57 protein-coding genes and 1 pseudogene (2 of these 58 running past the window's edge) are annotated in these 56994 nt (G+C 67.5%); 26 read left to right on the forward strand and 32 right to left on the reverse strand.

Annotated elements, in window-relative coordinates; translation table 11 throughout:
• Positions 1-24 carry the 3' portion of a pyridoxamine 5'-phosphate oxidase family protein gene (locus ABH933_RS29705; RefSeq protein ID WP_429422402.1) on the forward strand. The gene continues 420 nt to the left of window position 1, outside the view, so the window shows 24 of its 444 coding nt (coding positions 421-444); its start codon lies off the left edge, out of view; its stop codon occupies positions 22-24.
• A gap of 163 nt (positions 25-187) precedes the next feature.
• Positions 188-721, forward strand: a complete 534-nt coding sequence (locus ABH933_RS29710) for a DoxX family protein (protein ID WP_429422400.1) — start codon at positions 188-190, stop codon at positions 719-721.
• 60 nt (positions 722-781) lie between these two features.
• On the opposite strand, the gene ABH933_RS29715 is transcribed toward ABH933_RS29710, so the two are convergent.
• On the reverse strand, positions 782-1816 hold the full coding sequence (locus ABH933_RS29715) for an NAD(P)-dependent alcohol dehydrogenase (protein WP_429422398.1): 1035 nt from the start codon (positions 1814-1816) through the stop codon (positions 782-784).
• Positions 1817-2115: 299 nt separating this feature from the next.
• Entirely contained in the window at positions 2116-2829 is a 714-nt protein-coding gene (locus ABH933_RS29720) for a 3'(2'),5'-bisphosphate nucleotidase CysQ (protein WP_429422396.1), read from the reverse strand.
• Positions 2830-2894: 65 nt separating this feature from the next.
• Between ABH933_RS29720 and ABH933_RS29725 the strand changes: the two genes are divergently transcribed.
• From ABH933_RS29725 to ABH933_RS29755, 7 genes are all read left to right on the forward strand, one after another.
• Positions 2895-3473 (forward strand): DedA family protein, encoded by a 579-nt coding sequence (locus ABH933_RS29725; RefSeq protein ID WP_429422395.1) that lies wholly within the window; start codon positions 2895-2897, stop codon positions 3471-3473.
• 253 nt (positions 3474-3726) lie between these two features.
• Positions 3727-4179, forward strand: a complete 453-nt coding sequence (locus tag ABH933_RS29730; protein ID WP_429422393.1) for a hypothetical protein — start codon at positions 3727-3729, stop codon at positions 4177-4179.
• Between the two features lie 133 nt (positions 4180-4312).
• Positions 4313-5209, forward strand: coding sequence for an alpha/beta fold hydrolase (locus ABH933_RS29735; protein WP_429422391.1), 897 nt, complete (start codon positions 4313-4315; stop codon positions 5207-5209).
• A gap of 16 nt (positions 5210-5225) precedes the next feature.
• Positions 5226-6041 carry an SAM-dependent methyltransferase gene (locus tag ABH933_RS29740; RefSeq protein ID WP_429422389.1) on the forward strand — a complete coding sequence of 272 codons (816 nt, stop codon included), beginning with the start codon at positions 5226-5228 and terminating at the stop codon, positions 6039-6041.
• 39 nt (positions 6042-6080) lie between these two features.
• The gene (locus ABH933_RS29745) at positions 6081-6776 is read left to right on the forward strand and encodes an LmeA family phospholipid-binding protein (protein ID WP_429422387.1); all 696 of its coding nucleotides are present in this window, start codon (positions 6081-6083) and stop codon (positions 6774-6776) included.
• A gap of 163 nt (positions 6777-6939) precedes the next feature.
• Positions 6940-7512 (forward strand): PadR family transcriptional regulator, encoded by a 573-nt coding sequence (locus tag ABH933_RS29750; RefSeq protein WP_429422385.1) that lies wholly within the window; start codon positions 6940-6942, stop codon positions 7510-7512.
• Positions 7513-7540: 28 nt separating this feature from the next.
• Positions 7541-8323: a siderophore-interacting protein gene (locus ABH933_RS29755; protein WP_429422382.1), complete on the forward strand. Its 783-nt coding sequence runs from the start codon at positions 7541-7543 to the stop codon at positions 8321-8323.
• Between the two features lie 90 nt (positions 8324-8413).
• Here ABH933_RS29755 and ABH933_RS29760 read toward each other — a convergent pair whose 3' ends face one another.
• Together ABH933_RS29760 and ABH933_RS29765 are read right to left on the reverse strand one after the other, a co-directional pair.
• Positions 8414-9202 (reverse strand): MSCRAMM family protein, encoded by a 789-nt coding sequence (locus tag ABH933_RS29760; RefSeq protein ID WP_429455175.1) that lies wholly within the window; start codon positions 9200-9202, stop codon positions 8414-8416.
• Positions 9203-9280: 78 nt separating this feature from the next.
• Positions 9281-10708 (reverse strand): annotated as a pseudogene (locus ABH933_RS29765) (MFS transporter); the annotation flags it as partial.
• 147 nt (positions 10709-10855) lie between these two features.
• Here ABH933_RS29765 and ABH933_RS29770 point away from each other — a divergent pair.
• The 4 genes from ABH933_RS29770 to puuE all read left to right on the forward strand — a co-directional run bounded on the left by ABH933_RS29770 (position 10856) and on the right by puuE (position 14568).
• Positions 10856-11317 (forward strand): MarR family winged helix-turn-helix transcriptional regulator, encoded by a 462-nt coding sequence (locus ABH933_RS29770; protein WP_429422380.1) that lies wholly within the window; start codon positions 10856-10858, stop codon positions 11315-11317.
• Positions 11318-11458: 141 nt separating this feature from the next.
• The gene (locus tag ABH933_RS29775) at positions 11459-12199 is read left to right on the forward strand and encodes an aspartate/glutamate racemase family protein (protein WP_429422378.1); all 741 of its coding nucleotides are present in this window, start codon (positions 11459-11461) and stop codon (positions 12197-12199) included.
• A gap of 125 nt (positions 12200-12324) precedes the next feature.
• Positions 12325-13533 carry a DUF6986 family protein gene (locus ABH933_RS29780; RefSeq protein WP_429422376.1) on the forward strand — a complete coding sequence of 403 codons (1209 nt, stop codon included), beginning with the start codon at positions 12325-12327 and terminating at the stop codon, positions 13531-13533.
• 126 nt (positions 13534-13659) lie between these two features.
• Complete coding sequence (gene puuE, locus ABH933_RS29785) at positions 13660-14568, forward strand: allantoinase PuuE (protein WP_429422374.1); 909 nt, start codon at positions 13660-13662, stop codon at positions 14566-14568.
• Between the two features lie 179 nt (positions 14569-14747).
• On the opposite strand, the gene ABH933_RS29790 is transcribed toward puuE, so the two are convergent.
• The 12 genes from ABH933_RS29790 to ABH933_RS29845 form a co-directional block, all read right to left on the reverse strand.
• Positions 14748-15239 (reverse strand): hypothetical protein, encoded by a 492-nt coding sequence (locus tag ABH933_RS29790; RefSeq protein ID WP_429422372.1) that lies wholly within the window; start codon positions 15237-15239, stop codon positions 14748-14750.
• A 136-nt stretch (positions 15240-15375) separates the two neighbouring features.
• Positions 15376-16131: a 4-hydroxy-tetrahydrodipicolinate reductase gene (dapB, locus tag ABH933_RS29795; protein WP_215923214.1), complete on the reverse strand. Its 756-nt coding sequence runs from the start codon at positions 16129-16131 to the stop codon at positions 15376-15378.
• 186 nt (positions 16132-16317) lie between these two features.
• A complete protein-coding gene (locus ABH933_RS29800) occupies positions 16318-17433 on the reverse strand; it encodes an alcohol dehydrogenase catalytic domain-containing protein (RefSeq protein ID WP_429422370.1) in 1116 nt (371 codons plus the stop codon).
• A 291-nt stretch (positions 17434-17724) separates the two neighbouring features.
• Entirely contained in the window at positions 17725-19197 is a 1473-nt protein-coding gene (locus ABH933_RS29805) for an amidase (RefSeq protein WP_429422368.1), read from the reverse strand.
• A gap of 132 nt (positions 19198-19329) precedes the next feature.
• Positions 19330-20106 (reverse strand): sulfotransferase family protein, encoded by a 777-nt coding sequence (locus ABH933_RS29810; protein ID WP_429422366.1) that lies wholly within the window; start codon positions 20104-20106, stop codon positions 19330-19332.
• Positions 20107-20299: 193 nt separating this feature from the next.
• Complete coding sequence (proS, locus tag ABH933_RS29815) at positions 20300-21739, reverse strand: proline--tRNA ligase (RefSeq protein ID WP_429422364.1); 1440 nt, start codon at positions 21737-21739, stop codon at positions 20300-20302.
• Positions 21740-21845: 106 nt separating this feature from the next.
• Positions 21846-22895, reverse strand: coding sequence for an ABC transporter substrate-binding protein (locus tag ABH933_RS29820; RefSeq protein WP_429422362.1), 1050 nt, complete (start codon positions 22893-22895; stop codon positions 21846-21848).
• A 46-nt stretch (positions 22896-22941) separates the two neighbouring features.
• Positions 22942-23667, reverse strand: a complete 726-nt coding sequence (locus tag ABH933_RS29825; protein ID WP_429422360.1) for an ABC transporter ATP-binding protein — start codon at positions 23665-23667, stop codon at positions 22942-22944.
• A 67-nt stretch (positions 23668-23734) separates the two neighbouring features.
• Positions 23735-24634 carry an ABC transporter permease gene (locus tag ABH933_RS29830; protein ID WP_429422358.1) on the reverse strand — a complete coding sequence of 300 codons (900 nt, stop codon included), beginning with the start codon at positions 24632-24634 and terminating at the stop codon, positions 23735-23737.
• Entirely contained in the window at positions 24631-25527 is an 897-nt protein-coding gene (locus ABH933_RS29835; RefSeq protein ID WP_429422356.1) for a TauD/TfdA dioxygenase family protein, read from the reverse strand. The genes ABH933_RS29830 and ABH933_RS29835 overlap by 4 nt, the downstream gene beginning before the upstream one ends.
• Before the next feature lie 275 nt (positions 25528-25802).
• Positions 25803-27245: a pentapeptide repeat-containing protein gene (locus ABH933_RS29840; RefSeq protein WP_429422354.1), complete on the reverse strand. Its 1443-nt coding sequence runs from the start codon at positions 27243-27245 to the stop codon at positions 25803-25805.
• A gap of 301 nt (positions 27246-27546) precedes the next feature.
• Complete coding sequence (locus tag ABH933_RS29845; protein WP_429422352.1) at positions 27547-28755, reverse strand: MFS transporter; 1209 nt, start codon at positions 28753-28755, stop codon at positions 27547-27549.
• 90 nt (positions 28756-28845) lie between these two features.
• Here ABH933_RS29845 and ABH933_RS29850 point away from each other — a divergent pair, with 90 nt between their 5' ends.
• The 3 genes from ABH933_RS29850 to ABH933_RS29860 all read left to right on the forward strand — a co-directional run bounded on the left by ABH933_RS29850 (position 28846) and on the right by ABH933_RS29860 (position 30568).
• On the forward strand, positions 28846-29172 hold the full coding sequence (locus ABH933_RS29850) for an ArsR/SmtB family transcription factor (protein ID WP_429422350.1): 327 nt from the start codon (positions 28846-28848) through the stop codon (positions 29170-29172).
• 203 nt (positions 29173-29375) lie between these two features.
• Complete coding sequence (locus ABH933_RS29855) at positions 29376-29624, forward strand: hypothetical protein (RefSeq protein ID WP_429422348.1); 249 nt, start codon at positions 29376-29378, stop codon at positions 29622-29624.
• A gap of 140 nt (positions 29625-29764) precedes the next feature.
• On the forward strand, positions 29765-30568 hold the full coding sequence (locus ABH933_RS29860) for an acyl-CoA thioesterase domain-containing protein (protein WP_429422347.1): 804 nt from the start codon (positions 29765-29767) through the stop codon (positions 30566-30568).
• Positions 30569-30574: 6 nt separating this feature from the next.
• Here ABH933_RS29860 and ABH933_RS29865 read toward each other — a convergent pair whose 3' ends face one another.
• Together ABH933_RS29865 and ABH933_RS29870 are read right to left on the reverse strand one after the other, a co-directional pair.
• Entirely contained in the window at positions 30575-32188 is a 1614-nt protein-coding gene (locus ABH933_RS29865; RefSeq protein ID WP_429422345.1) for a class I adenylate-forming enzyme family protein, read from the reverse strand.
• Between the two features lie 373 nt (positions 32189-32561).
• Positions 32562-34220, reverse strand: coding sequence for an AMP-binding protein (locus ABH933_RS29870; RefSeq protein WP_429422344.1), 1659 nt, complete (start codon positions 34218-34220; stop codon positions 32562-32564).
• A gap of 165 nt (positions 34221-34385) precedes the next feature.
• On the opposite strand from ABH933_RS29870, the gene ABH933_RS29875 reads away from it, so the two are divergent.
• From ABH933_RS29875 to ABH933_RS29885, 3 genes are all read left to right on the forward strand, one after another.
• The gene (locus tag ABH933_RS29875) at positions 34386-34925 is read left to right on the forward strand and encodes an alpha/beta fold hydrolase (RefSeq protein WP_429422342.1); all 540 of its coding nucleotides are present in this window, start codon (positions 34386-34388) and stop codon (positions 34923-34925) included.
• Between the two features lie 122 nt (positions 34926-35047).
• A complete protein-coding gene (locus ABH933_RS29880; protein WP_429422340.1) occupies positions 35048-35662 on the forward strand; it encodes a YbaB/EbfC family nucleoid-associated protein in 615 nt (204 codons plus the stop codon).
• Between the two features lies 1 nt (position 35663).
• Positions 35664-35990 carry a WXG100 family type VII secretion target gene (locus ABH933_RS29885; protein ID WP_429422339.1) on the forward strand — a complete coding sequence of 109 codons (327 nt, stop codon included), beginning with the start codon at positions 35664-35666 and terminating at the stop codon, positions 35988-35990.
• A gap of 156 nt (positions 35991-36146) precedes the next feature.
• Here ABH933_RS29885 and ABH933_RS29890 read toward each other — a convergent pair whose 3' ends face one another.
• The 3 genes from ABH933_RS29890 to ABH933_RS29900 form a co-directional block, all read right to left on the reverse strand.
• Complete coding sequence (locus ABH933_RS29890; RefSeq protein WP_429422337.1) at positions 36147-36452, reverse strand: hypothetical protein; 306 nt, start codon at positions 36450-36452, stop codon at positions 36147-36149.
• Positions 36453-36971: 519 nt separating this feature from the next.
• A complete protein-coding gene (locus ABH933_RS29895; RefSeq protein ID WP_429422335.1) occupies positions 36972-37376 on the reverse strand; it encodes a hypothetical protein in 405 nt (134 codons plus the stop codon).
• Between the two features lie 33 nt (positions 37377-37409).
• Entirely contained in the window at positions 37410-37859 is a 450-nt protein-coding gene (locus tag ABH933_RS29900; protein WP_429455159.1) for a hypothetical protein, read from the reverse strand.
• Positions 37860-39117: 1258 nt separating this feature from the next.
• On the opposite strand from ABH933_RS29900, the gene ABH933_RS29905 reads away from it, so the two are divergent.
• From ABH933_RS29905 to ABH933_RS29920, 4 genes are all read left to right on the forward strand, one after another.
• On the forward strand, positions 39118-41880 hold the full coding sequence (locus ABH933_RS29905) for an ADP-ribosyltransferase (RefSeq protein WP_429422332.1): 2763 nt from the start codon (positions 39118-39120) through the stop codon (positions 41878-41880).
• Positions 41877-43271, forward strand: a complete 1395-nt coding sequence (locus ABH933_RS29910; RefSeq protein ID WP_429422330.1) for an ADP-ribosylglycohydrolase family protein — start codon at positions 41877-41879, stop codon at positions 43269-43271. Before ABH933_RS29905 ends, ABH933_RS29910 begins: the two co-directional genes overlap by 4 nt.
• Before the next feature lie 526 nt (positions 43272-43797).
• The gene (locus tag ABH933_RS29915) at positions 43798-44337 is read left to right on the forward strand and encodes a hypothetical protein (RefSeq protein ID WP_429455161.1); all 540 of its coding nucleotides are present in this window, start codon (positions 43798-43800) and stop codon (positions 44335-44337) included.
• 181 nt (positions 44338-44518) lie between these two features.
• Entirely contained in the window at positions 44519-45289 is a 771-nt protein-coding gene (locus ABH933_RS29920) for a DUF2510 domain-containing protein (RefSeq protein ID WP_429422598.1), read from the forward strand.
• Between the two features lie 73 nt (positions 45290-45362).
• Here ABH933_RS29920 and ABH933_RS29925 read toward each other — a convergent pair whose 3' ends face one another.
• From ABH933_RS29925 to ABH933_RS29950, 6 genes are all read right to left on the reverse strand, one after another.
• Positions 45363-46136 carry an ESX secretion-associated protein EspG gene (locus tag ABH933_RS29925; RefSeq protein WP_429422326.1) on the reverse strand — a complete coding sequence of 258 codons (774 nt, stop codon included), beginning with the start codon at positions 46134-46136 and terminating at the stop codon, positions 45363-45365.
• Positions 46123-47427, reverse strand: coding sequence for a PPE domain-containing protein (locus ABH933_RS29930; RefSeq protein WP_429422324.1), 1305 nt, complete (start codon positions 47425-47427; stop codon positions 46123-46125). The genes ABH933_RS29925 and ABH933_RS29930 overlap by 14 nt, the downstream gene beginning before the upstream one ends.
• A 19-nt stretch (positions 47428-47446) precedes the next feature.
• Positions 47447-47845 (reverse strand): hypothetical protein, encoded by a 399-nt coding sequence (locus ABH933_RS29935; RefSeq protein ID WP_429422322.1) that lies wholly within the window; start codon positions 47843-47845, stop codon positions 47447-47449.
• A 26-nt stretch (positions 47846-47871) separates the two neighbouring features.
• Complete coding sequence (locus tag ABH933_RS29940) at positions 47872-48402, reverse strand: DUF3558 domain-containing protein (RefSeq protein ID WP_429455163.1); 531 nt, start codon at positions 48400-48402, stop codon at positions 47872-47874.
• 439 nt (positions 48403-48841) lie between these two features.
• A complete protein-coding gene (locus ABH933_RS29945; protein ID WP_429422318.1) occupies positions 48842-49045 on the reverse strand; it encodes a DUF397 domain-containing protein in 204 nt (67 codons plus the stop codon).
• On the reverse strand, positions 49035-49931 hold the full coding sequence (locus ABH933_RS29950; protein ID WP_429422317.1) for a helix-turn-helix domain-containing protein: 897 nt from the start codon (positions 49929-49931) through the stop codon (positions 49035-49037). The genes ABH933_RS29945 and ABH933_RS29950 overlap by 11 nt, the downstream gene beginning before the upstream one ends.
• Before the next feature lie 358 nt (positions 49932-50289).
• Here ABH933_RS29950 and ABH933_RS29955 point away from each other — a divergent pair, with 358 nt between their 5' ends.
• From ABH933_RS29955 to ABH933_RS29965, 3 genes are read left to right on the forward strand one after another with little or no spacing between them, the layout of a single operon-like run.
• Entirely contained in the window at positions 50290-50781 is a 492-nt protein-coding gene (locus ABH933_RS29955; RefSeq protein WP_429422315.1) for a hypothetical protein, read from the forward strand.
• 45 nt (positions 50782-50826) lie between these two features.
• Positions 50827-51330, forward strand: a complete 504-nt coding sequence (locus tag ABH933_RS29960; protein ID WP_429422313.1) for a hypothetical protein — start codon at positions 50827-50829, stop codon at positions 51328-51330.
• Positions 51327-51650, forward strand: a complete 324-nt coding sequence (locus ABH933_RS29965; RefSeq protein WP_429422312.1) for a hypothetical protein — start codon at positions 51327-51329, stop codon at positions 51648-51650. Before ABH933_RS29960 ends, ABH933_RS29965 begins: the two co-directional genes overlap by 4 nt.
• Before the next feature lie 1226 nt (positions 51651-52876).
• On the opposite strand, the gene ABH933_RS29970 is transcribed toward ABH933_RS29965, so the two are convergent.
• The 5 genes from ABH933_RS29970 to ABH933_RS29990 form a co-directional block, all read right to left on the reverse strand.
• A complete protein-coding gene (locus tag ABH933_RS29970) occupies positions 52877-53152 on the reverse strand; it encodes a zinc-ribbon domain-containing protein (protein ID WP_429422310.1) in 276 nt (91 codons plus the stop codon).
• Between the two features lie 167 nt (positions 53153-53319).
• Positions 53320-54039, reverse strand: coding sequence for a LysE family translocator (locus ABH933_RS29975; protein ID WP_429455165.1), 720 nt, complete (start codon positions 54037-54039; stop codon positions 53320-53322).
• A gap of 113 nt (positions 54040-54152) precedes the next feature.
• On the reverse strand, positions 54153-54509 hold the full coding sequence (locus tag ABH933_RS29980; protein WP_429422309.1) for a hypothetical protein: 357 nt from the start codon (positions 54507-54509) through the stop codon (positions 54153-54155).
• Positions 54510-54912: 403 nt separating this feature from the next.
• Positions 54913-55989 (reverse strand): protein kinase family protein, encoded by a 1077-nt coding sequence (locus tag ABH933_RS29985; protein ID WP_429422307.1) that lies wholly within the window; start codon positions 55987-55989, stop codon positions 54913-54915.
• Positions 55990-56001: 12 nt separating this feature from the next.
• On the reverse strand, positions 56002-56994 hold the 3' portion of the coding sequence (locus ABH933_RS29990) for a Rieske 2Fe-2S domain-containing protein (RefSeq protein ID WP_429422305.1). 39 nt of this gene lie beyond the right edge of the window; the window shows 993 of its 1032 coding nt (coding positions 40-1032); the start codon falls outside the window, past its right edge; its stop codon occupies positions 56002-56004.

Raw genomic sequence — 56994 nt, forward strand, 5'->3', positions numbered from 1 at the left:
GAGCGCGTCTACGGGAACCCCTAGCCCGGCTCGCCGACCCGCAACAACTCCGGAAATCCCCCTGGACAACCCGCCGGAATAACCGCGACCGGGCGCCGGTTACGATCTCCGGCATGCAATCGGACCGCAGTCCGCTTAGTCCGCCGCCGATGGCCCCCGCCGACCACCGACACCAGGAGATACCCCTATGACCACCACGACGAGCCCGGCAGAAACGATCGACACCGCCTCCGACGTCCGCATCGGCACGTCCGGATCCGATATCGGCCTGCTGATCCTGCGCGTCGGCTTCGGCGCGCTGCTCGCCGTCCACGGCACCCAGAAGCTCTTCGGCTGGTTCGGCGGCTACGGCCTCACGGCTACCGCCGGGGCCTTCGGGCAGATGGGCTACACCCCGGGCCGGTTCTTCGCGACGCTGGCCGCACTGTCCGAGCTGACCGGCGGCGCGCTGCTGATCCTGGGCCTGCTCACCCCGCTGGGCGCGGCCATCGCGCTGGGCACCATGATCAACGCGATCCACACGACCTGGGACCTGGGCTTCGCGAAGGGCTACGAACTGCCCCTGGTCTACGCCATCGCCGTGACCGCCATCGCCTTCACCGGCGCGGGGCGCCTGTCCCTGGACCACGGCCGCCCGTGGCGCCGGCAGGGCGCGCTCTGGGGCGCCGCGGCCGTCGTACTGGCCGTGGTCGCCGCGCTGATCACCTTGGCCGTCAAGTAATTCGAGAACGCTTCGTCCCCGGTCGCTCACGGCGGCCGGGGACGAAGCCGATCCGGGGGCTCAGCCGTTGGGCAGAATGACCGCGCGCCCGTTGATCTTTCCCGCGTGCAACCGCTCGTAGGCCAGCGGAGCCTCGTCGAGCGAATAGGTCTCGACGTACACGTCGACAGCTCCCGCGCGCGCCAGGTCCAGCACCTCCATCAGCTCGCCGCGGCTGCCCCAGTACGGCGCCATGACGTTCACCTCGTACGGCAGCGCCCCGAACCCGACCGGCAGGGTGCCGCCGCCGAGCCCGACGATCGTCACATCGCCCTCCATCGCCACGCACGCACCGGCGGTCGCCGTAGTCGGGGGCGCGCCGACGAAATCGAAGACCGCCGTCGCGCCGCGGCCGCCGGTCAGCTCCCGCACCCGGGCCCCCGCGCCCTCGTCGGAGATCACCGTCTCGTGCGCGCCGACCGAGCGCGCCAGCGCCAGTTTCTCCTCGCTCACGTCCAGCGCGATCACCCGCGCCGGGCTCAGCGCACGCAGCAGCTGGATGCCCACGTGACCGAGCCCGCCCGCCCCGATCACGACTGCGGTGGCCCCGGGTATCAGCTTCGGCAGCGACCGCTTGATGGCGTGATACGGCGTCAGCCCGGCATCCGTGAGCGGTACCGTCCGCACCGGATCCAATCCATCGAGCGGCACCAGGTGCCGCGGATCGTCGACGATCATGTATTCGGCGATCGCCCCGGGCGCACCCAGGCCGGGCGGGCGAATGCCAAGCTCCGCCGCCCGCACGCAGTAGTTCTCCTTGCCCGCCGCGCACGGCGGACAAGTTCCGCAGCCCCAGGGCCCGTACACCACCACCGCGTCGCCGACCTGGAAACCGGTCACGCCCGCGCCGAGCGCCGCGACGATGCCCGCGCCCTCATGACCGAGGGTCAGCGGCAGCTCGAACGGCACCTGCGGCCAGGACATCACGGCGATATCAGAATGACAGACCCCGGCCGCGGTCACCCGCAGCAACACCTGACCGGGCACCGGCTCGGGATCCGCGACGGTGACGACCTCCGGCGCGGCGCCGAGGGTGCGATATTGCAGAGCCTTCACGAGTCGTACCTCCCTGTGTCCGTGGGAAATTCGGGGCGCCCCGACCTATCCGCGGCTGGTCCGCGAGCTGGGTCGCCGACTCGAACCGCATGACCAGCCCGCGCGGCCAGGGCATCTGCGATCTGGGGTTCCAGAACCGATCCTTCCAGGCTCGAGCGGTCCACGACATCGATCTCGACGACACGACCGCGGGGAAGCACACCGTCCGCGTCTCGACCAGCAGAAACGCGGAGCCACCCCGGGACCCTCCCCACGCGCCATTCACTTGGCCCGGGCCGAACTCCGCTCGGGTGGCGGCTTCACCCTCCGTTGACTGCGCGCAGCACCCGCTCGGCCAGTTCCGGGCGGCAGATAAGCAGGTCGGGCAGATACGGGTCGGGGCGGTTGTAGCGCAGGGGGCTGCCGTCGAGGCGCGAGACGTGCAGGCCCGCGGCAGCGGCGACCGCGGCGGGGGCGCACGAATCCCATTCGTACTGGCCGCCGGAGTGGGCGTAGACGTCGGCGGCGCCGCGCACGACGGCCATCGCCTTCGCGCCCGCCGATCCCATCGGCACGGAGGTCGCCGAGAGGGTCTCCAGCAGCCGTCGCACCCGCGGGGAGGTCCTGCTACGGGAGACGGCCATCCGGATCGGGCCCGGAACCGGCGGGGCGAGCTCGAGCTGTACGCCGGTGCGCAGGACCAGGTCCTCGGCCGGGAGCGCCACCGCACCCACGACCGGCTCGCCGTCTACCGCGAGCGCCACGTGCACGGCCCAGTCGGGGCGGGGCGGCTCGCCGTATTCGCGGGTGCCGTCGAGCGGGTCGACGATCCACACGCGCGAGCGGTCGACGCGGGCGGCATCGTCGGGGCTCTCCTCGGACAGCACCGCGTCGTCGGGCCGGGCCTGTGCGAGTCGTTCCAGCAGTAACGCATTGGACTGCCGGTCACCGGCCGCGCCGCCCTGTGATCGGATGGCCAGCAGCAGTTTGCCCGCCTCCTCGGCCAGCGTGGCGGCAAGTTCATGATCGTCCATACCTACGACCACTACCACACCGTGCTCGCAGCCCGCTCCCAGGCTCGGGGATCATGCTGTGGCATATGGACATCGCAGCGCTGATCACCGCATTCGTGGTTGCCGTTCTGCCGATCGCGCCGACGGAGCCGACGCTGGTCGGACTGGGCGCGCTCGCCGCCGTGCTGCACGTCTCGCCGATCGTGCTGATCCCCGTCGCGGGACTGGGCTGTTCGGTGTCCGATCACCTGCTCTACGCCGCCGGGCGCTGGGGCGGCGCCCGGGTGCTCGCCTGGCTCTCCCGCGGTCGTGCGACCGGCCGCGCGACCGGGTGGCTGGTCGATCGGGCCGAGCGCTGGGGTGTACCGGTATTCGTCGCCGCGCGTTGGCTGCCCGCCGGGGGCAGCGCCGGGGCGGTGCTGGCCGGATCCCTGCGCTGGAGGCTGCGCCGGTTCACCCCGACCTCTGTGATCGGGTCGATGCTCTGGGCCTGCTATGCCACGATGCTCGGCTATATCGGCAGCGCCTTCACCGGCAATCCCCTTGCGGGACTGGGCATATCGCTGATCGTCGCGGTCGTCGTCATGTTGGCGATGCGACCCTTCCTGCACCGGAACGCTACCGGCGCACCGGAAGTCACGGCGGCGGTGGGCGCGACCATATAGGACGACACCGTGTACGACATCACGCTGCCGGACCTCACCGAGCCGATCCTGGTCGCCGCCTGACCGCTCGCCGGCCACAGCCAGTTCGCAAGCGGCCAGCCAGTTCCCAGCGCGCGGCCAGTTCGCGATGTGCTCTGTGCGGTTTGCCGCAAGCTCGCGATTCGCGGCTCGCAGCGAGTTCGCAACCGACACCTACATGCGCTGAAGATCGAACTGCGACAGTAGATTTCACGACCACCACGGAACAGTCCGGGTGAACACAGCACAGGATCGGAGGTGCCCGAATGAGCGTCGCGCCCGCACCGGCCCCCGCCCGGCTGCACCTCCGCACCGGGCGGGTCTTGCTGACGCCCAACCAACGCCTGCCGCACGAGGATTCGTATTCGCCGCCGCCGCGACGCTGTTGCCGTGGGCAATCTGGTCGCTCGGCGAGATCGATCACACCTCCGCCGAGGCGCTCGGATTCGGCCTGTTCATTGTGCTGTCGCGGCTGGCGCTGCTGATGGCGGGCATCGGACTGTTCGCCAACGGCGCCGTGGTCGTACGCCTGGAAGGGATCCGGATCGCCACGATCGTCGCGCCGGCGGCCGGCCTCGGGGCCGCCTTCCTCCGGGAATTCGTCGCCTTCCTCGCCCTGCACCGCCGCACCAACATCGTGCTGAGCATCGCGCTGACCGCACCCGCCGTGCTCGCGGCCTTCGCCTAGCGATCTCGCCCCATATCTGCCGCACCACTGGCGCATCCGCGCACACCGACATATACTCGTCTACGAATAGTGTTAGAGAAACTAGTTTCAATCACACTATGACCAGACAGCGCGATGCACTCGGGAGCACTTCATGACCACCACGACCTCCGTCGAGTTTCAATCCGGCTCGACGATCTCGGCCGACGGCACCACCATCGGCTACCTGCGCGCCGGCACCGGCCCGGCGATGATACTGCTGCACGGCAGCAATCAGTCCGGCCGCAGCCTCTCAGGACTGACTGCAGCACTGTCGGATTCGTTCACCGTCTACCTGCCGGACCGGCGGGGACGCGGCGCCTCCGGTCCGCACCGAGCGGACCATTCGCTGCGCACCGAGGTGGACGACCTGGCGGCAATGCTCGAGGTCTCCGGCGCCGAGCGAGTGTTCGGCATCAGCTCGAGCGGCGTGATCGCCCTGGAGGCGGCGCGCACCCTGCCGGCCATCCGGAAGCTCGCGGTCTACGAGCCCGGACTGCTCCTGGACGATTCGGGTACCTACACCGACTGGGTATCCCGCTTCGATCGTGAACTGGCCGCCGGGCGCGACGGGGCGGCGATCGTGACCTGCATGCTCGGATTCGACCTGGCCCCCGCGGCAATGAAATTCATGCCCCGCCGCCTGCTGGCCGCGTTCATCGATGCGGCCATGAAAAAGGAGGACCGCGCGCCCGCGCCCGGCACGATCACCCTGCGCGCGATGACCCCGACCCTGCGCTACGAGGCCGTCATCCTTGCCGAAAAGGCAGGCAGGCTGAACGATTTCGCCGACCTGCGGACCGACGTGCTGCTGCTGCGCGGCACCAAGAAGGGCCCGGCGTTCATCCGCCCCGCCTTCGACGCGCTGGACCGAGTCCTGCCCAATCATCGCAGCGTCGTACTCGACGGCCTGGACCACGGCTCCCCCGCGGACCGCAGCCAGACGAACGAGGGCGGAGATCCCGCGGCCTTGGCGCCGACTCTGCGCGAATACTTCAGCGAAACCGAATAATCGCCATACTGTGTGGATGAGCGCTCCTCTGCCGGACTGGCTACCGGAGGACATCGACTCCGAAACGCCGAGCGTGGCGCGGATCTACGACTACATGCTCGGCGGGTTCGCCAATTTCGAGGTCGATCGGGCGATCGCCGACGGATTGGCCCGGACCGATCCCGATCTGATCGCGACCACCCGCGCGTACCGGGCGTTCCTGCGCCGCGTGGTCAAACATCTGGTCGCCGAGGCGGGGGTGCACCAATTCCTGGACCTGGGTTCGGGAATTCCCACCGCGGGCAACGTGCACGAGATCGCACACGCGATCGACCCACGGGTGCGCGTGGCATACGTCGACATCGATCCGGTGGCGGTGGCGATCGGACGGCAACTACTGACCGGAGACTCCCGGCTGACCGCCATGCGCGGCGACATCACCCGGATCGAGCCGATCCTGGACGATCCCGCCGTGACCGGACTGCTCGATTTCACAGAGCCGGTGGCCGTGCTGATGCTCGGCGTGCTGCACGTGATCCCCGATCGGGCAGGCCCGCATGCGATTATCGACCGAGTTCGCGAAAGGTTGAGCGCCGGAAGCTATCTGGCTATTTCGCACGGCTGCAACGAGGGCCCGCCCGAGCTCGTGGCAAAGATCAACACGGTGACGCGGTCGACGAGCACCGCGGCCGTCCTGCGCTCGCGGGCCGAGATCGCGACGCTGTTCGACGGATTCGATCTCATCGAACCGGGACTGGTCGACCTGCCCCGATGGAATCCCGACGAGATTCCCGACGACATCCCGGCTACCCTCGCCCTCGGCGGCGTGGCCGGACTCGCGACTCGACCATGATCGCCCGCAAGACGATGGAATGGCCGAGAGGGTGAGTGCATGCGGGCTTTGCTGATATTGATCATCGTGCTGGGAATCGCGGTGGTCGTCGGCGACCGGGTCGGCGTCGTGCTGGCGCAGAACGAGATCGGCCGCAGGGTCGCCGCCGAGTACAACCTCCCGTCCCAGCCGGGCGTCACCATCGGCGGCATCCCGTTCCTGACGCAGGCCGTGAACGGCAGCTACCACGACATCGACGTGCGTGTCGGCACCTGGAGCGACCAGCGGATCTCCGTCCGCGACCTCGATGTCACCCTGACCGACGTCACCGCGCCCCTGGCCGACGTACTCCACAACCGGACCTCGAACTTCGTCGCGGCGACGGCGTCGGCGACGGCCGTGGTTCCCTACGACACCGTCCGCGGCTACGCACCCTCGGGTGTGCAGTCGATCACCAACGGCGCGGACGGGCTGCACGTCACCGGCACGTTCGAGGTCGAGGGAATCTCCGTTCCCGCAACGGTTGTCGTCACCGTCGCGCCGACCGCGAACGGCATCCAGGTCACCCCGGTCTCGGTGCAGGCCGCGGCGGGCGGGCCGTCGATACCGCTGTCGCTGCTGCGCCGGACCCTCGCCTTCACCGTGCCGCTGCAGCAGCTCCCGCTGGGCGCCCAGCTCACGGCCATCCAGCCGGGCCCCGACGGGCTCCAGGTGACGGCGGTCGCACACACAGTGCACCTGTCCAGCGTCTCGTAATCGCCCGCGGGGATTCCTCCGGCCGACTCGTCCGGTCGGCATTCCGCACGGCAGGCCTTGACGCCGAACCACCCTGCGCGGGCGGATCCGCACTCGCCGGGTCTCGCACCGACGGCTCAATCACCTCTTGCTTCAGATGTATCTTAAGATATATCTTGGGATGGTGAGTCCACGACGTTCCGCCGAGGTCGGCGGGCCCGGCTCCGGGCGCTTCTTCGGGCCCGGCGAGCTGCGACTGGCCCTGCTGGCGCTGATCACCGAGCAGCCCGGCCACGGATACGAGCTGATGTCGCGGCTCGAGGATCGGTGCGGCGGGGCGTACCGCCCCAGCGCGGGCGCGGTGTATCCCACCCTGCAGCAGCTCGAGGACGAGGGCTTGGTCGAACTCGAAATCGACAGCGGCCGCAAGGTATTCCATCCCACCGGGCCGGGCCGGGCCGAGGTCGCCGCGCACGAGGAGGGGATCGACCGGATCTGGACCCGGGCCGCCGAGCGCGGCGACTGGGGCATATTCCGCGATCCGGATGCGGCCGAGATCATCGGTCCCGCATTGCGTTTGTTCAAGACCGCCGTCTCGGCGGTCGTGCACTCACACGGCGATCCCGCGGTCGTCGATCAGGTGCGCGACGTATTGGCCACGGCCACACGGCAATTGCACGACATCAAGGCCGAGGCCAAGCGTCTGCATCACGAACACCATCACGATCGTCGCCGCCGCGGTCGGCGGCCCGACTAGCCAACCACCTCACGACGAAGGTAATCCCATGGCGCACACCGGAATTCCCACCCAGTCGGTACCCCACCGCCAGGCGCGCGGTCTCGGCGACCGGCTCCTGGACCGCTTCTTCACCACCGCCCACATCCTGGAGATCGAGCGGATCGCCGCCCGCACCATCCGCCTGCGCCTCGGCGGCCCGGAACTGGGCGGCCTCACCTGGATCCCCGGCCAGCAGCTTCGAATCGCCACCGGCACAGCGGAGACGGGCAACCCACTGGCCCGGATGGGCGAGCTGCGCACGTATTCGGTGTGGCACCACGACCCGGACGCGGGCGAGCTGCACCTGTGCGTCCTGGACCACGGCGACGGCCCCGGCGCACGCTGGGCCCGCACCGCGCAGGTCGGTCAGGAGGTTCGATTCCGCGGCCCCGAGGGCTCATTCACGCTCCGCGACGATGCACCCTATCACCTGTTCGCGGGCGAGGAGACCGCCGCGGTCGCATTCGGCCCCATGCTGCGCGCGATTCCCGAGGACGTCTCCATCCACGGCGCGATCGAGACCGCCACCGCCGCAGACCGTCTCCCCCTTGCCCGCGCCACCGACCTGTCCCGCCCCTTGCGCGGAAGTGCGTCGGCCGCCGGCTCGGAGACGCTGCTCGAAGCGATCCGCGACCTCGCGCTCCCACCCACGCCGGGCGCCGCCTACCTTGCCGGCGAGGCCCGCACCATCCAGATGATCACCAAACACCTGGTCTCCGAGCGCCTCTGGCCCCGCCGTGCCGTTCGCACCAAACCCTTCTGGGCTCCGGGCAAGCGGGGCATGGACTGAGATCTCGGCCGTCACCGAGCCCGCGGAATATCCCGCACCCCAACCAGTTCGGGCGCAACACGTCGCCGTCGCCACCGACCGCAGCAGACCTCAGTCGAGCCTCGCAGTGGCCACCGTCGGCAGCGCGGAGGCCGCACCGTGGCTCATCTGCACGTCCACACCGCCCATGACCGCACCCCGGACCTTCACCGAAACCCCCACCGGCGCATAGCCGCTGGCGACCACGGTGTATTCGCCGTCGTCCAGATTCCCGAAGAGGTACGTGCCGTCCGGGCCGGTCGTCACGGTGTCCACGACCTGCCCGGCCGGATCCATCAGCGTCACCTGGGCGTCGTGCAGCGGACGGTCGTCGCGTCCCCGGATCACCCCGCCCAGACGGGTACCCGGCCGCAGCGACACCTCGATCTCGGTCACGCCGGACCCGCTCACCCGCACAGGCATCGCGGTGGGATGAAAACCCATGGCACTCACCGCGATAATGAAATCTCCCTCGGGCAGCTCGGTGAGGCCGAACCGGCCCAGGATGTCGGTCTCGGCCGAGGCCAGCACCTCCCCGCGCGGATCCAGCGCCGCCACGCGCGCGGCGGGCACTGGGTCGTGATCGGTTGTGCGGGTGACGGTTCCGGTGAGCTCGCCCATGCCGGTCAGGAGCACATCGCAGGCGACCGGCCGCGAGCCGAGGGTGACGGTGGTGGCGTCCGGGCGCCGCCCTGGGCCCGAGGCGATCAGTACATAGGATCCCACGGACGAGGCAGTCAGCTCGTAGTATCCGTCGACCCCTGTCGCGGCCCGGCCCAGCTGCCGGCCCGACATCGAGATCAGTGTCAGGGTCGCGCCCGGCACAACGCCACTCGCATCCCGCACGCGGCCGAAAACCACTGGGCCGTCGGCGGGTAGAGCCCGGCTCGACGAAGCGACGGGCCGCGCTACACCGCTGGCCGCACGCCCGGGAGAGGCTGCCTCAACAGCGCCCGCGGCATGCCGCGCCGTGACCGCCCGGCGGACCGGAATGGCCATCGCGACAACCGCGGCGACCAACGCAACACCACACCCGATCAGCAGACCGGTCCGGAATCCGTTCTTGGTCGGAATGCTGTGCCCGGCAAGGGTGATACTCATCTGCGCGAGCACGACACCGATGACGGCCGACGCCGTCGAGGTGCCGATCGAGCGCATCAGGGTGTTGAAGCTGTTGGCGGCGGCCGTCTCCGACTGCGGCACGCCGCTCATGATCAGCGCGGGCATTGCCCCGTAGGCGAATCCGGTGCCGGAGCTGACGATGATGGTCACGAGCATCAGTGACCAGGCGTGCCCCATCAGCACCATCGACAGGCCGTACCCGGCGGCCATGATCAGGGCGCCGACGGCCAGGGTCACCTTCGGCCCGCGCAGCGCCGACAGCTTGGCGCTGACCGGCGAGACCAGCATCATCATCAGGCCGCCGGGGGCCATGTACAGACCCATCGCCATCATCGACTGTCCCAGACCGTATCCGGTGATCGTGGGCAGCTGCATGAGCTGCGGAAGGATCAGCGACGAGGAGTACATCGCGACGCCCACCATGATGGACGCGACGTTGGTCATCAGCACCTGCGGGCGAGCGGTGGTGCGCAGATCGACCAGCGGTGCGGCGATGCGCAGCTCCCACCAGCCCCAGAGCAGCAGCACCACGACCGCGCCGACGAACAGCCCGATGATCCCGCCACTGCCCCAGCCCCAGTCGCCCCCCTTGGACACCCCGAGCAGCAGGCAGACCAGTCCGGCGCCCAGCCCCACCGCGCCCACGACGTCGAACCGGCCGTGCCCGCCGACCGGCGGCGTCTTGGGCAGCACGAAGTAGATCAGCCCGGCCACCACGACGCTGGCCACCGCGACGCCCCAGAACAGCACCCGCCAGTTGCTGTACTGCACCACCGCCGCGGACAGCGGAAGCCCCAGTGCGCCACCGATTCCCAGCGACGAGCTGATCAGCGCAATGCCCGAGCCCAGCCGCGCGGGCGGCAGCAGATCGCGCAGTGCGGCGATGCCGACCGGGATGATGCCCACGCCCATGCCCTGCAGGCCGCGCCCGATGACCATCGGCCACAGTGAAGAGGACAGCGCGCACACGACGGACCCGACGATCAGCGGCACCGTCGAGCCGATCAGCACGGTCCGCTTGCCGTACAGGTCGCCCAGCCGCCCGGCCACCGGCGTCACCACCGCGCCGACGAGCAGGCTCGCGGTCACCACCCAGGTCGCGTTCGCGGTGGAGGTGTGCAGCAGCTGCGGCAGCTGCCCCAGCAGCGGGATGACCAGTGTCTGCGTCAGCGACGCGACGATGCCGGCAATCGCCAGCACCGCCAGGATGCCGCCGGACCTGGCGGCGGGTTCTTCTTCGGCCACGTCGTTCTCCCTCGAGAGTTATGCCTCTGTGTGTGTATTATGCATATTGAGTGCTAGATGCACAACAATTGCCGAATGCACAAAAGTGCGATGCGCGGCGATGTGCACCCGCGGCGAACGAAAGGGGTTCCGCGTATGGATGGACCCATGGACCTGGTCGAATTCGAGACCATGCTGCTCAGCAGGTACACCCTCAATCCGCACTTCCGGAGCGCGAACGGCCTGCTCGAGCGCAGCGCCTACCTACTGCTCAGCCGGCTGGCGGCCGCCGGGCCGCTGTCGATCCGTCAGCTCAGCGATGCGCTGCGACTGGATGCATCGACCCTCAACCGCCAGACCGGGGTGCTACTGCGCGCCCGGCTCGTGGAGCGCATCGCCGATCCGGACGGCGGTATCGCCCGCAAGTTCCGGCTCACCGAGGCCGGGCGGGCCCGCCTCGAGGCCGCGCGCACGGCCAGCGTCGAGGGCATGGCCCGGGTGCTGGGCGACTGGCCGGCGCAGGACGTCGCCACCTTCGCCGCCTACCTGCGCCGATTCAACAACGGCATCGAGGCCCTGGCCGGAAGCCCCTGGCCGCGTACGGAATCCGCAGCGCATCCAGCCGGGTAGCCGTACGATCGCCGCAGGTCAGGGTAATCGCCGGGCAACATATACAATTCATGCAACAATCAGGCAACACCGGCTGGGTACCGTCGCGCGAGTCAGACCCGCTCGCGCGGGGCCGTTCGATCGGAAGCGTGCCGCGTCGCCATGAAAATCCGCGTGATCAACCCGAACACCACCGCCACGATGACCGCGGTCATCGACGAGTGCGCACGCGCGGTCGCGGGTGCGGGCACCGTCGTGGAGTCGGTCACCTCGAGCACGGGACCCGCCTCGATCGAGAGCCACTACGACGAGGCGCTGGCGGCGCCCGGCCTGCTCACCGAGATCGCCCGGGGCGAGCGCGAGGGTGTGGACGGGTACGTCATCGCCTGCTTCGGCGATCCGGGCCTGTACGCCGCGCGGGAGCTCGCGCGGGGGCCGGTGATCGGCATCGCCGAGGCCGCGATGCACGCCGCGAGCCATCTCGGCCGGGGGTTCAGCGTCGTCACCACCCTGGCCCGCACCGCCGGGCAGGCAGTGGATCTGGCGGAACGCTATGGGCTGCAACGGTTCTGCCTCGGTGTGCACGGCACCGACATTCCGGTGCTCGAGCTCGAGAATCCGAAGGTGCGCGGCGTGATCGCGGAAGCCTGCCGGGAGGCCATCGCCGCGGACGGCTCCGAGGCGATCGTGTTGGGCTGCGCCGGCATGGCCGATCTGTGCGCGTACCTGACGCAGGAGACGGGCGTGCCGGTCATCGACGGGGTCGCGGCGGCCACGCTGACGGTGCAGTCGCTGGTCACCCTCGGGCTGCGCAAGTCGGGGCGCGGCGAGTTCGCCGCGCCCCTGCCCAAGCACTACACCGGACTGCTGTCCGGCTTCGGCATCGAGGAAGATAATCGATGACGCTGCCCGCGGAATTCCCGAGCCGCGCCGGCGACCGACCACCGGCCGTCGACGACGCATCGGGCCGATTCCGCGCTGGATACATCGATCTGCGCGGCCGAGGTCGCCGGCGAAGGAGACGATAGATGACAGTGCCCGCCGAATTCCTGGGTAGCGTCGGCGAACGCCTGCGGGCCGTCGATGCCGAGCTGAACCGTCGGTATCCCGGCGACCGGCCCGGTCAGCCGATTCACACCGCGTATGTGTGTGCGGCCGACGCCACCAAGGATCTCCCCCACGAATGGGGTACGGCCGCACTGGAACTGGCCGACCGGCACGCCGATCTGCTGACCGAGCTGACCGGGGCCGACTCGGTGAGCCGGGTGCGGAACACGCTGGCACAGCGCCCGATTCAGGATCTTCGGCTGGATTTCGAGGACGGCTACGGCACCCGCGGCGACGAGGTCGAGGACGGCGACGCCACCCGCGCCGGTGAGGTGCTCGCCGCGCTGCCCGCGACCGTCATCTCCCGCGGCATCCGGACCAAGGGCCTGACCGCCGCCGAATACGACCGCGCGATCCGCACGTTGGAGCGGGTGCTCGACGGCGCCGGGGGCGTGCCCGACGGATTCGTCTTCACCGTGCCCAAGCTGCGCGCGGTCGAACAGGTCGACATCGCGGTGCAGGTGTGTGAGGCGCTGGAACAGGCCCACGGATTGGCCTCGGGCGCATTGCGTTTCGAGCTGCAGATCGAGAGCCCGCAGGCGGTGGTCGCCGCCGACGGCACCGCCACCGTGGCGCGGGCGATCGCGCACTCGGCCGGGCGCTGCACCGGATTGCATTACGGCACCTACGATTACAGCGCGGCCTGCGGCATCTCCCCTCAGTTCCAGTCGCTCGAGCATCCGGTCGCCGACCACGCCAAGGCCGTCATGCAGGCCGCGGCCGCGCAGACCGGAGTGTGGGTGTGCGACGGCTCGACACAGGTGCTGCCCGTGGGCGCGGAGGCGCCCGCGGCGCTGAGCCGGCACTTCCGGCTGGTCACCCGCTCCCTCGAGCGCGGCTACTACCAGGGCTGGGACATGCATCCCGGTCACCTGGTGACGCGCTGGCTGGCGACCTTCACCTTCTTCCGGGGAGCGCTGACCACGGCCGCTCCCCGCATCGAACGCTACCTGCAGCGGCAGGGCGGTGCCGTCGTCGACGAGCCGGCGACCGCGCAGGCGCTGGCCACGGTGGTGCTGCGCGGGCTGGACTGCGGAGCCTTCGGACCCGAGGACGTGACGGCGCTGGTCCCCACGGCGACCGTCGAGGTGCTGCACCAGCTGCGGGACCGGAAGCTGCCCATATCGTGAGCGACGCAGCCGGTTTCACCGCGCCCTTAGCTTCGACGGCTCTGATCGACATCGAACTACGCGGTAGCACAAGGTTCGCGTGTTGGCGGCGGCACCCGGACCACGGCACAGTAACGAGGAGCAGTGATGAGTGAATACCCCCGCGACATGGTCGGTTACGGGCCGAATCCACCGCATCCGCAGTGGCCCGGCGAGGCGAACATCGCCGTGCAGTTCGTGCTCAACTACGAGGAGGGCTCGGAGAACTGCGTCCTGGACGGCGACGAGGCGTCGGAGACATTCCTCTCGGAAATGGTTCCGGCCCAGCCATTCCCGAATCGCCACCTGAGCATGGAGTCGCTCTACGAGTACGGTTCGCGCGCGGGGCTGTGGCGGGTGCTGCGCACCTTCGAGAGCCGCGACATTCCGCTGACCATCTTCGGGGTGGCGCGGGCGCTGGAGCGAAATCCCGAGGCAGTGGCCGCATTCAAGCGCCTGGGTCACGAGATCGCCTGCCACGGCCTGCGCTGGGTGTCGTACCAGCTGACCGATCCCGAGACCGAGCGCAAGCACATGGCCGAGGCGGTGCGCATCATCACCGAGCTGTTCGGCGAGCCGCCGCGCGGCTGGTACACGGGCCGGGACTCGCCGCAGACCCGCGCATTGGTGGTCGAGCACGGCGGATTCACCTACGACTCGGACTCCTACGCCGACGACCTGCCGTACTGGACCCGCGTGCACGACACCGACCACCTGGTGGTGCCGTACACGCTGGAGACCAACGATATGAAGTTCTCCTCCCCCGCCGGATTCGCCAATGGCGACGAGTTCTTCACCTACCTGCGCGACGCCTTCGACGTCCTGTACGCCGAGGGCGCGGCCGGAGCACCCAAGATGCTGTCGGTCGGCCTGCACTGCCGGCTGGTCGGCCGCCCCGGCCGCACCCGCGCCCTGGAACGCTTCCTCGACCACGTCCAGTCCCACGACAAGGTCTGGCTGGCTCGCCGGATCGACATCGCCGAGCACTGGGCGAAGGTGCACCCGCCGCGGGGCTGAGACTCGACTTGCCCTCGCCGAGCCGGCATCGTCAGCCTTACCGTTGCCGACCGGCTCGGCTTCGCGGCCGAGCGACAGCAGGGCCGCCCGGCCAGCGGGGCCCTCGATGTCCCATGATTCTCGTTGCCAGAGCAGATGATTCGGCCGACACCGAGCGAAGTACGGTGAAGCGGTTCAGTTCAGTTCAGTTCCGCGCGCTCGGCACGCTCCAGCGCGACGGCCCGCCGCATGGTTTCGCGGGCGCGGGTCCGGTCGCCCGCGTAGTCGTAGGCGCGGGCGGCGCGATAGTTGGTGCGCCAATCGTCCGGGGCGGCTTCCCATTCCCGTTTGACCTGTTCGAAAAGGGCGTCGGCGGCATCTTTTTCGATGCGGCCCGAGGGACGACGGGGCAGCTCGGACACGTCCAGCTCGCCGCCCTCGGCGTGGATCCGGCGGGCCAGGTGCTGATGAGCCAGGGCCGCACGGATACTCGTCGCGACCACCCAGACGCCGATGATCGGCAGGATCAGCACGCCGACGCCCATCGCGACGGCGGCGGCCTTCCCGGTTCCGATGAGCGCCACCGCGATCCGGCCCAGCAGCAGGAAGTAGAACGCCAGCGCGATCACCAGGAACGCGATGAACCCGATGACCTTCAGCAGCTGGCGGTTGTTATCGGTAGCAGCGGTCATCGCCACACCTCCTCATCGGCTCCGACCGGGGATACGCGAACGGCACTCATCGAACGCCCGCACGAGTCAGCACCGCACCGGCATTGGGCTGTGTGCTCAACGAGCCGATGTCGTTGCGCCTGTGTCACATTCACGTTCACAGGTCCAGCAGCGGGTCGAGCCCGACTGTCAGGCCCGGCCGCGCTCCGATCTGCCGCACACCAAGCAGCACGCCGGGCGTGAACGAGGTGCGGTCGAGGGAATCGTGACGGATGGTGAGCGTCTCGCCCTGGGTGCCGAACAGCACCTCCTGGTGGGCGACGAGCCCGGCCAGGCGCACCGAATGCACCCGCACGCCGTCGACGCTCGCGCCGCGAGCGCCGTCGAGTTCGGTGCTGGTGGCGTCCGGGCTCGGCCCGACGCCCGCGTTCTTGCGGGCCTCGGCGATGATTCCGGCGGTGCGATAGGCGGTGCCCGAGGGCGCGTCGGCCTTGTTCGGGTGATGCAGCTCGATGACCTCGACCGAATCGAACCAGCGGGCGGCCTGCTCGGCGAACCGCATCGACAGCACCGCGCCGATTGCGAAGTTCGGCGCAATCAGCACCCCGACCTCGGGCCGGTCGGCGAGCCAGCCGCGCACCTGCGCCAGCCGGGCCTCGTCGAATCCGGTGGTCCCGACGACCGCGTGGATACCGTGCTCGACCAGCCACCGCAGGTTCGGCATCACGACATCCGGATGGGTGAAATCGACGACCACTTGCGCGCCCACCTCGGTGAAGCCCTCGAGCCGGTCCCCCTTGTCCAGGCCCGCGACCAGCTCCAGATCCGGCGCCGCCTCGACCGCCGCGCACACCGCCTGCCCCACCTTGCCCAGCGCGCCGAGCACACCCACCCGGATCCGGTCCGCACTCACCTTGATCTCCTCACATGCCCGGCCGACAGTCTCCGCAGAGCCTACTGCCCGCGAAAATATGGTCCGGACACCCCGTCCGCCGGAAGTGCCCGAGGTCTCACCCCGAGGGACCGTCCGCCAAGGAGCCCATCACGCTCGCGGAGGCCGAAGTCGGTGTCGCCGTGGCCGCGACGCACCCGCCGACCCTCAGTCGAACACGATGACCTGCCGCAGCCCGTGCCCGGCGGCCAGCTCGTCCATTGCGTGGTTGATGTCCTCGAGCCGCAGCCGCGAGGAGACGAGGCGCTCGACCGGCAGCCGGCCCTCGCGCCACATCCGCACGTATTCGGGGATGTCGCGGGCAGGGACGGCCGAGCCGAGGTAGCTGCCGACGATCGAGCGACCCTGAGCGACCAGGCCGAGCGGCGAAATGCTCGCGCGTGCTTCGGGATTGGGCAGCCCGACGGTGACCGTGGTGCCGCCCGTGGCCGTCGCCGCGACTGCGGTCTCGAAGGCGCGCACGTTGCCCGCCGCCTCGACCACGACCTCCGCCACGATGCCCCGCTCGGCCAGCTCCGCCGGGGTGTACACCTGCGTCGCGCCGAGTTCGGTTGCCAGCGAGAGCTTTTCGGGCAGGGTGTCGACGGCGATCACCTCGCTGCCCAGGTCCTTGCGGAGCGAGGCGGCGACCAGCACCGCGGCCATTCCGACCCCACCGAGCCCGACCACCATGATCCGGTCCCCCGGCCCCGGCTTCGCCGAATTCAGCAGCGCCCCACCGCCGGTCAGCACCGCACAGCCCAGCACCGCGGCCACCTCGGGCGGCACGTCGTCGTCGACGGGCACTACCGAGCGCCGGTCGACCACCGCATGCGTGGCGAACCCGGACACCCCGAGATGATGCTGAATCGTCTCCTCACCCCGCAACAGCCGCCGCCCACCACCCAGCAGCTCCCCAGCATTGTTCGCGACGCTGCCCGGCACACACGGTGTGCGACCGTTGGTCGCACACCCCTCACACTCTCCGCACCGCGGCAGAAAGGTCATCACCACACGCTGCCCGACCCGCAGATCACTCTCGCCGGGCCCGATCCGCTCCACCCGCCCGGCCGCCTCGTGCCCGAGCAGCATCGGCACGGGCCGCACCCGATTCCCGTCCACCACCGACAGATCCGAGTGGCACAGCCCCGCCGCCTCGATCCGCACCAAAATCTCGCCGGGACCGGGCTCCCCCAACTCCAGCTCCCCGACGACCAGCGGGGTCGACTCGGCGTACGGCGCGGGCGCACCGATGCGTTCCAGAACAGCACCACGGATCTTCATGAACGAAACGCTACCCCGCACCAACCCCCTGCTGCATGACCACTGCACAATCCCCGCACCCAACTCCCCGCCGTTCGCGCCGCCCGCACCCGACCCACCCCGCTCGCCCGAAGGACCGGGTTCGCCAAAAGTCCGCTTCCATCGATCCGTCAGCGGCAGAGTCTGTCTTGACCGATCCGGCTGTCGTACCAGCGATGTCGCCTCTGAGCACAGCTGGCGTGACGATGCGGGCACGGTTGTGGATCGATTGCCGGACAGACCGCAACAGCCCCCTCCGAATACCGCGCGCCGCTAGCCGACCACCGCCGGCCGCACCCGCCCGTACCCCGTGGCCTGCTCGAACGCGTAACCTGCCTGCAGCACGGCCAGGTCCGCCCGGTGCGGCCCGACGATCTGCACCCCGACGGGCAGCCCGCCCGGGGTGAATCCGGCGGGCACCGACAGGGCCGGGCAGCCGGTGGCGCTGATCAGATACGCCGAGCGCATCCAGTCCAGGTACGTCTGCATCGGTTCGCCGTCGATCTCGCCGGGATATTCCAGGTCGATGTCGAACGGCACGACCTGGCTGACCGGTGCGAGCAGCACGTCGTAGCGGTCGAAGAATTCCCGCACCCGATGGAACAGCGCGGTGTGCAGCTGCTTGGCGCGGGTGATCTCCTGCCCGGTCAGCGACCGTCCGGCCTCGATATTCCAGATCAGTGACGGCTTGAGCAATTCGCGATGCGCGTCCAGCAGCGACCCGAGCCCGAGCGCGAAGTTGGCCGCGCGCAGGGTGCGGAAGACCTCGTCGGCGCCGGTCAGGTCCGGGCAGCCGGGTTCGACGATCGCGCCCAGCCCCTCGAACACACGCGCGGCGGATTCGACGACCTCGCGGACCTCCCGCTGCACCGGCACCGCCCCGCCCAGGTCCGGCGTCCACGCCACCCGCAGCCCGCGGGGCTCCCGGAGGGCCAGAGACGCGAAATCCGTGCCGGGCTCGCCGAGGGCGATCGGGCTGCGCGAATCGGGCCCGGCCAGCACCGACAGCAGCAGCGCCACGTCGCCGACGGTGCGCGCCATCGGCCCCTGGACGGCGAGGGTGGACCAGCCGTCCGCGACGGGCCAGCTCGGCACCCGTCCCGGCGAGGGCCGCAGCCCGACCACGTTGCAGAACGAGGCCGGATTGCGCAGCGACCCGCCCATATCGCTGCCGTCGGCGAGCGGATGCATGCCGCAGGCCAGCGCCGCCGCAGCCCCGCCGCTGCTGCCGCCGGCCGATCGACCCGGATCGTACGGGTTGCGGGTGGCACCGAAGACGGGGTTCACGGTGTGCGAGCCCGCGGCGAACTCGGGCACGTTCGTCTTGCCCAGCGCGATGGCCCCGGCCGCGCGCAGCCGCTCGATCACCAGTTCGTCGCGCGCGGGCACGTTCGCCGCGAACACCGGCGACCCGTAGGTGGTCAGGATTCCGGCGGTATCGTGAGTATCCTTGTGTGCCATCGGAATTCCGTGCAGCGGCCCGACGGGCAGCCCCGCGGCCAGCCGCTCGTCGGCCGCGTGCGCCTGCTCGAGGGCCTGCTCGGCAACCAGCGTGACAACCGCATTGACCGACGGGTTGACCCGCTCGATCTGCGCCAGATGCGCCCGGACCACCTCTGTCGCTGACACCTGCCGCACGCGCAGCGCCCGGGCCAGCTCTCGCGCGGAGCTGAAACACAACTCCGAATCCCCTGCCGCGGAACCATTTCCGGTGCCGTCAACGGACGACGTGTCATCGATGTCCACAGCGGTACCTCTCCTTGCGCCCGGCCACCCGGACCGTACCCGGTCCAGCCTGAACGCCTTTCCCGATCCCGGCAAGACCGGGTCCCGCTCAGCGCGTGAGTCCGTACCGCGACAACCGATTCGGCGGATCGCCTAATAGATCCAGTAGTCGTAGGCCTTGGCGGCCAAACGGATCGGCTCGTCGTACAGCAGCGCGCGCAGCGCGAGCGGAAGTTCGCTCCACTCGCGCAGGTCGCGGTGCCCCTCGGCGCCGAGGTTGTGGACCTTGCGGTCGAAGACCGACAGATCGAAGCCCGCCGGATCCAGACCGGCGAACGCGCCCACCCGCCGCGCCGTGCCCGCCGGATCGGCGGTGTAATCCTCGTAGCGCAGGGTCAGCACCGGAAGCGCGGTCTCCTGTTGGAACGAGGAGGCGATCCGCTGCCAATTGTTGATCGTGGCCTGGGTTTTCGCGCGCGTCCACCAATCGGTCTGCTCCCATTCGTCCAGACTGCACAGCACGCTGCGCGGATCCCGGACGACGAAGATCACCCGGGTGCCCGGGAGATAACGCCGCAACGCCTCGGCGAATCGCAGGTCGTACCGCACCTCTTTGAAGCCCCAGACACGCGCGCCCTCCGCAGCGAACAGGCGGGTGCAGAACGCCTCGAACGCCTCGTCCACCACGGCTTGCTCCGGCATCAGGTTGGCCATGAAGCCCTGATAGCCCTGCGTGGCGAATTCGTCCCGCCCGCCCCAGCCGCGTTGTTCGTTGTGGCCGCGCAGGCCCTCCACCGCCTCGAGAATATTCGCCAGATGCCCGCGCTGCTCCCCCCAGATGAACGCGTCGGGATGGGAGGAGATCAAGCGCTGCAGCAGCGTGCTTCCGCAGCGCTGACCAGCGCCGAGAACAAGGAGCGGGGACGACATTTCGTCAGATTACCGTGCTGACCTCCGAGGATGCGCCACTCACCGACGACCTCGAGAAACACCTCAGCATTCACCCAGAAACCTCACAGCACGAATTCGGCCGTGCGGGATCGTGTCACTTTTCCCGTGCCGTAGGAAAATTCGGCGCGGTCTTCATGAAGCGAGCACGCACAGGCCGAAATCGGGCGCAACCCTAGTAGGCGCGACCGAAGATGACGCGCTTGCCGTATGCCGATGCCGCCCCGCATCGCACGCAGGCACCGGTCGCCGCCGGGCCCTCCAGCGGTATGCAGCGCGGGGTGGCGGCCGTGACGGATTTGATGTCCTCCTCGCACGCGGGTATCCCGCAGTGCAGCGCGACGGCCCATCCGGTCGACACCGCCTCGGCGAATTCGTCCCAGCTCCCGACCGTGCGGGTGTGCTCGTCACGGAACCCGGTGGCCCGGGCCAGCAGGAACGCCTGGAACTCATCGAGAATGGCGGGCATTGCCTGCGGCAAAGTATCAATCGGCACGGCCTCCTTACCGTCCTGCCCCAGGCGCCTGACCAGCATGACGGTGCCCGCCTGCAGATCCCGGGGACCGAGCTCGAGCCGGATCGGCACCCCGCGCATCTCCCACTCGTTGTATTTGAAGCCGGGCGTGACCTGTGTGCGGGCATCGACGTGGGTACGCACCCCGGCCGCTCGCAGACGCTGGGCGAGCTCGTCGGTGGCCGTGAGAACCGTCGTATCGTCACCGCGCACGATCGGCACGATCACCACCTGATGCGGCGCCAGGCGCGGAGGGAAGATCAGGCCCTTGTCGTCGCCGTGGGTCATCACGATGCCGCCGATCATCCGGGTACTCATGCCCCAGGATGTGGTGTGGCACAGCTCATCCCGGCCCGCATCGCTGGTGTAGCGAATGTCGAACGCGGTCGCGAAGTTGGTTCCCATGTAGTGCGAGGTGCCCGCCTGCAGCGCGCGGCCGTCACGCATCATGCCCTCGATGGTGAAGGTCGCCACCGCGCCCGCAAACCGCTCGCCCGGCGTCTTCTCCCCCGCGATCACCGGCATCGCGGCCAGCTCGCGGGCCACCTCGTGGTAGATGTCCAGTGCGAGCATGGTTTCGCCGCGGGCGTCCGCCTCGCTCGCATGCGCAGTATGACCCTCCTGCCACAGGAACTCCGTGGTGCGCAGGAACATTCGCGGCCGCATCTCCCAGCGGACCACGTTCGCCCACTGATTCAGCAGCAGCGGTAGATCGCGGTGGGAATCGATCCATTTGGCCATCATTTCGCCGATGATCGTCTCCGAGGTGGGCCGCACCACCAGCGGCTCCTCGAGCTCCTTGCCCCCGGCGTGGGTGACGACGGCAAGCTCCGGGGAGAAGCCCTCGACGTGCTCGGCCTCGCGGCTCAGGTAGCTCTGCGGGATCAGCAGCGGGAAGTACGCGTTCTCGTGGCCGGTGTCCTTGATGCGGCGGTCGAGCTCGGACTGCAACCGCTCCCACAGGCGGTACCCGTACGGTCGAATGACCATGGTGCCCTTGGCCGGGCCGCGGTCCACGAGGCCCGCCTTGAAGACGACCTCGTTGTACCAGGCTGAGAAATCCTCGCTCTGGGCGGTGACACCGCGCTCATCCCTTGCCATGTTCCGAGACAGTACTGCGCCCGGCCGTTCGGGTGCGAGACGTTTTCGGCGCGAGTTCGGCGCCCCTGTCCAGCCTGGTTCTCCGAGGTCATCGCGCCGGGACCGATCAACTGCCCGCGGTATTCGCGCTGTCGTACCCCGCGGGGAGAATGTTCTGCGTCAGCTGCGCGACAGTGACGGACTTATCGATCTGCCCCGCCTTCAGGAATGCATCGCCCAGCTGCTGCTCGGCGTCGATGTCGGACTGCTGCGCCGGGGTCACATGGAATTCGTATTCGGCCAGCACTGCCTTGGCGTCGGCGAGCGGGATGCCGTCCTCCCGGGCGATCACCTGCGCGAGCTGATCGGGATGCTTTGCACCCCAGGAGAATTCCGCAGCAAGACGTTGGAAGAGATCGGTGAGCGCCGCACGCCGGGACGGATCGGCAAGGTCCCGGTTGGGCGCGACGTAATAGTTGCTGGTCTGATCCAGCGGCGGCAGTCCCTCGACCAGTGCGCGCGCTCCCTGCTTGATCGCCAAGGCAGACTGCGGATTCCAGATCGCCCACGCATCGACCTTCCCGCTCGCGAAGGCCGTCGCACCCGCCGCGGGGTCCAGGAAGTCCAGCTGGACGTCGGCCGGAGTCAGCCCGGCGCTCGCGAGCGCGTTGAGGACCAGCCCGTGCGCGGAACTGCCCTGGGGCACAGCGATTTTCTTGCCGCGCAGGTCCTGCGCGCTGCGAATCGACGAACCCTTCGGCACGAGGATGTTCTCGACGGCCTGCGTCGGATCCAGATACCGCGACACCCCGACGATGCTGAACCCGTACTCCTTCGCGGCCCCGGTGATCGGGGGGACGTCGCCGACGCTGCCCAGGTCGAGATCGCCGGACGCCGCGGCCTGCACCAGCGGCGGCCCGAAGGTGAATCGCGCGAACTTCACCTTGTACGGGGCGTTGTCGAAGACGCCGGTGAGCGCCGCGAGGCCCTCGCTGCCGTCCCCGCCGTTGTCGCCGATGGTGAAGGTGTAGCTGCTCCATTCGGGATGATTCGCCGATCCGAAGGTCTTGGCCAGCGGCTTGGCCGTCCCCGCGCCGGACGAGCCGCACGCGGCGAGGGTGGTCACGGCCGCGGCCAGCGCGAGGGTTCGGAGGGCATGGTTGAGCGTGATCGACATTCGAGGTCCTTGCTGATGTGAAAGTTATCGCTGCACTTGCCGAGAGTTATTGCCGGGCAACGAGTCCGAGCTCGGTGAGCAGCGCCGCTCGCAGTTCCTCCCGGGCGATGCTCGCCTCCCGGTCCGCGGCGGAGAGTCCGACCGAATGAGAACCCCCGATCCGGCCGCCGCTCATGACGACGATGCGATCGGCCAGCGCGATCGCCTCGTCGATATCGTGGGTGACCAGCAGCATCGCGGCATGATGCCGGTGCCGCAGGGCCCGGACGAGTTCGTGCATCCGCAGGCGGGTGATGGCGTCCAGCGCCGCGAAGGGTTCGTCGAGCAGCACCAGATCGGGTTCCGAGACCAGGGCGCGGGCCAGGGCGACGCGCTGCGCCTCGCCGCCGGAAAGTTCTCTGGGCCAAGCCTTTTCGCGGCCTTCCAGCCCGACCTCCCGCAGCGCCGTGCGGGCGCGGCGGTCGGCGTCGGCCCCATGCAGGCCCAGGGTCACATTGCGCACGACCCGCTGCCACGGAAGTAGCCGATCGGCCTGAAACACGATGGCGCGCTTGGCCGGGACCTCGACGACGCCGCCGTCCGGCCGATCCAGTCCCCCGAGCAGCCGCAGCAGGGTGCTCTTGCCGCAGCCCGATGGGCCGAGCAGCACCACGAGTTCCTCCGCCTCGATGCGCAGATCGAGATGATCCAGAACGGTGCGGTCACCGAACCGCCGGACCACCTGATCCACGAGCACCCCGGCCCGCAACCTCGGCTCGAGTACGCTGGTCACGACTCCACCTCGCTCGGCTCCGTCGCACCCACAGCCCGGCACCTTCGCTCGCTCCGCCTCGCCCCGTTCACGATGCCTCGTAACCGGGTCGCCAGCGCAGCAGCACCCGCTCCAGGATCCGGACGAACTGATCGGCGAGCAGCCCGAGGATCGAGTAGATCACCAGTCCGACGAACACCTGATTGGTCTGCAGATAGGTCTGCCCCTGCGTGATCAGGAAGCCAAGACCCTTGTTCGCATTGACGGTCTCCGCGGCAACCAGCCCCAGCACGCTGTAGGCCAGGGAAAACCGCAGGCCGACAAGGAATCCCGGCAAGGCCCCCGGCACCAGCACCCGGCTGACCAGTCGCCGGGTCCCCGCGCCCGTGGTCCGCGCCATCTCGATGAGCCGCTGGTCGACGCCGCGTATCGCGGAGAAGAGGTTCAGATACATCGGAACGAACGCGCCGAAGCCGATGATCAATACCTTGGGCAGCTCGTCGATGCCGAACCACACGATCATGATCGGGAGCACCGCGAGGATCGGGATGGTGTTGAAGATGCTCACCACCCCGTTGAACAGGTATTCGCCGCTGCGCAACAGTCCCCCGGCGATGCCCGTCACGATGCCGGCCGTGAGGCCGATGGCGAGGCCGGTCGCGGCCCGGCGCAAGGAGATCGCCAGATCGGGACCGAGCACGCCCTGCTGCCACAACTCGACCGCGGACCGCACGATCGCGGTCGGCGCGGGCGCGTAGGCCGCACCCAGGATTCCGGTCTCGGAGAGGATCTCCCAGAGCACCAGGATCAGCACAGGTGTCGTGTAGATCCCCAGCGGCCAGGTGATGCGGCGACGCAGCCGCGCGAACCGGTTGCCCGCCCGGGCACCGTCTGCCACGAAAACCTCGCGCGCCGGTTCCGGTGGCGCGACGTCCGGCGCACTCACGAACCCGCCGATGACGGGTGGTGCGACACCCGCGCGTGTCATGCCACGGCCTCGAGGACCGGTGAGTAGTGGGACGAATCGCCGACCAGCTGGCGGCTGCGGGTGCCGTCGACGCCCGCGGGCAGTTCCCCGGCGACGGTTACCCGGTTGAGCCTGCGCGGATGATGGTCGTAGTTGTCGATCGCGTAGTGCTGGGTGATCCGATTGTCGAAGATCACCAGCTCATTCGGCGACCACGACCACCGGACCACGTTCTCCGGGCGGGTCACGTACTTCTGGAACGTCCGCAGCAGATCCCTGGATTCGCTGGCCGAGAGCCCGACGATCCGCTGGGCGAAGCCGCCGATGAACAGCCCGCGCTCCCCGGTCAGCGGATGCACCCGGACGACGGGATGCTCGGCCTCGTAGACGGTCGAGACGAAGATCCGGTCGTGCTCCTGCCGCGCCGCGCTCGCGGCAGACGGGCGGACGTAGTCGTAATCGTTGGTGTGCACCGCGCGCAGGGAGTCCGCGAGATCGCGCAGCGAGGCGGGCAGGTCCCGGTACGCGGCGCCGGCGTTCGCGATCAGCGTCTCGCCGCCGTACGGCGGCACCAGGATGCTGCGCAGCGTCGTGAGCTGCGGCGGGTTGGCGACGAAGGTGACGTCGGTATGCCACTGGTTGGATTTCGATGTCTCGCTGTCGACCGGCAGCACCCGGGCGGCGTCCTGCACGGCCGGCAGGGTGGGGTGCGCGGCGGTCAGCTCCCCGAACCAGGACGCCACCCGCTGCTGGCCCGCGTCGTCGAGGTGCACGCCGTCGAACACGATCGCCTTGTGCACGTTCAGGGCTTCTCGCAGCTCCGCGATGTCATCCGCGCCGGGCTCACGCTCGAAATCGAAATTCTCGATGACCGCGCCGATCCGGCTCGTCAGTTTACGGGCAGACACAGGCATGGTGGAACCTCCGAAGGGCATCGCGTACTGCGTAATTCGGATTTCGACGGTACGGATGCGCCGCGGTCGGGTAACTCCTTTAACTCGGCGGGATTTTGACGCGTGATCGCCCCGGGGCCGTTCACCCTCGCAGCCGGCTCTGCGCAGCGCTCACCGCCTGCCGGGACGAGGCGCGCAATACCGCCACACCGAACCGGAGACCGTGGCACAGCCGCGGATGCTGTGTCCCCGGCTCCGGTCGGGCGGTACAGCACCTCGTACCCGGGACGGCACGCTCAGGCCGAGGGCTCCTCCGGCGGACCCGCCGGGGCCGGGGGCCAGATCTCCGGCGTGATCTGCGCCGGTTTGTACTTCGGATCGATATCCCAGTCCACGCGCACGCCCACCCACGCCTTGGGCTGGTCGAAGTGGGTCTGCTGGGCGGCGAATTTGGTGCGGCGGAAGCTGATCTCGCCGAAGAAGTCGCCGCCGGAGAAGTCGGTGGCGCGGCCCTCGAAGTGCACGTCGGCGAAGGAGACCGCGCCGTGGTATTCCGCGCCGGAGAGATCGGTGCCGATGGTGGCGCTGCGCCGCCAGCGCGTGCGCGCGCCGAATCGGGCGCCGTCGAAAATCACTCGCGCGGCGTAGAACTTGGCCCCGGCGAACGAGATTCGCGCACTGTCGAATTCGGCGCCGTCGAAGCGCACTGCGGAACCGTCGAATTCCGCGCCGTCGAATGCGGTGGTCTCGGTGAGAAACTTCGTGTCGGCGAACGAGGTCCGCTCCCCGGTGAAAGCCGTCTCCTCGAACGTCACCTTCACCCCGCGGAAGACCGCGCGCTCGAAGCCGGTGCGGGAGTCGAACACCGCGCCGTCGAATCGGACCCCGGAGCCGGGAATCTCGTTCTTGGCCTGCTCGATCGGCGCGAACTCCGCGTCCCGGAACAGGGTCGTCGCGCCGCGGAATTCGCAGCTGCGGAACGAGATGTACTGCCCGGTGAACCTGGCGAACTCGAAGGTCGTGGCACGGTTGCCGGTGAAGACCGCACGAGCGAAATAGGTGCGCTCCCCCGCGAAGATCGCCCGCCGGAAGTCCGAATCCTCCAGCACCGCATCGGAGAAATCGAAGTTGCACATCGACCACGACACCTCGGCCGTAGGCCGCACGTGCGCGACGATCACATCGACGATGGCGCGACGGACCTGCCGATCATTCTGCCGCAGTTGATATTTCAGCTCCTGCTTACGGCCGTCGACCTCGACGGTCTCGGACCTGGACACCAGATGATTGGCGCCCACCTCGGGTTCGTACGGCAGCCGGAGGTATCCGCACAGCACATCGACGCACTGCTGGCGCCGGCTCGCGGAACCGAATTCGTCGGCTACGCCCGCCATCGCATACACGCCGGCGATGCGCACCGCCACGTCCGGATCGCCGAGTTGCTTGGCCGCCGCGCCGAACTGCTCGGTGAACCGCCCGCGCTCGTTGTCGCGCTGCCGCCGATACGCGACGACCAAGGCGACCGCGCCGCCCACCCCCGCCGAGATCGACAGTGCGATCTTGGTCAGGTCCAGCTGATTCGGCGGTTGTACCCTGGCCCCCAACGCCAGCCACAGCACCCACCAGGCGATACCCGCGATGGCCAGGCCGCCGACCACCGCGAACACCACAGCCAGCAGCAGCGCCGATCGCTGCACCCGGCGGGTCAGCCGCTCGCCGAACCGCCCCCTCCGAAACATAGCGGCATGGTAGCCCCAAATCGGCACCACCGCAGCGACACTCATCGCTGTCGCCTACCGCACGCACCGAGCGCCGCCCGCTTCCGCGCTCTCACGCAGCGCACCCCCTGCACCCCTACGCTTTACTCACGACCGCGAAAGCGCCACCGCACGCTTCCTGTTGGATGCGATGCACACAGAACACCCGGCACGCTTCCGCACCCCTCGGCAGGCGCTACCGCACGCTTCCTGTTGTCGTGCAGCGCACAGAAACTCCTCACACACCTCCATGCCGTCATCCCGGCATGCTTGCGGACGAGGATCAATCCGCCGCGCGACCCCGCAGGCCGATGACGGCCGCGCCCACGCAGGCCAGGGCGACCGCGATGACGAACCAGGGGAAAATCGTGGCCATCCCCCACTCGGTCGCCGCCCACCCCGCGAGCACGGTCGGCAGCGCCATCGCACCGTAGGCCAGCAGGTAGTACGCCGACATCGTCTCGCCGCGCTTGTGTTGCGGCACAACGCTGGCCAGGTGCCGCAGCGAGCCGCCGAAGCCCAGGCCGAAGGTCGCGCCGAGCACCACACCGGCCAGCAGCACCAGCACCCAGTTGTGGGTCGCCAGCGCCGGAATGGTCAGCAGCAGCGCCACCGCCATGCCGAGATCACCGGCGATGGCCGCGCGCCGGGCCGGAATTCCGGTGGCGAACAGCTGGGCCAGCGCACCGGCGGTGGCGGTTGCCGCGACGACGGCGCCCCCGAAGACGAGGTTGTGCACGCCGGTCTTGGCCGCGGCCAGCGAGGGATACAGCGACAACAGCACGCCCAGCACCGACCACGCCGCCATCACGCCCAGTGCCGAGAACCAGAAGTCACCCCGGATCTCCTGCGGCACGGCCGGTTTGGCGATCGTGATGCGGCCCGTCGCACGTGCGGTGTGCGGTTCGCGCATGGCCAGCACGCCGGCGCCGATCGCCAGGCACAGGATCGTGATCACCAGATACGGCGTCCGCAGCGGATGCGGCACGTACTGCGCCAGCAGCGCCGAGCCCAGAATCGCCACGGCCATACCGACATTGAATGCCACGCCGCTGAGCTGTCCGGTGCGCGCGCCGTGCTTGGGCTTCAGGTCCAGCAACGCCGCGGCGCCCGCGACGACGGTGGATCCCACCGCCAGGCCGTGCAGCGCCCGCGCCAGCAGCAGCATCGCGACGTTGTCCGCGAAGAGGAAGACCACCAGGCCCACGATCATCGTCGCGAAGGCGCCCAGCAGCACGGGTTTACGGCCGACCACATCGGAGATCCGCCCCGACACCAGCACCGCGGCCAGCGCGGCGACGGCGTAGACGGCGAAGACGATCGTGGTCGTGAACGGTGAGAAGTGCCACTGCCGCTGGTACAGCCCGTACAGCGGCGCGGGCGCACCGGATACGCCCAGCGCCACGCCGCTCGCCAGCAGGATCAGGGCGTAGGCCCAGGGTTGGGTGGCCCGGTGCGCAGGGGCTTCGACCACCGCCGTACTCACTGCCATCGTTCACTCCATCAGGTAAGTTTGATTGTGATCGAACTCAACGACCGTAACTAGGGTTTGATTCCCGTCAAACCCAAAGTGGGGTAGATCATGACCGGAACCAAGATGACCGTGGAATCGCACCCCGTGGGCTCGGTGCAGGATGTGCTGGCCGCACTGCAGGACCCCGTGCGCCTGGAGATGGTGCGCCGCCTGGCCAACGCGGGCGCGCCGCAGCGCTGCGGCACCCTCTACGACACGATCAACAAGTCGACTGCGACGCATCACCTGAAAACCCTCCGCGAGGCCGGGGTGACCGAGCGCATCGTCGATGACGGACAGGTCTACGCGCGGCTGCGCCGCACCGAGGTCGACGAGGCACTGCCGGGGCTGCTGGATTCGGTGATCACCGCCGCCAACCGGGCACACGAGGCCTGATCAGCGGCCGGCTCCCGGGATCGCCGAGCCGGACCATGCCGGCCGGTACTCACTGAGGATCGACTGAAGATCCCCACCTCGCAATTCCCGATATCTACGCAGTTCAGAACCGGTTTTTCGAACTCAGCGAGCAGTCGCGGTCACGGACGGACCGTGGCTACGCTCAGCGCGTCGTTTCAAGCATCAACCGGAGGTATCCCATCATGCGAATTTCCAAGCTGCGCTTGGCCATTGCCACCGTCGTGGGCGCCGTCGCGTTCACCGGCATCGGCGCGGGCACGGCCTTCGCGTTCCAGGGCCACATGGTCGGCGCCCGCGGTGACCTGCAGGCCGCCCAGACCGAGCTGCAGCAGGCGACCCCCGACAAGGCGGGCCACCGCGTCGCCGCAATCGGCATGGTTCAGCAGGCGATCAACGAGGTGAACGCCGGAATCCAGGCGGGCGCACAGTAATTCGACCGACCGACCGGCCACGGCCGCAGCGCGCCCGGTCCGCGCGCCGGCGGCCGTCCGGCCAGGGTCCGCGAGCACATGCGCGCGGACAACGGGACGGCCGGTTTTACACCGTATTGTCGGTGCGCCACTATGGGCGTATGACAGATATGCCCTCCATGTTCACCGTCGACGACGCCGGACGGTACCTGCCGACGCGGTGGGCGTTCGGCCGCTGGGGAGCCGACATGCTCAGCGGACCGGCGGTCTGCGCCGCCGCGGCGCGCACGCTCGACCGCGACCACGGCCGGTCCGGCTTCATTCCGGTGCGCTTCACGATCGACCTGTTCAAGGCGGCGAAGGGGCAGCCGCTCGAGGTGCACACCGAGGTGATCCGCGAGGGCGGGCGCATTCACATCTCCCAGGCCAGCCTGCGGCAGGGCGACACCGAGGTCGCCCAGGCCCGCCTGGTCCAGCTGCGGGCGACCGACGCCCCGCACGGGCAGGAGTGGCACTCGGAGCACCCGTTCGATCCGCCCGCCGACGCCGGCCTGAACTGGTGGTACCGCAGCGACCACGACTGGTCGACCGACATCAGCGACCACCAGAACCCCGGGCGCAAAAGCCTGTGGACGGTGCCGCTGGGCGCGGTGGAGGGCGAGGAGCGCAGACCGTTCGTCGAGGCCGTCATCGCCGCGGAATCCACCAGCCTGGTGACCAATTTCGGCTCCGAGGGCGTCGGCTACATCAACGGGGATCTCACCGTGGCGCTGGATCGCCTGCCGGTCGGGGATCGCATCGGCCTGCACGCCCAGAGCCATCTGACCGCGAACGGCGTATCCGTGGGCACCGCAACGATATTCGACTCGAGCGGGCCGATCGGCACCGGCATGGTCACCGCCCTGGGCAATTCCGCCGCCCAGATCGACTTCTCCCAGGGGATGAAGGTGCCGCCGATTCGGTAGGACCGATCAGGCGAGGCCGAGGGCAGCGGCGGCGGCCTCGCGCGCGGCCCGGCGATCGGTCTTTCCGCCGGGTCCGATCTCCAGGTGGTCGACCGCAACGACGTACTCGGGCAGGTATTCCGCGCTCACTCCCCCGGATTTCAGCCACCGCGCAAGCGATTCCGTATCCAGATGCGCGTCCGCCGCGAGCACCACCACCGCGCAGACGCGTTCGCCGAAGACCGGATCGGGCACACCCACCACGGCGACATCGGTGACGCCGGCGTGCCCGCGCACCAGGTTCTCGATCTCCACGATCGAGATGTTCTTCCCGCCCCGGATGACGAAATCCGCCGTGCGCCCGACGACTCGAACCCGGCCCGCCTCGTCGACCTCGACGATGTCGCCCAGCAGCATCCAGCCGTCGCCGGTGTACAGCTCGGCATTCGCGGCGGGATCGTCCCAGTAGCCCGCGGACACGAGCGGACCGCGAACGGCGGGGCGCCCGCGGCGGATCGGTCCGGTGCAGTCGGCGCCGGACTCGTCGAGGATGCGGACGTTCATCGATTCCAGCAGGTGCCCGCACGTGCGCAGCCGGGTCTCGACATCGTCTTCGACCGTGGTCCGGCTCACCGCGCCCGACTCGTTGGATCCGTAGAACTGGAGAACCTTTGCGCCCGTGCGCTGTTCGAATTCCAATGCGTCGCGATAGGGCACAGGTTCACCCCCGGTGTACAGCACCCGCAGGCTCGACAGATCGCATTCGCGCGCCGCGTCCGAACGCAGCAGCATCTTGAATTGCGTACTGACGCAGCACAGTACGCTGACCCGCTCGCGCTCGATCAGCATCGCGGTCTCCTCGGCGTCGAACCGCGCCGTCACCGCGACCGGGATGCCGAGCAGTGCGGGCAGGAAGTGCGCGGACCAGAGGCCGAATCCGAACGGGGCGGGCACGATCGAGCACAGCACGTCGTCCGGGCCGATCCCGCCGCCCACCATGGCCTCGCGCGCGAACTCGATCCACCGGCGTTCGTTGTGCCTGACCACCTTCGGCAGGCCGGTGGTACCCGAGGTCGAGTTCAGGATCGTGATGTCCGAGGTGGCGAACTGCTCACCTGATTCCTCGGAGTCCGCCGCGCCCAGTCGATGCCGGATGATGACGTCCGACTCCTCATCGAGCACAACGACATCCGCCGCGTCGACACCGTGCTCCCGTAACTCCCCGACGAGTTCGCGCCACGACCGCCCCCGGATCGAGGCCACGGTGATCAGCGTCCGGGCCCCCGCACGGCCCATGATGTGTGCGATCTCCCGGGCTCCCGACCGGACGCCGATCGCCGTCGCGATCCGCCCCGCGCGGTAGCACCCGCATAGCGCGGCATGCACGACCGCCGTATCGGGCAGCACCAGCGCCACGCGCGCGCCGGCGCTCTCACGCAGTTCCGCCGCGATGGCCTCGGCCGAGTCGTCGTATTCGCGCCAGGTCGTCGTCCGGCCGGCGGTGACGAAGGCGGGTTCTCCGGGGAGCTGCCGCGCCCATTCCCGGACGATTTCGCTGATCGACAGGTCGCCGTACTCCTCGGGCGCGCTCGCGAATCCACCCGGGCGGATCGCATGCCCGGTCACCCCGCTGTCGGTCATCACGATCGCCTCACTCCCGCTGACGCCGCGCCGAGGGACGTTCAACGCCCGTCCGGCCCGAGAACCCGCACGATACCGGCCCGAAGAAACGCGCGGACGCCATCCGGCGCCGCTGACGCCCGAACGCCATGACGTCGGCCCCACCCGGGCGACTCCGGGCGACGTGTGGTCACTGCCCGCGCGCCGGAACTCGAGGCAACGCACCCACACCGCGCGACAGCGGAACTCGGCGCAGCATGCCCCCACTGCCCCGCGCGCCAGAACTCAGGCCAGCGCCCAAGCACCGCGACGCGGAGCATCCGCCGCTAGCCGAACGCGCTGGGTCGGCCATCTGACCCGACAGAAACCAGGGCGCCGCGATGTCCGCTCGGACTCAGAGCAGTCGCTGACGCCCGAACGCGGCGAACTCGGTGTCCAGCTCGGCCCGATCCTCGGCGGTCATCAACCGGTACTCCGGGGTCCCGCGTCCGGCCCAGCGGTAGACCGCCTCGTCGGTGTGCCAGGACTCGGCCTGCAGCTCGCGCTTCAGGATCTTGTTGGAGCCCGTCACCGGCAGATCGGCGGACACCCGGAGCAGCCGGGGCGCGCCCTTGGTGCCGAGATCGTCCTGGGCGGTGAGGAATTCGGCGAATTCAAGGGCGTCGAAGGCGGCCGGATCGGCGACCTCGATGGCCGCCATCACCTGATCGCCCGAGCGCGGGTCGGGCACGGCATAGACCGCCGCGGCGATCACCCGGGGGTGGCGCCCGAGCACCCGCTGGATCAGTAGGGCCGAGGTGTTCTCGCCGTCCACGCGGATCCAATCTCCCCGCCGGCCCGCGAAATACAGGTATCCGTCGGTGTCGACGTAACCGAGGTCCCCGGTCCAGTACCAGCCGTTGTGGATGCGGTCCGCGTCGGCGGCATCGTTCTTGTAGTAGCCCTCGAACGCCAAAGCGCCTCGCTTGTCGACCATTTCGCCGATCGCCGCGTCGGGATTGAGCACCCGGCCGTGCTCGTCGAGTTCCGCTCGGGCGCACTCGCTCAGGGTCGCCGGGTCGACGATCGCCACCCCGGGATGCGCGGGACGGCCCAGCGCGGCCGGTGGCGCGCTCCGGTCCAGGGCGGCCAGGCTCGGCCCCTCGCTGGACCCGTACCCCTCGTACAGTCGCGCACCGAACCGGCGGCTGAACTCCTCCTGGTCGGTCACCGACGCCTCGGTGCCGAAGCCCCGCACCAGCGGATTGTCCAGGTCCACAGGCGTTTCCGGGGTTGCCAGCAGGTATCCGACGGCCTTGCCGACGTAGGTGAAGAAGCTGGCGCCGAAGTAGCGGACGTCCGGAAGGAATTGCGAGGCAGAGAATTTCGGCGTGAGACAGACCGTCGCGCCGACCGTCAACGCGGGCGCCCACAGCGCCATGATCGCATTGCCGTGGAACAGCGGCATGCAGCAGTAGTCCATGTCCTCGCGCACATGCCCGAACTTCGTCGCGGCCGCGTACGCGGTGGTCGCCAGCCGCTGCTGACTGCACTTGACCGCCTTGGACGTTCCGGTAGTTCCCGACGTGAACAGCAGCAGCATCAGCGATTCCGGGCCGCCCACGGCCTCCGGCTCGGCGCCCCGGTGCTTATCGACCATCGCGGCATAGGCCGGATCGTCGACCAGCAGGAAACGATCCGGGCTCAGCCCGAGATCCAGCTCCCGCAGCCGCACCATCCCCGCCGAATCGGTCAGGATCAGCTGACAGTCCACATAGCGAATATCGTTCTCCAGCTGGGCATTTCCCCGAGTCGGATTGATACCTGCCACGGTGGCGCCCGCCAGCGCCGCCGCACCGAGCCAGAATACGAAGTCCGGCACGTTGTCCAGCAGAACCCCGATATGAAAGGGCCCCTCCCGCCGCAACTCCCGCGCCAGCGCGGCCCGCGCGGCCGACTCGCGCACCACCTCGTCCCACGTCCAATCGGCGGTCCGGGTGCGCAACCCGGGGTGATCGTCCCCCACGCGATCCAGCAGCATCGTCGCGATATCGGCACGGAGCAGGTCGGTCATCGGCCGATCCTATTCAGCCACCGCCGTTCGCCGCCGCGATCGGTTCCGCTCAGCGGGCCGGCGCTCGACCGGAACGATGCGGGTCCGGGGCTCCCCGCGCCCGTATCAGCGGTGCCATCGGGTCGATGTCAGGCCGGTATCAGGCGAGCCCGCGACCGTACTCCCATGGATAACGCAGCCAAGAACCTCGACAACGCCAACAACTCGGCCTGGAGCGGCATGGTCGCCGTCGACGACACCGCGCTGGCGGTCAGCGACTCCGGCGGCCCCGGCCGCCCGGTGATCTACCTGAACGGCTCCTACGCGACCCACCGGAGCTGGAAGCCGGTCATCGCCGAACTCGGCCCGGGTTACCGGCACATCACCTTCGACGAGCGCGCCCGCGGCAAGTCCGGGAAGTCGGCGGACTACTCGTTCGAGGCCTGCCTCCGGGATATCGACGCCGTGGCCGGCGCGCGCGGTGTGCAGCGCCCACTGCTGGTCGGCTGGTCGTACGGTGCCGCGCTCGCAGTGCATTGGGCCACAAGGAATCCGGATCGGATCGCCGGCGTGGTCATGGTCGACGGCGGCTATCCGTGGGACTACCTCGCGACCGTCGACAACGGCGACCGGGAGGCCGGGAAGGCGGAGATCCGGCGGGCCTCTCGTCGAGAAGGGTTTGCCACCAGGCGATTTCATTTTCCCGCCAGACCGTACCCGCGGTGACGGGATGTTCGACGGCGCCGAGCCTCGGCAACGAGTTTGCAATCCGATGGAACCTGCGGTGGACTTCTTGCGTCATATCCCTCGAACGCGAGACGACCGCACGAAAGTGAGATCACTACCCGATGAGCGGCGAGCACCAGGAGTCGAGCGGGCACAACGATGCCTTACGCGACCAGGTCGATTCCCTGCTGGAGATCTTCGAGCAGCAGCGAAGTGAACTCGCCGAGGTGCAGGGCCGCGTGGCCGAGATCACCGGGGAAGCATGGTCGTCGGACAGTCTGGTGCGGGTGATCGCGAATGTGGCGGGTATCCCGGTGCAGGTGCATCTGGCCCCCGAGGCGTTCAAGCGGTCCACCCCGGAAAAGTTGGCGCGTTCGATGACCGAGGCCGCCCAGGCGGCCGCGCGGGCGGCGACCGAGCAGTCGCAGCGGGCGTTCGCCTCGGTCACCGGCATGGCGGGGGACCTGCCGGATCTGCCCGATCTGGTGCCGGGGGCTCCGAGCATCAAAGAGCTGCTCACCCCGCCGCCGCTGGACGAGCCGAACACACCGTCGAGCGTGCCGCCGGCTCCGCCGCAGGACATGCCGCCGAACGTCCCGTCCGGCACTTCGCCGGGTTTTCCGTCGAACCCGGCGGGTCGGCCGCCGAGCTCGTCGCCGGACGTGTGGGTGCCGACCGACGTGGACGACGACGAGGACAGCTACTACCGTAACCGCCGGTATTTCGGGGATCGCTGAGATGAGTGCGAATTCGTTCGAGGCGGATCCGGAGGCGTTGCGGGCGACGCAGCCGCAGTTCGCACAGCTCGCGTCGCGAGTCACGGACGCCGTGGCGGCGCTGACGCAGGTGATCCAGAAGGAAGGGACGTGCTGGGGGACGGACAAGCCCGGCGCGGCATTCGCGAAAAACTATGTGGACGCGGCCAAGCAGACCCAGGACAGCCTGGGCAGCGTGCCGGGGGTGCTGTCGGGCCTGGGCGACAGTATGAAGACGATCGCCAACGCGATCGATCAGCAAGATCAGTCCACAGCGGCGGCCCTGACGCGGAAGAAGTCCGAGATCTGACGTGGGAATCGAGATCCCCGACGAGCTGAAGTGGGTCGCGAAATACGTTGTCGGCGCGGGTGATTGGCCCGAAGGCGACGAGACCGCCATGCGGCGGATCGCTACCGGATGGAGAACCCTGGCCACAGCGCTGAACGGGGTGAGTGACGACTCGGATCAGGTGGTCAAGGCCGCGTTGCAGGCCTTGTCGGCGGGCAAGACCCACGATGCCATCAGGGACTTCTGGACGAAGATCGCCGGCGACAAGGGGCTGTTGCCGGGGTTGATCAGTACGGCCGAGGCGCTGGCCAAGGAACTCGAGGACGGCGCCGCGGATATCGAGCACACCAAGTACACGATCATCGCGGCGTTGGTGATCTTCGCGATCCAATTGGCGCAGGCGCTGGCCACCGCAGCCACGTTGATCGGCGCTCCGGCCGCTGCGGCCGAAGAGGCCGCCATGCAGGTCGCGACCCGGGTCACGATCCGGATAGCGATCAAAAAACTGCTCGAGAAGATGCTCTCCCGGGCTGGCGCGGCCGCGCTGAAGAACGCCCTCTGGGGTGTGGTTCAGGGGGTCGGTGTCGACCTGGGCGCGACTGGACTGCAGATCGCGCAGGGGCATCGCGGCGGGCTGACCAAGCAGGAGTGGGAAAACCTGGGCCGGGAGGCGGTCTCGAGTGCAGTCGGGGGCGCCCTGGGCGGAGCGCTCGGCAGCGGCGGCCTCGGTGGGAAGCTGGCCGGCAATGTCGAATCCAAGCTCGGCACGATGGCCACCAAGCTCGGATCCGATGTTGCCGGGAACGCGCTGGGTTCGGTCGCGGGCACCGCGGCCACGGTTCCGTTGGGCGGGAAATTCGATGTCGACGCGACCACGTTGCTGTCCTCGTCGGCGGCCGGCAGCGCGATGGGGGCCCTGCACGGGTCACACGATTCCGCCGCATCACATTCCGGCGATTCCGAGTCGACTTCGTCGAGCAGCCATGCCAATACGTCGACCACTCATGACAGTGCTGCAGCGACACAACCGAGTTCGCACGACTCCGATACCGCCACCAACTCGAGTTCGCACGACTCCGCGGCCGCTACGCAGCCGAATTCACACGACTCCGAGACTGCGACGCAGCCGAGCTCACACGACTCCAGCACAACCACCCAGCCGAGCTCACACGACTCCAGCACGACCACCCAGCCGGACACACACGATTCCGGCACCGCGACCCACTCGAGCACGGATGCTCCCCGGGCCTCGGAGACAGCCCACGACTCGAACACTGCCAGCAGCGATACCAATGCGCAGCACGATAATCCAGCTTCGGACCGCCACGACACCAGCTCCACCACCGAGCACAGCAACGCGGACACCAGCACCGCGCCGACGGCCTCACACGACACCCCGAACAACACCGAGACGCAGCATCCGACCACGACCGGTCACGATCAGCCCGCCACCCACGACACCAGCAGTTCGGTTCCGGCCAACAATGGTTCGAGTCTGAATCTGCCGCCCCACGACACCGTCAACACTTCCCACGACACGCCACCGGTCACCACCGATTCCGCGCCCACGCACCCCGAAACCGCCCACCAGCAGGATTCATCCGCCGCGACATCGGCGACCAGCGCCGGGACGAATACCACTGGCACATCCCATGATTCGGCAACACCGGAATCCGCCGCACCAGGCACCAACCATGCGACGGATACGGCAGCGCACGACAGCTCGGTTTCGTCCGTCACCACCGCATCCTCCGTCACCACCGCATCCGACACACACTCCTCGACCATCACCACGGACGACTCCCCCACCAGCACAGCATCATCCGCCGACACCACGACGACCGCCGGATCGACAACCAGCACACCGTCGATGGGCAGCCTGGGCGGCATGCACACCTCCGAGGGCGGCGCGGGCGCATCCGAGGGCCATCGCACCACCATCCCCAACCACACGCCGGTCTCGGAAACCCCCGCCCGCACAGAAACCAACCCGCTGCGCCCCAAATCTTCCACGGCCCCAACCCGTCCCGACAACGCCGCCCGTCCCGACACAGCGACACGACCCGACGCGCCCGGTCGTCCCAATGCGACCAATCGCCCCGACGTAGCGACTCGGCCCGACACCCCCGCCCGTCCCGACACAGCGACACGACCTGACACGGCCGGTCGTCCCAATGCGACCAATCGCCCCGACGTGGCAACTCGGCCCGACACCCCCGCCGGTGCCGACACCGCCCCGGGGGCTCGTCCCGACACAGCTCCCCGGCCGGACGTGGCCGCCCGCCCCGGATCCGGCGGGTCCGATCGTCCTGAGTCCCGAGGCGACAACCCGCCACGGCCCGACACCGCGCGACCAGCGCCGCGCGATCCCGCACGCCCGGAATCGCGTGACCCCTCCGGCCCCGCACCGCGTGATCCTTCACATCCCGAATCGCGCGATCCCGCCCGCCCGGAAGCCGACAGGCCCGAATCGCCCACGGCGCGCCCCGAAGAGAACCCGAGCCGACCGGACACTCCGCCCACCGAACCCGACCATCCGTCGTCGGCCTCCGGCGACCGGAATCCGAATGCGCCCGAGCGAGACCCGCGCGAGAGCACCCCCGATCACCCGGAGCCGTCCCGAAACCCGCGTGAGGAAAAGCCGCGCACATCGGAACCCGAAAATCCTTTCGCCCCCTACGCCCACCTCAAAGCGTCCCGGCTCCCCACCGACTGGCCCCGCCCCGACACCCACACATCGAGCGCCGAACACCCCGCGCCACGTACCGAGACGCCACGCCCCCGGACCGAGCAACCGAAACCGTTCACGATCCCGGATGACCGTGCACCGGAATCCACGCCGCCGCACCCAGCCACACCGGCGACACCGCCGCGCGCCGAGACTCCACCTCGCCCTACTGCACCACACCCGGGAAGCGAGCGCCCAGCATCTTCCCACCCGTATGCCGATCCAGGCCGTCCCGCCGCCGGGCACCCGAACGCTCCGCATCCCGGTCCTCCCGTTCACAATGCCGGTCCGGCTCCGTATGAAGGCCATCGTGAACCCGATGGATACCGGCACTTCGCCACGGACGAAGCGGGGGAACGATACGGAGAGAACCGCCTCGGGCACATACGTGCCAAACTGCCGCAGCAGCTCCGGGCGGCGTTGTGGCATTACACCGAGCAGTCATTCCCCAATGGTTTTCTGCGAGGGCACGATCCGCGGGGGAACGTCGCGAAGCATTTCCAGCGTCTGCAGAACGAGAGCCATGGCGCCCGTGCACTGAGCTGGCTCAACGGCGGGCCGATGCCCAAGACAGGCGAAGAGCTGGAACGGCTGGCGTACAGCCCACACGCGACGGATCTCCACCGTGCGTGGATAGATCACGTTTTGACCAGTGCGTCGCCGAAAGAGCGTCTTCTCGAAATGGCGCGCCACCATGCCGAAAACGACTTCCTGCACAAGTATTTTGGAGGCACCCCGACTCCCGAGGCATTCGACCGCCGAATACGTGAACTGGATGCCGCCCTGAATCATCCTCTGCCCGAACCGGTTCGGGCAATGCGCGGACTGCATGACATCTCGTTCCTGACCGCCGCCGATGGACATCCACTCGGGATCCGGGACCCGCGGGCGCTCATCGGCACCACGCAGATGGAACGCGGTTACATGTCGACATCCCTCGGGGAGAACCCGGCGGTGGTGGACAACAACCCGTTCGAGTACAAGATGAAGCTCGACCTTCCTCCGGGCACCCACGGTGTGTGGATGGGACGCAAGAGCGCCTACGAGGACCAGCGGGAACTGTTGCTGCCCCGCGATACCCAGTACCGCATCACCGGGGTAACACACACCGGCTGGACTCAGGTGGTACATCGCGACGGCAGGATCGAGAATCGGCCCGTCTACGAGATCCACGCGAAGGTGGTCCCGCATTCTGCGCCATCCCCGGGGGCCTCACCGCACCACGACACACCGGCGTCACACGCTTCGGCCCGGCCGAGCACTCCGGCCGGTTCAGGCCGGGGTTATGCCTCGCCTCGGCCCGACACACCGGCGGTGCGGACGACCGCGCCGAGCGCCGGTGCGCGGCCAGCTGGACATGAAATTCCAATGTCTGGAACACATTCCGGTTCCCCGCGGCCCCACATGTCCCGGCCGGATCGTTCGGAAGCGGTGTCGTCGGCGCGGCCGGATGCTCCGCCAGTGGAGCGCACCAGCGGTGTGCCGCGGTCGGACACGACGCCCCCCGGTCGCCCCGACGGCGCTCGACCCGAACCCGCCGAACCGCGCCCCCCAGCACCACCGATGAATCATGATGCGCCTCAGCCAATGTCGCGGGAATCGAACCCACCCGAAGCACATCCCGAGGAGGGCGCGCGTCCAAATGAGCGTCGCCCCGAGGCCGAGCCGCCGCCGTCCTGGCTGAGGGAGGATCCGAAATCCGATAACCCGCGCACCGAAGGCAACCCGCGCTCGGAGGAAACCCAACGCTCGGGCGACGAGACACGCGCGGAAGACAACCCGCCTCCGACGGACGAATCGCGGCCCGAGAGCACGCCCCAGGACGACGGCTCGGGTCCGGGGAAAGGCAAGCGATCCGAGGAGGGATCACTCCCCGCCGAGGGCAAGCGATCCGAGAAGGGCACGGGACCCGAAGAAGACAACCGTCCTGAGGAAGGTGCGCATCCGAATGAGCGCCGCCCCGAGGCCGATCAGCCGTCCCGGCTGAAAGAGGATCCGAAATCCGAATCGCCTGTGGACGATGCGTCGTACCGCGGTTCTTCCAAGCCCGACGACAAGCAACCGCCGCGTGATGGCGAGCCGGAGACTGCGGCACCCGAGCGCCCGGTCGATTCGGATCGGAGGCGCAGCAGTGGGTCTCTGGACTTGCCGGATTTGCCGGATCCGAAGTGGGGGACGGCGGAAAGGGCGCGCGGGCTCGACCGGCTTGCGGAATTGCGGAAGCACGATACCGCGGCCCCGTCCGAGCTGCACCGGGGACCGGAAACGTCCGGTCCGCACGCTCCGCTCGGCGGTCGGCCCGACGGAGAGCCGCGCGACCATCCTGCTCGCGAGCCTGCTGAGCCGGAGCCCGCGGAATCTCCAACGCCTGATCGCGATGTATCGTCGAGCGCTCCGGCCGAGCCGAAGCCGAACCTGCGCAACTTGTTCCCACCGCATGGTCTTCCGGTCGACGAGGCGAAGCTGCTGCCGCAGTTCCGGCGTGTTATCGACGGCGAGTACGGCGGGCTGCGCATCAGCGTCGACAACATCACAGGGAATTCAGAACGAATGATGGTGCGATCGAAGATATACGCCGACGGTATCGAGGTCGGGAAGGTTAGACGAGAATTCCTACAAGATGCCGAGGGTCGATTGACCGTCTTTCACGATGTCTTCTCGCTGGAAAAGCACGTCCAGGGTCAAGGGTGCGCATCCGCCTTCAATGAGGCTATGATCGAATGGTATAAGAATTCAGGAGTAAAAGATGTCACACTCGTAGCCAATAAAGACGTCGGGAGCTATGCGTGGGCCAGACAGAATTTTAACTTCACCATCCAGCATGAAGCCGTGAATAAATTCGGCGGGCGCATAGACAGAGAGCTCGACAACGAGAAGGCAAAGCTTCGAGAGCTTTGGTTGGAACATGACTCTTTGCCAGAGGGACCGGAAAAGATGAAACGGAAGCAGAGCATCAAAGAACAGATACAATATACTGACAAAATAGCGGAACTGCGCGAACGGTTCCAAGTCGGCTCGCAGAACTTCCCGACAGCCAAGGAAATTGCGGACCTAGGCAGGCCTGAAGACATGTTGCCAGGGCAGTCACGAATGCTGTCATGGTTGGGTAAGCGGGTGTTCTTGGAGCCTGATGCACTCGACTGGCGTGGTGTGATGAGCCTGGAGGAGGTGGCGACGCGGTGAGGGATCCAAAGATCGCTCCCAAAGGCTGGTCCACAAATGAAAGAGACCGACGCAGCCTCAAAGGCCACAACTGGCATCACGACTGGTCCAAGCGGTGGCGCGACCGTGCCGAGTTCGATCCGGAACTACGCCGGGTCGAGGACAGCGACTACAACGAGCACCACGTCGATATTGGCGCACCGATCGAAGCGGAACTCGATTTCGGGCAGCGTAGCGACGAGATCGGCGGCTATCGCCCGGGCGGCACCGAGCGCCTACCGATGCCGACCGGGGCCGAAAAGCTGCGGGGCGCCATCGTCGCGGCAGCGATTGGTGACGCGTTCGCAGACAGCCGCGGGGGCCTGACCAAATACTCGTGGCACTCCGGTGGCGCCATCGAGGTGGAAGAGCGGTTGGTCGACTATCTGCCCTCAGGTTCTATGTGGTGGACCTGGGTCACCCAGTTGATGGGTTACGCCGCGGAGGGAATGATTCGTGCGCTGGGTGGACGGCGGACCGGGCATCCGGTCGATCCCGTGTCGACCGTTCAGCACGGTTATCAGCGCTGGCTGCACTACATGCATAGGGGCTCCGGAAAAGTCGGGGATCGGTGGCGGATCTACGGCGGCCCGTACGGGAAGGACGCCGGCGATTTTGACGGCCCCGACGGTATGGTAGCCGGCGAATCCTTGTTCAGAATTGACGCGAGCCCAGATCCCGCCGTCGTCGGGGCCCTGCTCGGTTTTGCTTCCACCGGTGACCGCTCGACCATGGAGGATCCGCACAGTACCGCCCGTGGCGCCGACGTTCTGGTCCGCGCGGCTCTCGCGGCGGTGTGGTCGGAAGATCTGTCGGAGACCTTCGATCTCGGGGTCGCCATCGCCGCGCTGACTCATCCCCATCCCGATGATTGCCTGGCAGCGGGGACCCTGGCGGTCATTCTGCATCAACAGATCCGGGATAAGCCATTCATGGACTGCCTATACGTCGCCTGGAAACAGGCAGCCCGGTACCCGGGCAGCGAGAAGACTCGAAAGGAGATCGACACCGCGGTCGCTCTGGTCCAGGAGGACTGGACCCCCACTCAGGCCAACAATTTACGCCTGTATTTTCCTGACGGTGGGGCGGACGGCGCCGAAGCCCTGGGCATCGCACTGTACTGCGCTATGGTCAGCGACTACCTGCGCGAGGCGTTGATCCTCGCCCTGAACTATGCCACCCACGCAAACGAGGTTGCCGCGGTGGCGGGGATGTTGATCGGGGCCGAGTACGGAATCCAGGCCATTCCCAAGGTCTTCCGCGATCCAATCACGGACATCCATGTCCTCGACACCCTCGGACAGGAGCTGGCCACAGAACTCCGCGACGTGCTCAACCAAGGGGAGTGGCAACGCCGCTACCCGCCCACATGAGACCCACGTATGACCAGGGTCGGACAACAATCCATCCGACGTCTGGTCTAGTTGCGAAACCTGATTATGCCGGCAGGCCGGAGGACATCGATGGAGCATTCGATCCAGCCAGGCGAGATTCAGACGTATTACGATACGAACAGGAGATGATGGCGTTGCGGAACGAGGTACAACGATAATGTCGAATTCCGACTGGCCGGGAGGGCCGCCGGAGTATCCGATGCCACGGGAGGCTCCACCGAGCCATGAGACGTTCGGGAAGGATTGGCTAGGTACCCGTACCACCTACGACGGGTGGACTCGCCAGCCGGTCTTCTATTACCCGGTGACGTTACGCGGTGCACTGTTGGGCTATCTGTACGCATCGGTGACTCACAACTCCGCCGGGTTCATCCGGAATCTCCCGGCGAGGATTTCAGAACTTTCGACCGCGGAATTGCTTGCCGATCCCTCGTGGCGTGCAGTCGACACGTGGGGAGATCGGTTGAAAGCATGCTATTCGCGGGGATTGTCGGCGCAGGATGCGGTGCGTAGTTGGATTGGCGTGCCGGAGGACCCGAAGGGCGGGGGCATTCTTGCTGACGCCGCGGAGGGTCGCTCGGAGACTTTGGAGGGCTTGAATCAGTCGTTGAACCCGGGTGCGCAGCCGGTGCCGAGTCCGTTGATTCAGGATGGGACGTATCCGGACGGGACTCCGGTGGATCGTTCGCAGGGGTGGGGGCCGTTGATCAGCTCGCCGCTGCGGCGGTATCCCGTGGAGACGGCTGGCAGTGTCCGGTTCTATACGGTGACGAAGGAGGGTGGGGCGCTCGGCTTCGTGTGGGCGGCGCTTGCCGGTGACGGCGCGGATTATCTGCCCTACGGTCCCGCTGGTCGACACGGCGAGATTGCCGCCGGACTATGGCAATTGTGGTTGAGCAGAGCATTCGAGGCGGGGTATACACCGCTGGAGGCCCTGGAGTATTGCCGGACTCAGCCCGAGGATTGGATGTCCGGCGTGATCGGTCCCGATGCGCAGGCCGGCGAGTTTCCAACGTTGGCGGAGCTGAAAGACTGGGCCCGGTAAAGCGCACGGTCGGCGATCGTCCCGAACGGGCCTGCCTGGCACCGGCCGGTTCGGGTGTGATAGGGATTCGCTGAGGTCAGCGCCAGGGGATATCAGCGGGGCGCCTTCGCAACCTCCGTCGTCCGGCGAGCCGCGGTCGGGCATTCTCTAAAAGTTCACAGTGGATGATTGGGGCTTCACGATGGCACAACCTGGCTGGTACGCCGATCCTTCCGGTAACGGGACGTACCGATGGTGGGATGGCATGCGGTGGACGAATGCGGTGCAACGGCCAGCGCAGCCGATTCCACCCGTTCCTGCCCCACCGGTTCCGCAGGGCGCTTCACAGGGCACTCGGAATGACTTGGTCGTTCGGGGTCGTGTCGGCATTTTCAGGGACGACGTCTATGCCGATGCGACCAGCGTCACCTATGGCGGCACAACTATGCACTGGGCTGACGTCGAGTGGTTCGGGTACTCGGTGACCCAAGAGTACGTCCAGAACATGGCATTTGGAGTCAAGATGGGCGGGCCGCGAGACGACGGCAGTACGTTCAGGTTCACACTGGGGCGCGGCTCCTATAGGAAAGCGCGCGGTGTCAAGCCCGGGCCTGTCATCGATATCCGCTTCGTTCACGGCGAGTCCGAAGCGCAGGACGACACATGGAGTGGTCTGGTGAGTCTGCTTCGCGCGCACCTGCAGCCGCGACTGCACGCGCAGATTCTCGGGGCGATCCGCACGGGCCAGCAGCTGAACATTGCCGGCGAATACACCGTAGACGCCCACGGGTTCAGTTCCCTACGGATGAAGAATGCCTACCGCTGGTCCGATATCAATGTTGTAGTCGAACGTGGAAGGGTCAGGCTGCGACCGATAGGCCGACCGATCAGCGAGGGAATGCAGTTGGACCCGGCCGTGCCCAACGTGCTCCTGATCCCGGATCTCCACGCCGAGCTGGCGCCGAGACGCTGACTCGTTGTCGGCGATCGTCCCGAACCGGCCTGCCTGGTACAGGTCGGTTCGGGTGTGATGGGGATTCGATGGGTCAGCGCCAGGGGGCGGCGCGGTCTCGTTCCAGGGCGCGATCGATGCGGTGTTGGATGGTCGCCTGGAGTTTGTCGGCGGTGAGGGCCTTGGCTTCCACGCGGTCGCCCAGGGTCAGGAGGTAGCGGCCGGTCTTGTCGAAATCGACGACCCGGAGGTAGTCGCCGCCTTCCTGCCAGCCATCCAGGGCGGGGCCGAGGTCGATCTTGATTTCCACGTAGGTGCGGTAGGGCTGGCGGAAGAAGCGCATGGCTTGTTCACGGGGGCTACGGGTTTCGCCGGCGCTCCAGGTCTCCTGCGGGGCCAGGTCCAAGCGGTTGATCCAGACTCCGGGGGCGGTGCCGGGCGGGACGTCCGGCAGGAGGGAGACCATGCGCTTGACGGCACCGCCGGGGCCGTGCAGGTAGACCCGGATGTCGCCCGCTGCCTCGAGATCGGTGGCGGCGCCCGGTTCCTGGACCAGCAATGCGCCTGCGCCGTCGGCGATTCCGGCGTGCATGCGGACCATACGGTCACGTCCGTCGCGGCGATAACCCAGCATCTCGACCCGGACTCGGGGCTGCGCAAGGACTTCGAGGGCCTGATAGATGCCCGGATCGGCGTGCGCCAGTTCCGCGACTCTGCGTGCGGCGACGGCACATTCGCGGTCGAAGTCGGCCCCGACCTCGATGTCGCTACGAAACTCGATCGGGAACGGCATGCGGTCGCGGCCCACAGCCCGCCAGGCACAATAGAATTCGATCTGGGTGAGCTTCCACGCGTTAGCTGTCGGCATAATCGCCGCCGATCACGCCGCCGGGAAGGAGTTTCGGCTCGGGGCCCACGAGTTCCTCCTGAATGCCCTTGAGCCACTCCGGCGTCTTGTGTTCGCCATCCTCCTCACCTTTGCCCTTCTGACCAGCGCCGCCCATCATTCCGCTCGGCATGCCCGAGGTGGTTTTGCCTGCCGCGGTGGTTGCGTTCGCGGCCGTGGTCGTCGTGGTCCCGGTGGTACCGGGGACGCTGCTGCCCCTGCCGCCGGTCGAGGAGTTGAAGCCACCGGTGCCGGTGGTGCCCGCGGTGCCGACACCCGACGGGCTGTACCCGGCGGTCGACGTATTGGTGCCTGACATGCTCGAGCTCAACCCGGACAGATTCGCCGAGGTTCCGGTCGTGGCGTCGGGGAGATTCAGGCTCGACGGGGAAGTCGAGCTACTGGTGCTGGACGAGGGACTCGAGGGGCCGGACGCGCCGGTCGGGCTGTTACTCGTCGAGGGGCCGTAGTTCTGCGAGTTCGAATTGGACGACGGGCCGTAGCTGGACGAGGGGCCGGACGGGCCGGACGCACCTGTGTGGGACGTATTATCCGCCGTGGTTACTCCCGGCATTTTCGGAACATTTTGGTCCGACTCGGGGAGATATTTTTTGTACACATTGTTCATCACGTCCCGGGCGGCATTCTGGGCATTGTCCCTGCGGCCGCGATCGGCCATTATCGAACCGATGAGGCTGTCCGGATTCCCTGTTACACCCGTTACCACATCGGTCACGATTCCCAGAACGGAAGTTGCGCGATTCTGCGGCTTATCCGGTATCTGGGCTTTGACCTGGGTCAAGGTCGCCGCCGCATCGCTGATCTTGGTAGCTACGATGGCCGCCGCGTTCTTGAGCGTGTCCACGTCGTCGACATACTTGCGGACACTCGCCTTCGCCGATTCGGCGGAAGCGCCGGACCAACCGTTGTTGATCAGCCCCTCTATGGCGCCCTGAAATAGGGTGGCCTTGGCGTGCGTGTCGTCGGCGAGCGTTTTCCACCGCCCCGCGCTCTCATTCATATCGTTGGGAACGACCTTGTCGCGATACTGAATGATCCGGTCGTGCGACATCGTGTCGAAGCTCTCCATCATCGCCGTCACCCCCTCCGGCAGGTAGTCGCCGTGGAAATTCTGGGCGAGCGTGGTGCCCTGCGTTTGAGCAGTTGCCCGATCCTGCTGCCCCTGCGTTCCCGCATTCGTCGCGCTTTGAGTAGGACTTACACTGCTACTGAACAGACCCGTAAGGCTACTGATGAAGTCTCCGAAACCCACCGGTCCCCCCTTCGATTATCTACGCATCAAGATTTTTCATAGCTTGTCGGATCTTGTCTTTCGTGGACTCATCCGAGTTCTTGAATGCATCTCGCGCTTTTTTGAACATTTCTTCCATCTGTTCAACCACGGCAATGCGTCTATTCACGGCATCCACAAAAGACCCAGTTCCCGACCCGCTGTCGCTTCCCAGAGTCTGGAACTTATTTGCCAGATATGTAGCAGATGGAAGATCACCGAACGAATCGACATGCATCAACGTCTGAGCCCTGACAGCAAGTCCCTTTAGATCCACAAGATGATTCTGGCAGTGCTGTATGCACTTATCGGCTACGCCATCCTCGATGATCAGCTGTCCAGATCCAGTGCCATCCGCCAAGGTTGCAAACTGCTGCTTTATATCATCAGAGTCACCCATCGGCATACCCTTCAGTACCGTATCACCTATTTCGGAATCAAACTATTCAACGAATGCGCAGTATTAAGTGCGGTAGCGCAATAGTCGCCAGTAGACGGAGTGCCGGGCGAGGGTCTTACTATTACCTCCACAACCCCTTGCGAGGTTGCAAAGTCCAGGCCACAACTGTTGTTGGAACCCTCTGTATAGCTAACAGCCTTCCGTCCAGGAACGTCTACATCGTGGATGTTATGGAAACTTGTATTGGACCGAACCTGGTCCATTGTACGGTTGTTCGCAAAGACCGAGAGGTAGTAGGTGTCATTATTCCAATTACACCCTTTCCAGCCGGTAGTAGTGGAGCCAAATGGATTCGCGTCTTTCGTGTCGGCCTTGACCCCGGTCGCCGCCACAGCGGCGTCGGGCAGACTGCACGGATCCCAGAGCTGATCAGGAGTGAGTGTGCGGGTGGCTGTCGTCGAAGTGCCCGACTGGCCCCCGTTACCGCATCCAGCCACCGCCAGTACCACACACGCACCGGCCACTACTGCGAGCGCACGCATACAACCCCCGATCATCGAGAAAAAGTTGGTCTCACCTTAGCAACTTCAGCCCCCTACCTCGACCTCTCGTTGCGACTTGCACGTTTCCACCGCTGACCTGCAGGTCAGTAGCCGTGAGTCGGGCGAATCGAGCGGCAGCACAAGTCGCGACCCAGCCCTGGAGAACGATGTAATGACCCCCACCAAGGCTGCGTTCGGTTTGGTGGACGTTGAGGGCTCGACGACTCGGCCCGTACCGGTACAGCCAGGCTACTGACCTCAACCTCCACTGCGAGGAGAGCACGATCACCGCAGCTATCTGGATCCTCGACGTGCAGTCGCTACGTCTGGATTGTCTTGGGAGCATGCCACATTCGGCTGCGAAAGGAGTGCCGCGATCCCGGCCTTCATCTGACGGTGGCCATCTGCCTCGAATACCCGAGCCAGGGCCACCGATCAGCTGGAAGTACGGGCGCTAACCGCTGAGCTTGCCGGCGCAGGCGGCGGCTGTGAACACATCCCACTCGTTTGGGGCGAACACGAGCGCTGGGCCAGTGGGGTTCTTGCTGTCTCGCACCCCCACCAAGCCCTCATCGAGGAAGGCGACCTCGACACAGTCCTTCATTGCCGAGCTCCGACTGCTCTTGAACCACTGGGCCCTGGATAGATCAAGGTTCACGAGCGGACTCCTTTACGATGTTGAGGATGAGCGAACGGCTGTCCTTCTCGTCCAGTGCTATCCGGTCGAGGTCGGCAAGCACCTCCCGATACTTCCGAATCTCCTCTCTCTGTTCAAGATACAGGTCGCCGAGGTACCCCTGGATGTAGACAACCGGCGGCATCGTCAACTCGATCGTTGGTCGCAGCGGGAAATCCAACATCACGAACGCCCCGGCTGTCAGAGCGCGATACGTCCCAGCGGATCGCATGACGACACGGACCGACACGTTGGGCAGCATTCCGATCTCGGCGAGGTGGTGCAACTGGTCCCCCATGATCGATACGCTGCCCGTGATCCTGTGCAGTGCATGCTCGTCGACGAACGTGCGAAACATCAACGGCTTGTCCGATTCGGTCAACCTTGCCCGACGGTTCAGGCTGACCTCGAGGACGCGCTCGACCTCGTCGGTGGGCTTGTTCGGGAACTCGGCCCAGATCAGCGCCCGCCGACAGTCAGCCGTATGCAGCAACCCCGGCAGCAACGTCGTCTGGTACGACGTAATCCGCTCCGCCGCATCCTCCAAGCTCACGAACAACCCGAACTCCTTCGGGATCGCATCATCCGAGAACGCCTGCCACCACCCCTTCGACGCGGTCTCCTTGATCAACTCCAGCACAACCTGGATCTCCTGCGGATCGGCCTCGTACAGCTCGCACAGATGCTTGAGCAGCACCGGATTCAGCCGCACGTTCTGCCCGGTCTCCAGCTTCCACAGTGTGGATCGGGCGATCGAGATGGCCGTGGCGGCCGTCTCTCTGCTGATGCCCTGTTTGCTGCGCATGGTCTCCAAGGTCAGGCCGAGCATGCGGCGGGCGACGTTGCAATCGGTGGTAGTGGATGCCATCTCGGGCCTCCTCGGGCTCGTTACGTAGTAATTCGTTTGTTCAGGAGCGATTCATCTCGAACACGGTTTTGTCGCCAACGGAAACGACGACAAATTTTTCGTAAACCAGAACAGTTGAACGTTGCGGAGTTCGGGACACCGGAGTGTCATAGGAATGCGCCCGGCGGCCGGGTCGACCACCATCCCGCTCACCGCCGCTCGGATCCACTGAGCGGGCCCTCCCCGGCCGTCGGACGTCTCCAATTCCGCACTGTCACAATTACTTTCGGAGTCGAGCGCCATGCTAGAGGATTCAGCAACCCTTGACAAGGAGCCATTCACCATCGCCCTCCCGCGCGATTATCGATCGAATGACCAAGTGGCGCATTCCTTTACGGATATTCCAGTAACCCGGGGAAGACGCACCCACACCCCGGCACCGAACAACGGGACAGCGATCGCCAACGCCACCACCCGCCGACCAAAAGCGCTCGGATATCTACGCACAGACCTCTCCGGCGTACACGCGCCCCGCCACACCGCCGCGCTCCACCGCCATGCCCTCACCCTCGGCTACCAGTACGTCTACACCATCCACCCACCCGCGCACCTCGACGATCCCCTCGCCTACGCCCTCGGCATTGCGGCAGACCTGACCATCGACACCCTCATCATCTACGACCTCGCCCACGTGGACGACAACCCTGCCCGCGCATGCACCGCCGTGGACCTCGAAACCGTCTGTCCCCCAACAACATGGGCCCGAGCCGCCACCACCCCCGCCGCTCAATGCGGACCGTCTACACTGCCTTCGCGCGATCAGCTCGGCGAGCCGACCGAAAGTCACCTCCACCCCATACGTCCGAGGTAATCGGCCATTCACCACACCGCCGCCCATCCACCGAGGGGACCGAACATGCTGTACTACACCAGAACCGGCAACACCGTAGTAGTCCCCGACGAGATCTGCCCGCACGCGGACCTCGTCCTGGCACACCACCAAATGCAACTCCACCGCACCTGCCGCATAGACCTGTGCGCCTGGAAATGGGTCGCATACACCACCCTCATCCACCACGGCCACGTAGTTCCGACGGACACGAGCCCACGCGATCGCGCCCTCCGCCGCGGCCTCCCCGACCCCACCAGCACAAATCTGTCCGACCGCACCGGCCCGACCCCGTACGATCCCGCCATCAGCCCGGCCCACCCCGATCCACACCCGAACGACCACGACCCGGCCGACGGTACCGGCCCGAGGCCGCACGACACCGCTTCCCGACCCGAGAACCCCGGGGAAGCCGACCCGACCGGTCCGAATATCCCCGAGCCCCAACTATTCCGGCAGATCCTCGACGGCCTCGACCGCCTCACCCGGGACCTGCGCGAGCACGGCGACGGGCGGTGGCGCACCCCATGACCCCCTGGGACATCACCTCCAGCGTCCTGTCCGCCCTCACCGGCGCCGCCGCCATCCTCCTCGGCATCCGCTGCCTCTGGCCCCCGAACCGCCCACACCACCCCACCCGCACTCCCTCCCCACCCCGCTGCCCCCTCCGCCCGATCTCCTGGCCCCCCGAATTCACCTGCACCGCACCAAAACACCCCCTAACCATTCCCGAGGCCCACCGCTGCATGCAGCTCCACCGCAACCACAACTGCCCCCGCAAACACGCCGCCTTCATCACCCTCGTCGCCGCGGGCCGCATCACCCCCGACTCCTCCCGCCACCACCCATGAGTGCATTCGATCTACGCGCGCTTCGGCAGCATGCCTCCGAACCGGCGCGCCGAGCGGAGGCCGGCGAAGAAGTGGTGCCGATCACCGCCCAGACGCGGCGACACTGCGAAAAGTCGCCGACCTGAGGTCAGGCAAGGCCGCCCACGATAGGGAGCGCGATCGTAACCTCGTCGATGACAACAGGTTCGGCGCGAAGTTCGCCGAGCGCGAGCCACGGCGGGGAGAGGCCGGTCCGGTGGCGACTACTCAGGGCGCCGTTCGCGCGCCCCGCCCGTGCGGTTCTCCCGTCTTCCGCCTCTTACTACCACCGGTTCGGCCGCGAACGACCTCGGGCGCCCGGCGCGCCTGTTGTCGGGATCGCAACAGTTTCGCAGACGGCGGCAGCCTATGGCTTCCACTTGGCGAACACGAAGAACAATACCCAGAGCAGTACCCCGAGGGCAGCAACGATCTGGACCTTCGGGCGCGCAAGAACCGGTGGACCCGGCACCGCAGGTTGCGATCGTTGACCAGCGGGCTCCCCGAGGCTCATCACCCGAGATCGTCCGAACAGATTGGCCAAGACGTACCCCGGGACGACAACGAACCCGATGATCAACCACCACCCGCCGACCAGCGTCTCGGACACTGCCTCCCGGAACGTCGCCAGCCCGCAGGTTCGACAGTACGGACCCCGCCACCGCCGAACCGTCCATGCCGCAACGAATCCGGTGATGCCCATGAACGTCGCCTTGACGGCGGGCCCGGCACCACAGACGCGGCATTCGAGACCCCCGGCCGGTGGAGTACCAACGTAAGCACCCTGCGGGTAGCCCGACGGCTGCGAATATTGTTGTGCTGCCGCAGGATACGGCTGGAGTGTCGGGAACCCGCCTCGAGGAGCGAAACGGGCCGGCGCCTCGGGCACGGTCCCATTCACCCCTGGCGCGGACTGATGCGGCTGCGGCACACCTTGTGTCGGATAAGGCTGCGGCACAACGTATGCCGGTTGACCGGTGGGCCGCGGAAGGCCACCCCATTGCTCAGGCGTCTGTGTCACGATTCCCCCTCATAAGCGCGCTGGTCGCTCGATACTATCCGACCCTCTCGCGGCCCGCTGAGACGGGATCGACTGCGGGACAACCTCACCCAAATGCAGGACGTCCACGAGGGGGATGCGCTGCCCCACATGTGCCACCAGTCGCAGCCTTATGGCACGAAACAATCGCTCGAGGCGCCGGGGCCGGTCAGGGTTGGTAGGACGGCCGGGGCTGTCCGTGTTGCTGCTGATTGGCGTAGGCCAGCAATTGGTTCGCCTGTTGTTCGGTGCCCAGCTGTTCGATTCCGCACAAGGTGCACTGTGTCGTGTACCTCGTGGAGGTCGTGAACAGCGGGATGAAGAACAGCGTGAACTTCGTCTCGCGCTTGCGCAGGACGTGGGCGGCGGTGTTGCCGCAGCGCCCGCACGCCAGCAGCAGCATCGCCAGCTGATGCAGGTAGCTCCTGGTACCGAAGATGATCATGTGCAGAGTCCTCCCTGGGTTGTTCCCGGGAGCTACCTTCTCATGGATCGTTCACAGATCGGAAGCGCCCTGATCATGTTGTGCCCCAGCCGGTCAGGCGATTGCATCGTCCGATCGGGGTCGGAGCCAGTGGCCTTCGAAGATCGAGCGCGCGAACTCGCCGCGGTCTATCCGTTCTCCAGGACCATGCGGGCGGCGAGGCCGAGCATCATGGCGCCGGAGATCTGTTCCATCCGCCGGCGGACCGCACGGCGGCTGAAGAAGGAGCTCATGCGGTGCACGGACCAGACGTACACCGAGTAGTAGCCGATCTCGTAGCAGGCCCATATAGCGGCGAGCAGGATCATCGTCGGCAGCTTCGCCGCATGCACCGGGACGAACTGCGGCAGAAACGACATCGCGAAGATGGCTGCCTTCGGGTTTGCCAGATTGGTGAGCACGCCCGCTCGATAGGAACGCAGCGCGGACGACCCACGGTCGACCACGGCTTCCGGCTGCTCATTGTCGACTCCCTCGTGCTTCATCCGACGTGCTGAGCGAAAAGATTGCACACCGAACCACAGCAGGACGCACACGCCGACAATGCGCATGCCGTCATAGGCGATCTGCGAGGCGCTGAGCAGCGCCGTAAGGCCGAACGCCGCGGCACAGCCCCAGAAGAACACTCCGGTCTCGTTGCCCAAGACCGTGGCGATGCCCGCGCGCCTCCCGCCACGAATCGACTGACGGATGATCAACGCTGTGCTTTGTCCAGGCACCGCGGCAACCGCGGTGCAGGCGATCAGAAACGACATCAGGGAGACCAGCACCGAGCCATTCTCGGCTGCTCCGCTGCGCCAGGCAAACGAATTCCGAAGCCCACGCAGGGCGATCGACCGGACGGTCATGCACTACTCAGCGCGGCGGATTCCCCACCAGACGGAGCCGAGCAGCAGAATTCCGGGGACGACCCCCGCGATCGCGGCGACAGCTGTTTCGGAGGATCCGCAAGCAACCAGGATCAAACCCACGGCGCTGCACGCCGCCATCGCGGCGCCGAGCCAGCGCAACGCCGATCCCGCCAAACGATCGCGAGCCCGAAGAAGTGCAATCCGACCACGAGCGCGATCCAGGCCACGGTTGCCCGAGGGGTGTGCAGCAACGCGTTGATGACGGCGATCCCTGCCATTCCGACGACCGCCTCGACGGCCACCACAATCCAGTAGCGCCGTCCAAAGCTCGTCCCCGGCACGGCAACCGGCGAAACGCGAGAACGCCGCAGCACGACCAACAGCCCGAGAAACACCGCGCCCGCAAGCACCCGCAGCACAACATCGATAATCAACGGCAGGGCACCGGCATTCACCTCGATGAACACGAGTCCGAATACCCCACCGATGAGTCGAGCGACCCGACCCCTTCTCATACACCCATCATCATCGAGGCGCGCTAGCGCCGCAATGCGATTGGACACCGACAGTCAGGCCGGCTTCCTGCATGCGGCCGTTGCTACCACGCCACCGACTTCGCCTGAATATCATGGGCCGCAACATGTTTCGCCACAGCCCGCCTGCGCTACCGCTGGATGGACCCGCTCATGCCGAAGGTGATGTTCGCAGACGCCTCGAAAGCCGTGTGGACCGCCGAGGAAATGTTGCGCCTCGGTGTGTACGTGGTCGCATTCAGCCACCCGGTGGTGCCGACGGGACAAGCCCGCATCCGCGTGCAGATCTCGGCGCAGCACTCCTCGAGCGACATCGAGGCCTGTGTCCGAGCGTTCGTCACAGCGCGGGCGGCAGCAGGCGGCGGATCTCCTGGTCCGGATACGAGGTGCTCCGGCTCTCCTGCTGGAACGCACGAGTGAATACGGACATTGCCGCGGCGATCGGCGCGTGCCGGGTGAGTAGCGCGGCAGCCCCTTCGGGGATGCTCTTCGGCGGATTGTCCTCGGCGATCGCGCGCGCCATCGCGGCACGTTTCTCCCGGTCGTCCGTCCGGAGCCCGTAGAGGGCGGTGAGCAGCCAGTCCACCAGGTAGGTGCCGGTGAAGCCGCGGTCGTAGCTCTGGTTCTGGTCGAAGAAGGCGGCCTCCTGCGACGAGAGGTCGAACCCGGAGGAGAGCGAAAGGCCGTAATCGCCGAAGTAGAGCCGTCGGCCGTCGGTCAGGATGTTCTGGAAGTGCGCGTCGAGGTGCAGCAGTCCGCGGCTGTTCATGAACGCGACGCCGCCGGCCAGTTCCCGCTCCACCATGTCGCACGCCCGGTCGGTGGCCTCGTCGCCCGCCTCGACCTGGGCGTTGAGCCACTCGTGCAGGTTCTGTGGGATGTACTCCAGGAACAGCGCGATGCTCGCCGAAGAATCCCGCACGGCCTCGATCCGTTGGCGTATCTGCGGTCGGTCGTGCCAGTAGGCGACGACGCTGTCGATGTCGGCGAGCTCGGCCGGCAGCGGCGTCGTGTCCGGCAGCACGCGCCAGTGGTACATCAGCGGGAAGCTCTCGCGTTCGGCGGCAAGCATCCAGTTCGTCGTCATGATGTGCACGGCGAGCTCGCGCCAGGCCCCGAAGCCCAGCCCGCCGATGAGGCCGACGCCGTACTGGTAGAACAGCGGCAGGTCGAACAGGTTCGCCGTGGACCGGACATGCTCGGGCTGCCGCTCCAGGTCGGTGAGGGGCACCCGCTTCACGAAGACCGGGCTTCCGGCGACCTCCAGCAGCGCCGACTTCCCGCCGATACCGGCACCGAGCGGCGTGGCCGCGTCCACGATCTCGCGCAACGCGTGATCGCTGTACAGCGCCAGGGCCGTGGAGACGGCGCTGTGGGCGCGCAGGCGTGCCGGGCGCGCCATGTCGTGGGTCATCGCCTGATTCCCTCAGACAGCGGAGAGCCGCCGAGACTGGTCTTCGGCCTGCGCCTTGTAGAGCCGCCGCAGCCGCAGCACACCGAGGTCGTGCTGGTAGAGGTTTTCGGCCTGGTCGGCGTCGGCAGCCATGCCCTCCAGCATCTCTCGATCCTGCTCCAGCACATGCCAGTGGCGCTGTTCGAGTTTCGTTTTGTACAGAAAGCGCCACACGTCGCGTTCCCAGCCCGTGACGCGGCGGTAGCGCCAGAAGAAGACCGCGGTACGACCCTCGTCGATCGGGGTGCCCATACCGACGATGCCGAACCGACCGCCGGGCCCGGTGGCCGTCGGGTATGGAATCTCCAGGTCGACCCAGTCGACGCCGGTGCGGCAGAACTCGACCCAGTCGAAGTTCACGCCGCGTTGATCGGTCTTCTCGAAGAAGAAGCCGCGATCGGTTTCCCGGATACGGAAGCGCGCGGAGGTCTGGCCACCGAACATCGAATGCGATTCCCGGTGCAGGAAGGCGCCGTGCATCGGGTCGAGCAGGTTCTCCAGCGCGAATCGCCACGGGGCGTCCCACTCGGCGTAGCAGAGAAACGCCGAGATGTCCTCGTCGACAAGGCGTTCCGGCAATTCGAGCGGGCCGGGTTCGGCGGCCGGATCGAGGCCGAACCAGGCCAGGACCGCGCCCGCCACCTCGCGCACCGGCAGGCTGCGCACCAGCTGCTTGCCCTCCAGGTTGCAGCCGGGCATGCCGGGCACCGACAGCACTGTGCCGTCGCCGTCGACCTGTACGCCGTGGTATCGGCAGGCGATGCGGTCGCCGAGGTGTTGCCCCTGGGACAGGGGGGCGCCGCGATGCGGGCAGCGGTCGGCGAGCATCCGCAAGGTCCCGTCGGCCTGGCGGAACAGCAGCCAGTCCTCGCCGAGCCGGGTGACACGCAGCAGGCCGCCCGGGGCGATGTGATCCGACGGGCAGATCGCATGCCATTGGTCGCGCATGCCGGTCGTGTAGATGCG

It is taken from the genome of Nocardia sp. GP40 (assembly GCF_050434125.1).
GTDB lineage: Bacteria > Actinomycetota > Actinomycetes > Mycobacteriales > Mycobacteriaceae > Nocardia > Nocardia albiluteola.

Coding starts and splice junctions, on each gene's coding strand:
- ABH933_RS29740 (WP_429422389.1), top strand. CDS start 5,226: ATGAGCGCTCCTCTGCCGGACTGGCTACCGGAGGACATCGACTCCGAA.
- ABH933_RS29770 (WP_429422380.1), top strand. CDS start 10,856: ATGGACCTGGTCGAATTCGAGACCATGCTGCTCAGCAGGTACACCCTC.
- ABH933_RS29790 (WP_429422372.1), bottom strand. CDS start 15,239: ATGACCGCTGCTACCGATAACAACCGCCAGCTGCTGAAGGTCATCGGG.
- ABH933_RS29950 (WP_429422317.1), bottom strand. CDS start 49,931: ATGGCATCCACTACCACCGATTGCAACGTCGCCCGCCGCATGCTCGGC.
- ABH933_RS29960 (WP_429422313.1), top strand. CDS start 50,827: ATGCTGTACTACACCAGAACCGGCAACACCGTAGTAGTCCCCGACGAG.
- ABH933_RS29725 (WP_429422395.1), top strand. CDS start 2,895: ATGGACATCGCAGCGCTGATCACCGCATTCGTGGTTGCCGTTCTGCCG.
- ABH933_RS29920 (WP_429422598.1), top strand. CDS start 44,519: ATGGCACAACCTGGCTGGTACGCCGATCCTTCCGGTAACGGGACGTAC.
- ABH933_RS29855 (WP_429422348.1), top strand. CDS start 29,376: ATGCGAATTTCCAAGCTGCGCTTGGCCATTGCCACCGTCGTGGGCGCC.
- ABH933_RS29775 (WP_429422378.1), top strand. CDS start 11,459: ATGAAAATCCGCGTGATCAACCCGAACACCACCGCCACGATGACCGCG.
- ABH933_RS29835 (WP_429422356.1), bottom strand. CDS start 25,527: ATGCCTGTGTCTGCCCGTAAACTGACGAGCCGGATCGGCGCGGTCATC.
- ABH933_RS29880 (WP_429422340.1), top strand. CDS start 35,048: ATGAGCGGCGAGCACCAGGAGTCGAGCGGGCACAACGATGCCTTACGC.
- ABH933_RS29975 (WP_429455165.1), bottom strand. CDS start 54,039: ATGACCGTCCGGTCGATCGCCCTGCGTGGGCTTCGGAATTCGTTTGCC.
- ABH933_RS29875 (WP_429422342.1), top strand. CDS start 34,386: ATGGATAACGCAGCCAAGAACCTCGACAACGCCAACAACTCGGCCTGG.
- ABH933_RS29800 (WP_429422370.1), bottom strand. CDS start 17,433: ATGAAGATCCGTGGTGCTGTTCTGGAACGCATCGGTGCGCCCGCGCCG.
- ABH933_RS29925 (WP_429422326.1), bottom strand. CDS start 46,136: ATGCCGACAGCTAACGCGTGGAAGCTCACCCAGATCGAATTCTATTGT.
- ABH933_RS29710 (WP_429422400.1), top strand. CDS start 188: ATGACCACCACGACGAGCCCGGCAGAAACGATCGACACCGCCTCCGAC.
- ABH933_RS29900 (WP_429455159.1), bottom strand. CDS start 37,859: ATGCCGCCCAGGCTGCCCATCGACGGTGTGCTGGTTGTCGATCCGGCG.
- ABH933_RS29845 (WP_429422352.1), bottom strand. CDS start 28,755: ATGGCAGTGAGTACGGCGGTGGTCGAAGCCCCTGCGCACCGGGCCACC.
- ABH933_RS29840 (WP_429422354.1), bottom strand. CDS start 27,245: ATGTTTCGGAGGGGGCGGTTCGGCGAGCGGCTGACCCGCCGGGTGCAG.
- ABH933_RS29940 (WP_429455163.1), bottom strand. CDS start 48,402: ATGATCGGGGGTTGTATGCGTGCGCTCGCAGTAGTGGCCGGTGCGTGT.
- ABH933_RS29935 (WP_429422322.1), bottom strand. CDS start 47,845: ATGGGTGACTCTGATGATATAAAGCAGCAGTTTGCAACCTTGGCGGAT.
- ABH933_RS29865 (WP_429422345.1), bottom strand. CDS start 32,188: ATGACCGACAGCGGGGTGACCGGGCATGCGATCCGCCCGGGTGGATTC.
- ABH933_RS29755 (WP_429422382.1), top strand. CDS start 7,541: ATGGCGCACACCGGAATTCCCACCCAGTCGGTACCCCACCGCCAGGCG.
- puuE (WP_429422374.1), top strand. CDS start 13,660: ATGAGTGAATACCCCCGCGACATGGTCGGTTACGGGCCGAATCCACCG.
- proS (WP_429422364.1), bottom strand. CDS start 21,739: ATGGCAAGGGATGAGCGCGGTGTCACCGCCCAGAGCGAGGATTTCTCA.
- ABH933_RS29830 (WP_429422358.1), bottom strand. CDS start 24,634: ATGACACGCGCGGGTGTCGCACCACCCGTCATCGGCGGGTTCGTGAGT.
- ABH933_RS29820 (WP_429422362.1), bottom strand. CDS start 22,895: ATGTCGATCACGCTCAACCATGCCCTCCGAACCCTCGCGCTGGCCGCG.
- ABH933_RS29850 (WP_429422350.1), top strand. CDS start 28,846: ATGACCGGAACCAAGATGACCGTGGAATCGCACCCCGTGGGCTCGGTG.
- ABH933_RS29745 (WP_429422387.1), top strand. CDS start 6,081: ATGCGGGCTTTGCTGATATTGATCATCGTGCTGGGAATCGCGGTGGTC.
- ABH933_RS29870 (WP_429422344.1), bottom strand. CDS start 34,220: ATGACCGACCTGCTCCGTGCCGATATCGCGACGATGCTGCTGGATCGC.
- ABH933_RS29970 (WP_429422310.1), bottom strand. CDS start 53,152: ATGATCATCTTCGGTACCAGGAGCTACCTGCATCAGCTGGCGATGCTG.
- ABH933_RS29735 (WP_429422391.1), top strand. CDS start 4,313: ATGACCACCACGACCTCCGTCGAGTTTCAATCCGGCTCGACGATCTCG.
- ABH933_RS29780 (WP_429422376.1), top strand. CDS start 12,325: ATGACAGTGCCCGCCGAATTCCTGGGTAGCGTCGGCGAACGCCTGCGG.
- ABH933_RS29885 (WP_429422339.1), top strand. CDS start 35,664: ATGAGTGCGAATTCGTTCGAGGCGGATCCGGAGGCGTTGCGGGCGACG.
- ABH933_RS29965 (WP_429422312.1), top strand. CDS start 51,327: ATGACCCCCTGGGACATCACCTCCAGCGTCCTGTCCGCCCTCACCGGC.
- ABH933_RS29720 (WP_429422396.1), bottom strand. CDS start 2,829: ATGGACGATCATGAACTTGCCGCCACGCTGGCCGAGGAGGCGGGCAAA.
- ABH933_RS29810 (WP_429422366.1), bottom strand. CDS start 20,106: ATGTCGTCCCCGCTCCTTGTTCTCGGCGCTGGTCAGCGCTGCGGAAGC.
- ABH933_RS29985 (WP_429422307.1), bottom strand. CDS start 55,989: ATGACCCACGACATGGCGCGCCCGGCACGCCTGCGCGCCCACAGCGCC.
- ABH933_RS29860 (WP_429422347.1), top strand. CDS start 29,765: ATGACAGATATGCCCTCCATGTTCACCGTCGACGACGCCGGACGGTAC.